The following is a 43744-nucleotide window of genomic DNA, read 5'->3' as shown; positions in this document are numbered from 1 at the left end:
GGACCTCGGGACTTCATGAGCCTTCTCCGATTAAGGCCCGCAGAGTGTATCAGTTTTTCCCTGTCCTGTGGTCCAGCCCGAGGGGTTCACTCCAGTTTTTCCACCGAGAAGTGAGCCACCTCTAAGTATGGTTTTCTGATCAGGGTTTGGTCAAGGGATCGGCTTTTCTCCTCTCTTCTGTGCTGCTGCGGCCGAGCTGGCCTTGAAGCGGAAGCTGTCGTTACCGGTTTCCAGGATGTGGCAACGGTGGGTGAGACGGTCGAGCAGAGCTGTCGTCATCTTGGCGTCGCCGAAGACGGTGGCCCATTCGCTGAAGCTGAGATTGGTGGTTATGATGACGCTGGTGCGCTCGTAGAGCTTGCTTAGCAGGTGGAAGAGCAGCGCTCCGCCTGACGCGCTGAACGGAAGATATCCGAGCTCATCGAGGATCAGCAGATCGAGGCGAACCAGTGCTTCGGCGATCTGACCGGCTTTGCCCTTCGCCTTTTCCTGCTCGAGAGCGTTGACCAGTTCGATGGTCGAGAAGAAGCGGACCTTTCGACGATGATGCTCGATTGCCTGGACGCCGAGAGCGGTCGCGACGTGTGTTTTTCCTGTGCCCGGTCCGCCGACGAGGACAATGTTATGCGCTCCGTCCATGAACTCGCATCGATGCAGTTGGCGCACCGTCGCCTCGTTGATTTCGCTGGCGGCGAAGTCGTAGCCGGAGATGTCCTTGTAGGCAGGAAAGCGCGCTGCCTTCATATGATAGGCGATGGACCGGACCTCGCGCTCAGCCATTTCGGCTTTCAGCAACTGGGACAGGATCGGCACGGCTGCATCGAAGGCCGGTGCTCCTTGCTCGATCAGGTCCGTGACCGCTTGTGCCATGCCATACATCTTCAGGCTACGAAGCATGATGACGACGGCGGCGCATCGTCGCGCCATCCTCCGGCACCTATTATCATATCCGCTGCCTTGAGGGGCCGCGCTACACCGGGATATTCGACGTCATCTGCGCGCCGGAACAGCTCGGCGACATCCTGCGCCCCGACGACATTCTCTGGGTCCCTTGCCGCACGCCGGCGCAGCGCATGATCGCGCAGAAGGCGGTACTCGCCCGTCACCTCGAGGCCGGCGGCACGGTGGTGGCGCTCGGCGAGAGCTGTTCCGACCTCTGGCTGCCGCATGTCGATTTCACCGGCACGCCAACGAACTGGTGGTGGTGGCTCGACCCCACAGCCGATCTCGGGGTGCGGGTGACGGAGGCTGCGGCCAGCCATCCGCTGATGGCTGGTATCGGCGACAAGCAGGCAACCTGGCACCTGCATGGCTGGTTCCTTCCGCCGGATGGAGCAGCGGTTCTGGTCCGCGATGGCGAAGGCCGGGCGATCCTCTACGAGGACACGGTCTCGACCAAGGGCACCACGGTCATCTCATCGCTCGATCCGATGTTCCACCACGGTTCGCATTTCATGCCGGCCACGACCGGCTTCCTCGACCGTTTCGTTCCCAACCTGAAAGCCTTCGCAGATGTCTAATGCCATTACAGTGCTCGACAACCGCCACCCGATCAGCTTCACCTTCGACGCCACCAGCGCCTATCACGGCGGCGGTTCTCCCGGCGGTGTGACGCATGCGCTGGAGGCCATGCAGGTGGCGCTTCGGCTGCTGTCCGAACGCCGCCGGAACGGCGCGAGGTGACGATTGTGACCGCCTTTCCGGACCCGGCGGACGCCACGCGCTGGAAACGGTGACCCGGGCGCTGGCCGAGGAGGGCCGACCCTCGACAAGTCGATCGGCGGCAAGGACATCATCACAGACCCGCCCGGCCCTACGTCAAGGCGTTCGCCAAATGGGCGCCGGCGAGGAGGCTTTGCTCGCTCGATGAACAGACTTGCCTATGATAGAGTTGTTTACGGTCGCTATTGCGTGCCTGGATGGCTTCACATGGGTTCGAATTCGTTCAAGGCCTTACTGATTGCTGGCCTTCCTTTAGAAGGATGGCAAGCTTCTTAGCGAAATTCTCAAGATCTACCGGATATGGTGAACTACGCCGCCAAAGAGCGAAGATCTGCCTACGAACGGGCTTTCCCTTAATTTCTGCCACCGCAAATTGCGTACCGCTGATGGATTGCCCACACGCGATAGACGGAATTAAGCACGAGTATCCCTTCTCCCTGACGAGACGTATTCGGGTTTCGATGCTAAGCCCGTAAGAGCGCAAGATCGGTTCATTAGAGCTGTCGGCAAACCGTAGAGTAGAATCCTCCATGCTCATGGGAAAGTCGTCTTCGCTCAAGGGCAATAGATCGAGTTTGGCGAGATCAGCTGGTTCGATCTGATCACGTTGAATGACCGGATTTTCCACGTTTGTGAGGAGGTGAAACGGCTCGTTGAGAACCTCGACCTGATGGAACGCCTCATCGAGTAGAGGGCACGCCGTGATCACGAGATCGAGCTCCCCTTCTTTAAGTCGCCTGCTGAGGCCTTCGTGCTTCCCTTCCATGAAAGCGAGTTCAAGACGCGGATAGTGTTTGTGAACGAACCCGACAGTTTGAGGAATGAGGAATGGGCCGACAGTAGAGATCATCCCGACGCGGAGGCGCCCGCCAAATGCCCCCGCCCTTCGGCTGGTCTCATGGCCCAGCGCTGCAACTTGCTGGAGCACCATGCCGATACGCTTAAGGATGTCGCCACCGGCGTCAGTCGGAGTGACCTTGCGGGCGCCGCGCTCGAATACAGTTGTGCCCAACACTGTTTCGGCTTTGCGAACCTGATGCGACAGCCCCGAGGCGCTGATACCCATCTCCTCGGCAGCCGCGCGAAAACCTCCGCACCGATGCACAGCCTCAACCAACATCAGGTCACGGATGGAAAGGGAGGCAAGTCTGTTCGATATCTCTTCTCGCATTGTCCGATTTGTTCGACTTGATAAGACGCTTCTCCCTATATACGAGAAACATGACTGCAACACTCATATTCTGAGGTGCCCGTGTTTTCGAAGCTGTTTATCTCCTCCGCAGCAATCATTCTCGCTCTGGCACCGACGCCCTTGCTTGCGGATCCCATTACATTCAAGGATGTGACTGGCGCTGAAGTCACTCTTCCGAAGCCCGCGACGCGTATCGTAACGTTGCCCCAGCCGGGTGCTGCCACAGTGATCGCGGTGGACGGGACGTCGGACCATCTCATCGGCATGAACCCCGGTTCACGCAAAGCTTTCGAAACCGGCCTACTCAAGAAAATGTTTCCAGATGCCGCGTCCATTGAAAGCGATATCGTCGCGGAGGGCGGCAATGGCTGGATGCCGAATGTCGAAGCAATCGCGGCGCTCAAGCCCGATCTCGTCATCCAATGGGGCGGTCGAGGCGACGAACTCGTGACGCCTCTGCGGAACGCCGGTATTCCGGTCGCGCTGATGGTCGGAGGCGGCAATGGTGGTACGGAAGAGCTCGCTCGTGAAAACATCAGCCTCGTGGCAAACATTCTTGGCAAACCGGAAAAGGCGAGGGCTCTGTTTGCGTGGCGTGACGAAGTCATTGCAGACGTCAAATCTACGCTTGCGGCACACCCGTCGGAACGCAAGCCGAAAATCCTTCACCTGCGCTCCTCCAAGGGGAAATTCACTGCGACGGGGGAGAAGAGCTACCAGAACTTCTTCATCACGCTGGTTGGCGGCGACAATGTTGGCAAGGGCCTGGGTGTCCAGGCAGAAGTCAACGCCGAGCAAATTGCGGCGTGGAACCCCGACCTTATCATGCTGACAGCGGCGGAAACTGACGCCGGACGCGAAACGATACTCGAGAACGAAGTTTTATCGCAGACTACTGCCGCCAAGACCGGGCGTGTCTACAAGACACCGAATGGTGGATATGTATGGGATAGCGCCAGCCACGAAAGCCCGTTTACCTGGATGTGGCTTGCAAACCTTGCTCATCCGAACCTCTTCCATTTCGATCTGCGCGCCGAGGTGAAAAAAGGCTTTGAGCGGCTTTACAACTACTCTCCCATGGAAGACGAAGTCGACGCTGTCTTGAAGCTCGATCTCAACGCGGGCGCTTCGAACTATCAGCAGTTTGCTCGCAAATGACACTACCCCTTGCCGGAACCGGACATCCGGATCAGCCGACCGCACGCGCAGTCGTTCATTGGTCGTCATTGCTCCTGATTTTTGCTGTGGCGGTCATTGTCTCGGCATCAGTTGGCCGGTTCAGCATACCGCTTGCTGATGTTCTGAACATCGTGGGTCGTTGGCTTTCTGGCGCGTTAGCGCCCGAAACAATGGAGGAGCGAATTCTCATCAACGTTCGTGTGCCACGCATCTTACTTGCGGCGATCGTTGGTGCAGGACTTGCTCTATGCGGTGCAGCGCTTCAGGCTCTGTTCCGCAATCCGCTCGTGTCGCCGCGTGTGCTAGGTGTTTCATCCGGAGCGGCGCTCGGTGGGGCGCTGACGCTGCTGATCGGCGGTGGCGCTACCGTGTTGTTTGCCGCTACCTTCAGCTCGGCTCTTTTCGCGCTTGTGCTGGTTGCGGTCATCTCACGTGTAGCAGGGCGCACGATCCTTTCGATCGTGCTGGCAGGTATCGTCATTGATGCGCTGTTTTCCGCAATGATCTCGCTGACGCAATACGTGGCCGATCCGGAGACTTCGCTTCCTGCGATCGTCTTCTGGCTGATGGGCAGTTTCTCATCGGCAAGTTGGAAGAAGGTCGGGGAACATGGGCCGGTTATCCTGCTTGCCATCATCATTCTTTACCGTTTGCGCTTTCGGATTGCGGTCCTGTCGATGGGGGACGAAGAGGCGCGTTCTTTCGGTGTGAATGTCGGTTTTTCGCGTTGGTTCGTCTTCTCCGTCATCTCGGTGATCATTGGCGGTTGTGTGGCCGTGTCCGGTGTTATCGGTTGGGTGGGACTCGTCATTCCGCACGCGGCGCGCCTCCTTGTCGGAGAAGGGCATCGCCGCTTTCACGGCACGGCCGCGTTGCTCGGAGCCAGTTTCATGGTGGTGATCGACACGCTCGCACGAGCAATTATCAGCGCCGAACTGCCGCTTGGCATCCTGACGGCTGTCATTGGCGCCCCGGTCTTCATCTACCTCCTCTGCACAAGACAGGCGCGGATGGGGGCGACACAATGATCGCATTGTCAAACGCAGGAATGAGACGAGGCCAACGCTGGATTTTTCGCAATGTCAGCTTTGACCTGCCGGATGGCGAAGTGTTGGCGATCCTGGGCTGCAACGGCCGTGGAAAAACCACGCTTCTGCGCACGTTGCTGGGGTCACTGGGACTGAGTGAAGGCACCCGGACGATGCCCTCTGTCGTCGGCTATGTACCGCAGGCACAAGGTGGTGGTGATCAGCATCGGTGCCTTGATATCGTAATGATGGGTCGCTCCGGACGCCTGGGGCTTTTTGGGCTACCGGGTAAGGCTGACGAGGCCGCTGCCTTGGCTGCGTTGGCCACGGTCGGCGCGTCTCAATTTGCCGAACGCCCGTTTGGTCATCTTTCCGGCGGCGAGCGGCAGATTGTCCTGCTTGCACGGGCATTGGCGACGGAAGCCAAGGTTCTCGTGCTCGATGAACCGGCAGCTTCCCTCGATCTGGCTAATCAGGACCTGCTGCTAGGTGTCCTGATGCGGCTGAGGCAGGCTCGCAGCCACACGATCGTTTTCACCACCCATCATCCACAGCATGGTTTGATTCTCGCTGATCGGGCTTTGATGATGCATGCCGGGGACGAGATTCTCTACGGCCCCACGGCCGACATGATGACGGATGGCGAGCTTGCCCGCCTCTACGGTGTGCCCTTCGTGCGGCACACCGGCGCTGTTGGCCGACCAGATATCGTTTCCCCGATCTTGGGGCAACCGTCTCTTCACCCTAAACCAAGAACAGGAACCTACATTGGACACGATCACCTATCTTGAGAATGGCGAAGCCTTCACCGTGAGCTTTGCTGAACTCCTCAAATACCATGGTCCCGGTTTTCCCGGCGGCGTGGCGCACGGCCTCAAGGTCATGCAGCGGGCTTTTCCGCTACTGGATGAAGGACGTCCCGTCGAACGACGTGAAATCCGTATTGATACGGCGTTTCCGGGTCCTGGCGGTCGTGACGCCTTCGAATTTGTGACCAGAGGGCTGACCGATGGCCGGTACGTGGTTGACCGTTCGCTGGGTTGGGACGGCATCGAGGAAAGCCCGAAGGGAAGATACTATTTTCGCTTCACCTATCGTGGCACCGTGGTCGAGGTAACGATCCGGCCCGGTCATGTGCGGCCCGAATTCCTCGAGCTTGCTCGCAAGGAAAATCGCACCGCTGACGATGAGGTGCGCCTTGCCGCGCTGAAGCGCGAAATGGGTGATCGCCTCGTACCGCTCGCCCCGGAAGATGTCTATGACGCCAAAGTCAGCCGCGCCTGATCTCGATTGCGGCCAGAGCGAGCGTCGCCATTGGATGGGCGTGCTCGCTCGCGCGCCCATTGAGCTGCTACGGGCATCTTACGAAGACAGTCCGCAGTGTGCTGATGCACGCCGCCTTGTTGGGCCGGAGATCGGCCTGATCCAGCTGCGTGCCAAAGCACCCGTGACGGAAACCGCATTTCATCTCGGCGAAGCGACTGTGACGCGCTGCGTTATAAAGCTAGCCGGTCGGTATGGTTATGGAGTGGTCCTGGGTAGCGATCTCGAAAGGGCTGAGCTTGTGGCGGTTTTCGATGCGCTTCTCCAGGATCCTCAGAGGTATGGCGAACTCAGGCCGAAATTGCTGCAGCCGGCCGAGTCCGCCATCTCGTTGAGCCGGCAGCGCCGGGCAAATGCGGCTCAAGCGACAGCGGCACATTTTTTTACCGCCGCGCGAGGGGGCAAAACGCCGTGAAGATTGCGATCGATCAGCGCGCGCCCGAGAGCGCTTTTGAGGACCGAAAGGCCTATCGGAACCTCCTTCAGGCATTTGCCTATCCTGGCAAGATGATGACTGTGCGCGCAGGACAGCTCGCTCATTCCGTTGTCCTCCAGACGCTCGCGGATACGACGACGCCGGTCTTGATTGATGAAGGCTTCGCCGAAATCAAGGCGAATGCGATCGATGCACAGTGGCCGAGTGCGGATCGGGAAAACTGTGTTTTCGCACTCTGTCGCGGAGAACACTTTAACGGGTTCGATGGCTTTCCCATCGGAACGCTTGTCGACCCGCACCTTTCCACGACCGTGGTCATAGAGGTCGTTTCACTCACCGGTGGTGAGCCGTGGCGGATTGCCGGGCCGGGAGTTGGCCCAAACGGCGCTATACTTGCCCCTAGCGGATTGCCGGAAATCTTCCCTGCTGTATGGGCGCGGAATAACGCGCTCTATCCGCTCGGGATCGACGTGATCCTTACAGCCGGTGAACTTTGTGCATGTCTCCCCCGAAGAGTCAGATTGGAGATCGCTGATGTATGTGCCGGTTAAGGGCGGGGAAGTGGCCATTGCCAGGAGCCTCGAAGCCCTGGCGCATGCCCGGCGTGGCGATCCCGATGTGCCGGAATTGACCGTCGCCCAGATAAGGGAGCAGATGCGTGTTTCGGTGGACCGGGTGATGACAGAAGGCGCCCTATACGATCGAGACCTCGCGGCTCTCGCTCTGAAGCAGGCACAAGGCGATTTGGCGGAGGCGACCTTCCTATTGAGGGCTCACCGCGCCACGCTTCGGCGCATGGGCCATTGCGAGCCCATAGAATTCGCGGATATTCGACACGATCGGCATATCTCCGCGACCACGAAAGAGCTTGTCGGCGGCCAAATCCTCGGTGCGACCTATGACTACACCCATCGGCTTCTCGATTTTTCCTTGATGGAGGCGGGCTCCTGCGCTGATCGCTCGGTAGTTGACGACGAGCTGCAGGATGAAAGAGATTTCGTCCACGAACCTGCGGCGCTAAAACCGCACTCCTCCCCCCATCAGGATTTGCTTGTTTCCCCAGGCTGCGAGCCGAGCGGGAGCCGGGATCATGAACCAGTCGACATCACGCGGGTCCCCATCCGCCCGCCGTACGGACCATCCGAGACGCTCGGCCATCTGGTTCGTGGAGAAGAGGGGTTTCTGACCGGTCTTGCCTACACGCGGCTGCGCACCGCCGGCGCGTCCCATCCGTATGTGGAAGAGCTGTCGGCAGGTCAGGTTGAGATTATGGTCGAGCTGGAGGATCTGGGCTTTACCGTTTCGATTGGGGATATAGACATTACCACCTGCCGGATGGTGGCGCCGGTTCTGGACGGCAAGCAATCCCATCTCTCGCCAGGCTTCGGTGTTGCTTTCGGGACAAACGAGAGGAAAGCCGTCGCTATGGCCACCGTCGATCAAGCGCTGAAAGCAGGGCTTGATCCTGAGCTGGTGCTGTCCCACAGCGACGGCGTAGAAGCCGCCGGTTATGTATCGCATCTTAAATTGCCTCACTACTCCGATTTTCAATCTGATCTGGAGCTGATCCGGCGTGCGAGGTCCAAGCATGAATGAAACGTTCGGCTACCTCGATGAGGATAGCAAAAGGTCTGTGCGACGAACGATCCTGAAGGCCTTGGCTATCCCAGGCTATCAGGTGCCGTTCATCGCACCGGAAATGCCGATAGCCTACGGTTGGGGGGTAGGGGGCATGGTGGTCACGGCAAGCCTGATCGATGAAGAGGACTTGCTTAAGGTTACCGACCATGGCTCAGACGACACGGTAAATGCCGTTAACATTCGGTCCTTCTTCACGAGAACAGCTTTCGTAACCACCACGACCCGCACGGCCGAGGCAACACTCATACAGGTCCGCCAGCGCGTCCCCGAGGCAGAGCTCCAGGAGGGGCAGATCGTCGTTTATCAGGTGCCGAGACCAGACCCTTTGCGCGCCTTCGTGAACTCGAGCAAGGAGGCCTCTCGTATGCACGCACAAGCCGACTACGGTCGCGTGTACGCACGGCTCTTCGAGGAACGAATCGGTAGTAGTGGTGCGGTCCAGCCGGGCTATGATTACCCGGTTATGGTGGAAGGGCGCTATTTGATGTCTCCGTCACCGATACCGAAGCGAGACAACCTTAGTCTCGACCGCTCGCCGGCTATTCAGATATTCGGCGCGGCGCGAGAGCGGCGGCTCTACGCATTGCCGCCTTATACCCATGTCGAAAGCCTTGCATTCGAAGATATACCTTTTGACCCCGGCTATCCTGATGACGGCAGGCAGTGTGTCATCTGCGGATGCGCAACCAGTCATCTCGACCATCTTCTGCAGAACGATGAAGGGACAAGCGAATGGGTTTGCTCCGATACCGAATGTTGCGAACAAAGGTCAAAGGAGGTTGCCGGTGCTTAGCCTACCTTCTCCCGCCCTGACGCTTGATCGCGTTTCATATGACGGCCGGATCACGCCGGATACGTCGCTCGTTCTGTATCCTGGAGAGGTGCTTTGTCTCGTTGGAAAATCCGGTGCGGGAAAGTCGACGCTGCTGCGTATGGCGGGCGGACTTTTGCGCCCGCACGAGGGGAGAGTGCTACACCAAGCCGCCAGTGGCCCCGTCTCGATCTATGAGCTTCCCGAACACGCTTTGGTTTCACAGCGACGTCGTAACGTCGGGATAGTGGCTCAGAATGCCCGTGACACCCTCGATATGGCGCAAAGCGCCGCCGCGAACATCGTCCAGCCTCTGTTCGACAACGGCGAGCGCAATTTTGGCCGAGCGATGGCGTCAGCGCAGCACTGGTTCGTTGCACTCGATCTCGATGTCGCAAGGACGGGCGACCTACCGAGCGCGTTATCAGGTGGCATGCAGCAGCGCTTGCAGATCGCGCGAGCGCTGGTCCACGGACCGAAGGTGCTCTGTCTGGACGAACCGACGACTGGCTTGGATACCTCGGTGCAGGTCCGTCTTCTTTCATTGCTTTCGGGCCTTCAGCGCCAAACGGGCGTCGCGATGTTACTTGTGACACATGATCTCCGGATTGCCCGGCTTATCGCCCACCGCGTGATCGTGATCGACGAAGGTAGGATCGTCGAGGAGGCTCCCCCCGACCGGCTCATCGCTGATCCTTGTCATCCTGCGGCCCGCGACCTCGTCGCTTCAATGATTTGAGGACGGCTATGGACATCTTGCATGTCGAGAACCTGGAAAAGGATTACGGAGCACGAGCCGTCGGTCCGGTAAGCTTTAGATTGAAGGCCGGTGAAATAGGATTGATCGTCGGTGGTTCGGGGTCTGGAAAATCGACGGTGCTCGATGTGCTGTACGGGACAAGAAGGGCGACCGGAGGAAGCGCCATCTTGAGCGTTGGTAATACGCAGCGAAATCTCTTTGACATTTCGGTCGCGGAGCTCGTTTCAATTCGAAGTGTCGGCATTGGTTACTGTACCCAATTTTTGTCCGCGATCCCCGGGAAATCGGGGGCCGACCTCGCAAATGAAGCTGCTTGCGCAGACGCAAGTTTGGCCGATATCACCGAACTGTTGGATCGATTGGCTTTGCCGCAACGACTTTGGAACCTTCCGGTGTCATCATGGTCTGGCGGCGAGAAACAGCGCCTGAACATAGCGCTCGCGGTCCTGCGCAAGCCAGCACTCATCTTGCTCGACGAACCATTCTCCGCGCTCGATGAAACACTGCACCCTATTGTTTGGTCGGTTCTATCGCCGTTGGCTGATGAAGGCTCCGCAATGTTGATTGGTGTCCATAAGGCAAGCTCCTACACAGCAGGGGCAAAAACACTGGTCGCACTTGATCGATCAGGCATGTCTTGTGGGTTCTCGACGGATTAGCCTGAAATCCCGCAATGGGGAGCGGGATCGGTGTGATTACGGATCTTGCGCTGTCAATAGGCGTCGTAACGGGACCCCTTATCGGCTCCCAAAAGCGGCTCTGACTCATTCTCGATGATGTTTCGGATTCTACTGGCCTGGTTTCCAATGGAGAATCAGCGCCATGCGAGCCCATTTTCGGCTTTCCGATCTGATCCCTGCCGAGTTGAACGTAGAGGCAATGCACCACCGCGCAGATGTGATCGTCGTCGCCGCACATGGTCAGTCCCGAGATTGTAGGTGTCCCGAATGCGGTACGATCTCCCATCGTGTTCACAGCCGCTACCCTCGGATGATCGCCGATCTGCCGTGTGCAGGCCGGAGCATCGAACTGCATCTGACCGTCCGACGTTTCGTCTGTAGTGCCAATCAATGCCGCCGAAAGATTTTCGCCGAGCGTTTCGGTGATGACATAGTCCGACCCATGGCCCGCAGGACAGCACGCCTGGACACCTTGGTGCACCATTTGGCTTTGGCATTGGGTGGTCGCCCGGCAGCACGGTTCGCAGATCGCCTCGGGTTTCCGGTTAGCAACGACACGCTGCTTCGAACCGTTCGTCGATATGATCGACCACCACCAACGCCGCCGAGCGTTATCGGCATTGATGACTGGGCGTGGCGTCGCAATCATCGATATGGCACGATCATCTGCGACCTTGAGCGGCGAAAGACGATCGCCCTGCTGCCCGACCGAGAACCGGCGACGGCTAAGGCCTGGCTGGTCCAACAGCCGCAAATCGAAATCGTGGCAAGAGATCGCGGCGGCGGGTATGCGCAGGCCGCTGCACGAGTCCTGCCACACGCCGAACAGGTCGCCGACCGCTGGCATCTCATGGAAAACGCTAGCCACGCCTTTCTTGACGCCGTTCGCAAGTCAATGCGGCAGGTGCGCGTGGCAGTCGGTACAGCAACCGTAAATCCCAAGCTTCTGACTGCCGCCGAGCACTTGCAATATGACGGATATCTGCGGCGTGAAGAGACAAACTCTGTCATTCGTGGACTCGTAGGCGAAGGCGTGTCCATCAAGGAGATCGTGCGCAGAACTGGGCATAGCCGAAAGCTGGTTCGCGGTGTCGTCCGTGGTCAAAGGACCGATATCTTCCGCGTCCGGCAAACTTCGCTCGAACCACACCTCCCGTGGCTTGAAGCGCAATGGGATGCTGGATTACGAAATGGTGCTGAACTCTGGCGACAGCTTCGGCTGGCTGGTTTTGGCGGCGGTCTCCGCGTTGTCACGGAATGGGCAACACGACGAAGAAGGGCCGAAAAGGCCGAGAACGGGCTCGGCCACGCGCCAGCGGCACGCACCATCGTCCGCCTAATGACCCTTGAGCGTAACAATTTGACCAAGGCGCAAACGATGACGGTCGCCGCGATCGAGGAGCAGCTACCTGACCTTGTCCAGGCAAGAGACGTCGTGGAGAGCTTCCACGATATGTTGCGGCGTAGGTCTGAAGATGATCTCGACACGTGGATCGACCGCGCAGCAGCAAGCTTGGTCGCGTCATTCGCCAACGGCATCATCCGCGACAGAGCAGCGGTTCAGAATGCAATCACTTCAGTTTGGTCGAACGGCCAGACAGAGGGTCAGATCACCAAACTCAAACTCATCAAGCGCCAGATGTACGGGCGCGGGAAGCTCGATTTGCTTGAGGCACGTATCGTCGGGGCCCCCTGATGTCATCGAGATTGCGTCAGACCCCCGTTTGGACGCCGATCACCCCATGTGCAGGGTCCTTATTCCATGCCTAATCACATCTTGCGCATCGACACGTTGAAAGTTAAGTCGCTGAAGTTTCTGTAGGTTTCGTTTCGGAAGCCAAGCGCCAAGGGTTCGATTCCGCTCAAGTCGAAGGCGCCTGCCGGGCAAATGGTTCAGACTGCCATTTAAGTCGCGCCGAACGGTGGCTGTTCGCCTCCACACCAGTACTCGCCTCGTTTGACGTTCCTAAAAGCGGCCATCATTCCCGTCGAAGTCTCGTTAGTTTCGCACCTTAAGAAGACATTGATGCTTCTGTATAGAGCGCTCTGTTGGCCTGTAGGCTACGACAGGTCATGGAGCTCTTTGCCCAAAGCCCGCCCCAGTCGCCACTCGCTAAATCTTACCTCTAAGCCTGCACGTTCTGGAGTGCAGCACATTGGGCCAACAAGGTAATGATCCGCTTCCGGGAATGGGCAGAGGCGGACCAGTGGCCAAGTCCGCCCATCGTATGAGGCTTGTATTCTCAGAACGCCGCTCTGGACTGTCACCCTGATCCAAAAATCTGATGGGTCGCTGTCATATCGCCCCGTTGCCCAGTCGGAGGTTTCATTAGTCAGCACACTGCTGAGTAACCCATATCCGTCTGAGAACTCGATCCCGGTCTTGACCCATCGTCTTTCGTTGAGCCTGACCATGAGGCCAGCTTGGTCGTAAAGATGTTTGAATTGTGCCTGGATGCGCACCTGGGCAGTGAAATCGCGTTTGGCCTGGAAGGCATAGAAGTGGCCACTGTCGCGAACAAAGCCATAGTGTGTCTCTCGCCAAAAGTCCGTATTGGCGTCGGTCGTTACCCAAAGGTCGGTATTCGACGCTTCTGCTTTTGTCGGCTCATTGAGCCACCGTCCATTTTCAAGACTCTGCAACGGTGTCTCCTATGACGACTAGCGGAGTTGCTCAGCAATCCCCTGCAAAGCGGTTAGTTCCTAGAGAGCCCAATTGCTGCCGACAGGCAAGTTCTGAAAAGGCGCGTTACGCTCTCGATCGCAGAGGCGGTCATCAGTGTTCGCTGCTGCTTCACCGAGATAAGGCAAGTAAGCCGGGAGTAGCAAGAGCCGCCCAAGCCATTTGCTTCGAAGCGCTACGGGAACCTCAAAACGGTTGATCATCAGAGGCAGGCGCGGTGTCTGATTCGAGTCGGACCGATTGCATGGCTGCTTGTAAAACCTCCTCACGATCGTGCATGCCTCTGTTATAAAGTCTAGCGACCGCCGCAGTGATCCTGCCGATCGCGGCCGGATCGCGCACGATGCCTTGAGCGCGTGCCACTTCCTTTACGACGCTGGCGCAAAAGCGCGCATCTTCTTTCGAAATTGTTGCTTTCATATTGTCCCTGCCGGAATAGCCCGCCCCTCGCTGGGGCGGGCCTTAGAACTGGTTAGAAGTCCATGCCCGGGCCAGCGGGGAGGGCGGGGGCGGCGTCCTTCTTTGGCTTTTCGGCGATCATCGCTTCGGTCGTGACCAGCAGACCTGCGACCGAGGCCGCGTCCTGGAGTGCTGTGCGAACTACCTTGGCCGGATCGATGACGCCCTGCGCGTAGAGATCTCCGTACTCGCCGGTCTGCGCGTTCCATCCGAACGACAGATCGGTCTTTTCCCGAAGCTTGCCAACGATGATCGAGCCTTCGGCGCCGGCATTCTCAGCGATCTGACGCACAGGTGCCTCGATCGCCCGGCGGACGATGTCGATGCCAACCCGCTGATCATCATTGGCCGTCGGGAGGCCGTCCAACGCTTTGACAGCACGCAGCAATGCTACGCCACCGCCAGGCAAAATGCCCTCTTCGACGGCCGCGCGCGTCGCATGCAGAGCATCGTCGACGCGGTCCTTCTTCTCCTTCACCTCGACCTCAGTCGAGCCGCCGACGCGGATGACTGCAACGCCGCCCGCGAGCTTGGCAAGTCGTTCCTGCAGTTTTTCGCGGTCATAGTCGGAGGTGGTCTCCTCGATCTGGGCGCGGATCTGGGCCACGCGCCCGTCGATCTCGGCCTTGGAACCGACGCCGTCGATGATCGTCGTGTTCTCCTTCTCGATCGCCACCTTCTTGGCGCGGCCGAGCATGTTCAGCGTGACGTTCTCGAGCTTGATGCCGACGTCTTCGGAGATGACAGTACCGCCGGTCAGGACGGCGATGTCTTCCAGCATCGCCTTGCGACGATCACCGAAGCCCGGCGCCTTGACGGCAGCGATTTTCAGGCCGCCGCGCAGCTTGTTGACGACGAGCGTTGCGAGGGCCTCACCTTCAACGTCTTCGGCAATGATCAGCAGCGGCTTGCCGGACTTCACCACGGCTTCCAGCACCGGCAGCAAAGACTGTAGGTTGGAGAGCTTCTTCTCATGGATGAGGATATATGGCTCTTCGAGCTCGACCCGCATCTTGTCCTGATTGGTCACGAAGTAGGGCGACAGATAACCGCGGTCGAACTGCATACCTTCGACGACTTCCAACTCGGTCTCAGCGGTCTTGGCTTCCTCGACGGTAATGACACCTTCGTTGCCGACCTTCTCCATCGCTTCGGCCAGATACTTGCCGATCTCCTCGTCGCCATTGGCCGAGATGGTGCCGACCTGAGCGATCTCCGAATTACTGGTGATCTTGCGGGCGTTCGCCTTCAGCTCTTTAACGACTGCATCCACGGCGATATCGATGCCGCGCTTCAGGTCCATCGGGTTCATGCCCGACGCAACCGCCTTGGCGCCTTCCTTGACGATGGCCTGGGCGAGAACAGTTGCCGTGGTGGTACCGTCGCCGGCGAGATCATTGGTCTTCGATGCCACTTCGCGCAGCATCTGCGCGCCCATGTTTTCGAACTTGTCTTCCAGTTCGATCTCTTTGGCGACGGAGACGCCGTCCTTGGTGATGCGTGGCGCGCCGAACGACTTGTCGATGACGACGTTGCGGCCCTTGGGACCAAGCGTAACTTTTACCGCATTGGCAAGCACGTCGACCCCACGCAGCATGCGTTCACGGGCATCGGTGTTGAATTTGACTTCTTTCGCAGCCATTTGTTCACTCCTTCAATAGGCAGCTTTTTGACTGATGGGCGGCAGTGCGTGATTACGCAGCCTGCTTCTGCTCAGCCTGGGCTTCGATAATGCCCAGGACGTCGCTTTCCTTCATGATCAACAGGTCTTCACCATTGATCTTGATTTCGGTGCCTGACCATTTGCCGAACAGGATGCGATCGCCCGCCTTGACGTCGAGCGCCTGGATCTGGCCGGCTTCGTTGCGCGCACCAGGACCGACGGCGACGACCTCGCCCTCGGATGGCTTTTCCTTGGCGGTATCCGGAATGATGATGCCGCCTTTGGTCTTTTCCTGGGATTCGACCCGGCGGACGAGAATGCGATCATGAAGCGGTCGGAACGACATGTTTTCCTCCTTTGGACAAAAAAGATGACGCTGAAGACCCTGGCCGGACCGGGTGACCAATCCGGACGGGTGCGAACCTCACTCGAGCGCTCGCGGGCAAAATTTATTTTTGAGATTTTTCGATTTCAAGAGGGTGAACTGAAAAAATTAGCACTCGGTTGTATCGGCTGCTAACATACTGCAATCGTTGAGTAAAATCGACAAGAATAATGGTTCTATCTTGAAGCCGGTCATAATTTGGGTCACCTTAGCGTTGTCACGAAACGGAGATGAAGCATGCAATTCCCATCGGACCTGGAGCGGCAGCTCAGTGGCTACGGCCTCACAACCGCACACATCCTCTATCGTATCCCGGACTTTGAATTCGCTCTTCAGACCTATGTCTGGCAGGACTACGATCTCGCACCCGATTTCCCCGAGATGCGCAAGTTCCTGGATTTCTGGAAGACCTCTCTCGATGGGCCATTGCATTCTGTTCGTTACAGCCACCAGCGCCTGATCGGGCCGAATGAATGGCGACGTGTCGATGGCGAATTCAAGCTGCAGTGAACCTTGAATTCGATTTCTCGCTCTCCTAGCTGAGCGGCGGCCGAGGCCTGATGGGCTCGGTCGCTTTCCACGTCTGTATGGAGTCGAGACCGCATGGAACAGAATATCGAGATCATGAAAAACGCGAGCGTTTCCGAAAGGGAAGAAATCATCATCGATTTCGCCCGGTGGCTCGAGACAACGTCCCAGGATGCATTGGTCTATGGCGAGGGCCGTTTCGCCTTGATGTCTGCAAACTTGGCTCAGGCGATCCGTGCCAACGCTGATGACCTTGCGCGCGATACGCCTGAAACGGCTGCGCGCCTGTTGCAGCAAGCATGCGCAATGATATCGCAGTTCAAGGCAACTTATCCCCATCGCGTCCTAAGCCGCTCGATCCACTGATACCGTCGATTTTTTTTCACGACAGATCTTGAATCGCAAAATCGGCAAACCAAAATCAAGTGCCGCCAGCCGCTCGATAATGGGCTGGCTTTGCCGGGAGCGCCGCTTTTGGCATTCCCGTACCCATGTTGCTTCAAGGAGGATATGGCTATGGCAACATCTTACGACTACGCACCGCTCTACCGTTCGAGCGTCGGCTTCGACCGGATTTTCAATCTTCTCGAAAACGCGCAGCGCGCTCGCTCGTCGAACGACTGGCCTCCCTATGACATCGTCAAAACGGATGATGACACCTACCGTATCTCGATTGCGGTCGCGGGCTTCGCCCAGGACGATCTCGACATCACCTTCCAGTCCAATCTGCTGACAGTCACGGGCAAGAAGCAAGACTCTCCGTCGGAGGGCTACCTGCATCGCGGTATCGCAGGTCGCCCGTTCGAGCACCGCTTCGAACTGGCTGATCACGTACGCGTGGATGGGGCCGACTTGAACAACGGTCTGCTGACGATCGAGCTCGTTCGTGAAATCCCCGAGGCTCTCAAACCGAGGAAGATTTCGATCCAGAGCACGCCTGCATTGACGTCGGTCGCTCCAGCACAGATCGAAGCCCAAAAAGCGGCGTGATCCTGAAATTTGTTCATTGGGTCAGGGCGCCATTGCGATGGCGCCCATCAACATTGCGGGTAGGGAAGGAGAAAACGATGAAACCCGATATGTTCAGAGAACCCGTCACCATTCTGGTTGGCCTCGGGTTCCCGGCGCAAGTTCGCGGGGTGACAGATGCCTACCGACACCTTGTTGAGTGGCCAGGCTCACTCAGGGAGAGGGCTCACGCTGTCGCCTTGAACGCGTGCCAGGCAGCACTGCGTGGCGAGATCGAATCGGAGACGGCGCGCGGCCTTTTCGTAGCGTTCGCAGAGAAGCACGAGCTTCTTACGACTGAGACGCCGGCGGTTGTGGCAGCTCGGTCGCGTAGCGACACAGATCCCCATGTGCAGTGAGGGGCTCACCAGGTCCCCACATGCAGGAGCATCTGCCCAGTGATTTTATAAAAACCTCCGCTCACAGTCAAAAAGACGGGCTCTCCTAAAGGTTCCCGCTCAGCACTCTTTGCCGTCGAGTTGGACAGGTTTTGCGTTGGCTTGGCGGTATTTTGCTCATCCACCTGACCACTGTCCGCCCTCACAACTCGTCATTGACGGCATTGTAGGTTGGTTGGAGCCAATCGGGTTGTCACGGCTTTTGAAGATGTAACGATGGCAACCTCGTCACGACGCGACGTGACACAGAGACGGTTTGATTGAGGGCGGTCGAGCAGTGCTAAACTTGCTTGCGGGTCGTCTTATTCAGCGGCTTGAAGACGGAATGCCGTTTTAGGCTGCTCGATCTCGCTGAGGATCTCGAAGTCGTCGATCATGAAATGCTGATCCGATCCCGGCACCGCCAAGGTCCAGAATTCTCGACTTGTGCAAATATCGTAGAAACCTTCACAACCGTAAGACGCCCATCGTTATGTTTTACGGAACGAGCCCAATAGAATGCGTTCGGAACCAGATTGCTCATGTCGCTACTCCTGTCAGACAGGCCCGTACGAGAGTAAGTCGGGAAGAGACTACGAAAATGAGACGCTCAGGTAGCGCTGTCCCCAGGTTTCAGACACGAACGAAAAAAGTCTTAGAAAAGCGTCAAGTGGGCGAGGGCGATGGCGCTTGAATTCTTGTCCCAGAAAAACCATTTGACCGGCGATTTCTTTACGAATGGAGGTATCAGTGACGACAGTCGAAGAATGGCAGTCCGAACAACACGTATTTGAAGCCGATGTCAGCCGGCTCCTGCACATGATGGTGCATTCTGTTTACTCGGACAAAGATGTTTTCCTCCGGGAATTGATCTCAAACGCGGCGGATGCCTGCGAAAAGTTGCGGTATGAGTCCATTTCCAAGCCGCAGCTCGCGTCCGATGGAACCCCGCCAGCGATTCTCGTAACGCTCAATGAGGAGGCGCAGACACTCGTTATTGAGGACAACGGCATCGGCATGAACCGCGAGGAGATGATCGACGCGCTTGGCACGATCGCGCGCTCGGGGACAAAGGCGTTCATGGAGCGGCTTGAGGCGGCCAAGGCTGGCGAGAAGGCGGAGCTGATCGGCCAGTTCGGCGTCGGGTTCTATTCTTCGTTCATGGTCGCCGATCGGGTCGATGTGATCTCCCGCCGCGCCGGCGAGGGCGAGGCCTGGAAATGGTCTTCCGACGGTAAGGGAAGCTATGACATCGTCGGGATCGATGTCGGGCAAGCACCAGCACGCGGTACGCGTGTCGTGCTGCATCTCATGGACGATGCGAAGAAATACGCCAGCAAATGGACGGTCGAGAAGATTATCCGTGAACAATCCGGCCACGTGCCTGTTCCTATACGTCTCGTTGACAAAGAGGGCGCCGAACCGTCACAGGTGTCCGATGGTGCAGCGCTTTGGATCAAGCAGAAGAGCGAGATATCTAAGCAGGACTACGACGATTTCTATCATCGTGTCTCGGGCCAGTACGATGAGCCGCTGGCTAACGTGCATTTCCGCGCTGAGGGCCGCCACGAATATACGACACTTGCCTTCATACCGGGCTCTCAACCATTCGATCTGATTGATCCAGACCGACAGGGTCGGATGAAGCTTTACGTGAAGCGCGTCTTCATAACCGACGAAGCCGACTTGCTGCCGCGTTACCTGCGGTTCGTCCGCGGCATCGTCGACACCCCGGATCTGCCACTCAACATTTCCCGTGAGATGATCCAGGAAAGCCCCGTGCTTGCCGCTATCAAAAAGGGCGTCACGAGTCGGATCCTTTCGGCTCTGGAGAAAATGGCCGAAGGAGAAGCCGAGACGTTTTCCAAAGTATGGGATCTGTTCGGCCCCATTCTCAAGGAAGGTATCTACGACGACTTCGAGCGGCGCGCGCAGTTGCTGAAGCTGGCGCGCTTTCGTAGTACCGTATCCGATGGGGCAACTCGGAGCCTGGCCGACTATCTATCCGGAATGAGGGAAGGGCAGTCGGCGATCTATTACATTAGCGGCTCCAGTCTGGACCAACTGAGATCGTCGCCGCAACTCGAGGGTTTTCGGGCCAAAGGGATAGAGGTACTTCTGCTGACCGACGGCGTAGACAGTTTCTGGCCGACCCACGCCCCAGATTTCGAGGGCAAACCTTTCAAATCGGTTACTCAGGGCCTTGCCGATCTTAACGCTGTGACCGGCGAGGGCGGCACCGATGAGGGTGACCGGCAAGCTTCTCCTGAAGTTAAGGCGTTCATCGATTTCGCTCGAAGCACACTAGGTGAGGAAATCGGTGACGTGCGGGTTTCCGATCGGTTGACCGAAAGCGCGGTCTGCCTTGTCGCGTCGGAACATGGCCCTGATCGCCAGCTCGAAAAGCTGCTCCAAGGGGCCGGGCGATTACAAGCCGCATCGAAGCCAATCCTGGAGATCAACGCGCAGAACGAGCGTGTTAAAGCCATCGCATCGCTCGGCGATCCGGCCTTTCGCGAGGATGCGGCGTGGCTGTTACTCGACGAAGCACGCATTCTTGACGGGGACAAACCGGCCAATCCACGTGCTTTTGCCGAGCGACAGGCTAGGCTGTTTACGCTGGCCATCGGGCACGGCAGGTAAAAGGTATTGGCGAGGTGGTCTTCGGTTGCCTCGCCACAAAGCCTCAGAACATGAGGTCAATCAAATTGATCGCTGAATGTTTCGCATTCTTTGGGAATGGACAGCGCTTCTCAGTTCATGATCTCCGGTTATCGCCAGCCGCACTCAGTGCACAGACCGCCAAACTTCTGTTATTCAAAAGATCTTTGAATACTAAGTTCGTTTGGACTTTGCGGGTCGAAGGTTCGGCTCCCATCAAGACTAATAATTGCTATCAATCGAATCTACTCCACCCGAAAAGTCTTTATTTTGTTTACGAACGCGCGCGCCAAAGGTGATAGGCCTCGTTTTTTAGGCTCGAGGACGAACAATATTCGTTGAAGCCGTAGGTCGCTGACAGGTACGAACAAGATCTTCGGATCATTGAACAGATTTACCGCGTTTTGAGGAAGCAATGCCAACCCGACACCGGCGCGAACCATGCAGAGTTGCGCGATCGTGGAATGAGCGTTGATGCGTGTGTTCAGTAGCCACCTTGGTAGATCGCTATCCTCTAACAATTGTTGGGTACCTGTCTGAGATGCAAGACCGATGAGGACACGGTCTTGCAGGTCGTCAAGCTTGATGCGTTTTCGCGCCAGCATATCGTCCGTTCGACACGCTAGCCCAAAATCGTCCCGCATGAGCTCGTGTTGGGCGAGGTCAGGGGACTGGAGCGCTCTTCCTGCTACCGCGATATCCAGTTTTCCCTCGATGACCATTTGCGCCAATGTCTCGGCGACGTCGTCATGGACAAGGCAATGCACCATGGGCCTCTCGGCGAGGAAATCTGCCAGAAGCGGTGCCACAAGTTCGGAAATTGCGGAAGGCGACGCGCCAATTTTCAACACTCCGAGCTCGAGGCCGGCGCTCTGCCTCAGTCGCGTAACGGCCTTGTCAATATCGGCTAGAAGGTGAGCCGTTTCAGCCATAAACGAAAGCGCTAGCGGGGTCATTACGGGAGGCCGGGTATTGCGGTCGAACAGTGCGGCGCCCACCGTTTCCTCAAGATGCCGTATCAATTCAGACAAAGCGGAGGGGACGATACCTAAACGCTTTGCGGCAGAAGCAAATGACCCCTCACGCGCGACCGCATCAAGGGCCCTCAAGTGTCTCAAGTTTATGTTCAGATTTTCCGGATTTAACTTCATCAATTTGCATTTTTATGAATGTTCGGTCTGTGGTCAAGTGCATCACCAGTTCGGAGGAAGTAATGGCAAACGTGAACGTCGCTGTTGATCGGATCAAAACTCTCGCGGCCACGCTTGAAGAAGTGGGTTTCGTCGGTGAGATCGAGACCGATCTGGCTCTGCGTGCCGCCATGTCGACGGACAATTCCGTGTATCAGATCAAGCCCGATCTAGTTGTCGCACCGCGTAATGCGGCCGATCTGGTGAGGCTGCTAGATGTCATCGATCAGCCGCCGTTCGCCGACGTTGCCATAACTGCCAGGGGCGGTGGAACTGGCACCAATGGGCAGAGTCTCAATACCGGCGTCATCGTTGACCTGCGTCGGCACATGAACGGTCTCATTGCCATCGATGAACGGGAAGGCTGGGCGGATGTGCAGCCCGGCATGGTGCTAGATGACCTGAATGAACAGATCCGCGAAACCGGCTGGTTTTTCGCACCGGAAACCTCGACATCAACCCGCTGCACGATCGGTGGAATGGTCAGCACCGATGCGTCCGGCAAGGGGTCGCGAATTTATGGTAAGACCTCCGACAACATCCTCGGACTTGAGATCGCGCGACCGCAGGGGTTGCTCGACAGCAAGCAGCCGGTTCCACAATGGGCCAGGGCCATGCTCCACTCCGCTGAAACAGTGGCACGACAGGGAAAGGTGGCATTCGTCGCCAACACGCCGCGACTGAACCGGCGCTTCACCGGTTATGATCTTGAACGCGCCTGCGCCGATGACGGGCGTTTTGAATGGTGGCGATTATTCCTGGGTGCAGAAGGCACGCTCGGCATCATCAGCGCCATTCGCGTGAAGCTGAGGCGCATCGAGCGAGAAAAGCGCCTGATCGTTGCTGGGTTTGAGGATTTCCGCTTGGCGCTTGCCTCGGCCGCCCCGCTTATCAAAGCTGATCCCACTGCCGTTGAAGTGATGGACGAAACAGTCCAGGCGATTGCCGAAGATGCAGGCATCCTCAACCGCCTGCCTGTGACACTGCGGGCTGGAGCAGGGCAGAAGGTCGCGTATGTTTTCATAGAGCTCAACGGTGATGATCCCGCGCATCTTCAGGTCAAACTTGACGACTGTCGGCGAATTCTGGGCAGTCTTGCCGGCGTCGGCGCCATCCATGTTGCGAGCGATCGGGCGGAGATTGCCGAACTCTGGGCGATACGGTCAGCCGGCGTCGGCCTTTTGGGCAAGGTCGACGGTCCTGCGCGGCCGATCGCCTTTGTCGAGGATGCCGTCGTGCCGCCGGAAAATCTGCCGGCCTTCGTCGACGAGTTTCTCGATATCCTGAGAGACAATGGTTTGGGGTTTGGAATTTATGGACATGTGGATGTCGGCTGCCTTCATATCCGCCCCGCACTCAATGTCGACAAGGCCGAGGATCGCGCCCGCATGGTAGCGGTCTCGGATGCCGTTTTTGCACTAACCCGCAAGCATGGAGGCATCTTTTGGGGCGAACATGGAAAGGGATTGCGAGGTGCCTACCTTCGGGATTGGATCGGGGCGGAAGCCTATTCTGCGCTGCAGGGTATCAAAGCGGCCTTTGATCCAGAGGGGCGGTTCAACCCCGGCAAGCTGGTAACCAACAAGGTGCCCATCATGGGCATCGCGACAACGCCGTTTCGTGCGTTCAACGAACCGGAGGGTGATCCCCTTACGCTCGCCTTCCGCTGCAATGGCAACGCTCAATGTCTGAGCTATACGAAGACGACGCCCATGTGCCCTAGCTTTAAGGCGACGGCCGACATTCGTTACAGTCCCAAGGGCAGGGCGGATGCCCTGCGCACTTGGCACAAGGCCCGCCGCGAGGCTGATGCTGATCTGCCCGTATTGGAAAAGGACCTAATGGCAACATTGGACAAGTGTCTTGGGTGCAAGGCCTGCGCCTCCTCCTGTCCTGTGCAGGTAGACGTTCCGACCATGCGGCAGGCCTTTATGGCTGATTATTTCAAGCGACATCGCCGGCCGCTTGCGGATCGACTTGTGATGATGGCGGAGCGGTTCAGTCCGGCGATGATGCGGCTCGTGCCGCTTCTCGCACCGATATGGCCTATGGCTTCGAAGATCGGTGGGTGGCTGACCGCGAGTGAGGATCTGCCTCGGCGTATGGCTCGGCCTCCCCAGGGTCTCCATTTACGCGAAGAAGACCTTCGTCCGGGACACTTGCCCGATAACACCGTAATCATCGCGCAAGACTGGTTCACCGCACTTTTCGACGGGGCCGTACAACGGCAGGCCATCGCCGGCTTCACGGCGCTAGGTTACGATGTCCGCTTCCTGCCCATGCGGCCGGGCGGCAAGGTTGCGCTGAGTCTCGGTGAAACTGCGGGTTTTCGCCGCATGGCTGACGCTCTTTCCAGTCAGTTGCATGCGGCGGCTACGACCAGCCTTCCAATCATTGCCGTCGAGCCCGCCTTTGCCATGATGTTGCGCCAAGATTACGCCAAAGCCGGGATCGCTCTGCCGCACGTTTTTCTGCCTCAGGAGTTCCTTGCTGTCGAGGCCGATCGGCGTGACTTCCCAAAAGCAAATCATGACAGTCCGATAAAGCTTTTGTCGCACTGCACTGAGGCGACCGCCCTCCCGCAGACCGGAGTGCTTTGGAAAAGAGTATTCGCGGCAATGGGCCTGGAGACGACTACACCGTCAACCGGGTGCTGCGGCATGGCAGGCCTTTTTGGGCATCAGAGGCGGCATCAGCCGATGTCGCGCCGCCTATTTGATCTTTCTTGGCGCAGCCATGTGGAATCGGAGGATACGATCGCGGCAACCGGCTATTCCTGTCGATGCCAGGCAAAACGCTTCTCCGGCACGCAGCCGAACCATCCGCTGGGATTGATTGCCGATTTGCTTTCGAGGTGAAGGGACCTAGCAGCTTGTCGGGCGACCGTGGCCTTCGTAAGCTTAAGGAAACTAGAGGGAATGGGCATGCCTGCCAGTATTCGTCATCTCCGGATGTTTCTGGCCTTGGGGCAGACCAATTCCGTTACCCGTGCTGCCGACATAAACCATGTCTCACAGCCTGCCGTAACTCAAGCCATCACCAAGCTCAGCCAAGAGAGCGGGCATGTTCTGCTTCAACGCAGCCCGCAAGGTCTATTTCTCACCGATGCAGGAGCGCTGCTGCACTACCGAGCTGATCGCGCGCTGCGCATTCTCGACAACGCGATGTCAGACATGGATCGAGCGATCCGCATCCAGGCGACATGGCCGCAACTTGCCGCCCTGATCGCGGTGACGGAGACCGAAAACTTCACACTTGCGGCGCACCAGCTGGGCCTTGCCCAGCCGACCGTCCATCGCGCCACCACCATGTTGGAAGGGGCGGCAGGCACAACGTTCTTTCAGCGTACGGCGCATGGCTTGATTTCGACACGCGCCGCCCTTCAGTTGGCCCAGGCTGCCCGCCTCGCATTGGCGGAAATTGATCAGGCTGACGCCGATCTGGCGGCTCTCGATGGTCGCGAAGTAGGTCGCATAGTGGTTGGCGCCCTACCGTTGTCGCGATCCGGATGGCTTCCACGCGCCATTCTGGCCTTTCGCGAAATCAGGCCGCGTCTTTCGCTGCAGGTGATTGACGGCCGGTATGACGAACTGTTGCATGGCCTGCGCCGGGGCGAAATCGACATGGTTCTTGGAGCACTACGGTTTCCGACACCAATTGAAGACATCGAGCAGGAACGGTTGTTCGACGACGAGGTGGTCGTCGTTGCGCGGCGCGACCACGCCTTGATGAACAAGGCCGATCTCGTTTTTGCAGACCTGGCGTCGCATCCTTGGGTCATGCCACGTCGTTCAACGCCGTTACGACGCGTTCTCGACACCTATTTTGCCGCTGAGGCGCCAACCAATGTCGTTGAAACATCATCCGTAATCATGATGCGGGAGATCCTGCGGCAGAGCGACCATCTCGGCGGGCTGTCGCGGATGCAGGCGGAGGTCGAAATGGGCGTTCTCGGGATATTGCCGGTGCGCCTGCCCAATGCGATGCGGCCCATCGGAATCACCACCCGCGCCGGCTGGGAGCCGACGCGGGCGCAAAGGGAATTGCGGGACGTGCTGCGGCAGACGGCAGCCGGACTCAATTAGTCCTTCAGGCGCGAAAGAATGGCGTCAGCGCGTTCCGGATAATTCTCATCGCCGGCCGGCAGAACGAAGTCGCCGATCCGCTGCTGCCAGTCGGCCGTTGCGCTGGCCAGTCCGTTGGGCAGGCCAAGTTCGGAAAGCGTGATAGCGACTTCGCGCATTTCGGCTGCGCGGCGCCTTCCGTGCACCATCATGCGTTCCAGATTGTAGGCGGCTTGGCGCGGCCAGTCGATATTGGGGTTGGACGACTGGAGCGAGGCAAGGACGCGCTCCTCAATGCCGGCGCGCCGGGCCGCCAACAGGCATTCTGCCGTCAATGCCTCCATGCCCTTGATCATCACCGAGCGTATCATCTTGATGGACGACGCTTCGCCGACTTCAGGTCCGGAAACACGCGCTTCCATTCCAAAGCTGTTCAGAACGGCGAGTGCTGGGTCGGCATGCGGGCCCGCCAGCAGCAGAGGTGTGCGATGCAGTCTTGGATAAACCGGCGCCATGATGGCGACATCGACATATCGCCCGCCGGCAGAACTGATGATATCGGCAGATCGCCGCTTGGCGCCCGGCGAGCAGCTGTTGCCATCAAGCCAGAATGCACCCGCCTTGAGGTATGGAGCAGCCTGTTCTGCCGCCAACACCGCGCGATCGGCTGTTACCAGGCAGAATACAACATCAGCATCGTCTAAGGCGGCTGCCCGGTCGGATGCCAAAACGATTCCTGTAGCCATTGCACGCTCGGCCGGTTTTCCTGGTGCGCCGACCTGTTCGACCTTTTCGTCATAAGCCTTCAGACCTGACGAGATGTCTGCTCCCCAACCTTTTGCGAAGGCCTCCGCCGCCTCGCCAAATCCGATGAAGGCGATCTTAGAGTGACGTTCTGTCATATTCTCATTCCTTATTTTGTCGTCCTGCGAACACTTGGATGCCGGTCCAGCTGACAATTCGGTTGGGAACCTACCCTCAGCCGAACATTGTATTGGGGATGATAAGAGCGATTTGCGGGAACAGGATGATCAACAGTAGGCCGACTATCATCGCGAACAGAAACGGCATGACGCCTCTGAACACGGTCTTCAGCGAAACATCGCCCGCCACACCTCGAACCACGAAGACATTCAACCCGACCGGTGGCGTGATCATTCCCATTTCCACGACAATCACAGCAACGACTCCGAACCAGATCGGATCAAAACCAAGCGCGGTAATGACAGGAAAGACGATTGGGACCGAGATCACCAGCATCGATAGGCCATCCATGAACATACCCATGATGACGTAGGCGATAATGATCGCGAACAGCGTTCCGTAAGGTCCGAGTCCGAGCCCTTGCAGTCCCTCGCCAAGAAGCGCTGGGATCTGCGTGACGGCGAAAAATGGATTGAGAACGTTGGCGCCAATAACGATCATGTACAGCATGGCGGTGGTTTTCAGCGTGTCCATCACTGCTGCCGCAAATCCTGCACGGTTCAGCTTGCGCCCGGCCAGGGCCAAGAGGATGACGAGCGCCGCACCGATGCCGGAGGCTTCGACGGGCGTGAAGGCCCCGATGTAAATACCCCCAATGGTCAGCACCATCACCGCCATCAGCGGACCTGCCTGCTTCAGGGTGGCAAAACGTTGCCGAATCGGGACGTTGGGGCCCGCAGGCGCCTGGTCAGGTTTGCGCAAGGCGACCAGCCAGACCGTCAGCATGAACAACACCATCAGCAGCAGTCCAGGCAGGATGCCCGCCATGAATAGGCGTCCGATCGACTGCTCAGTCAGGATCGCGTAGAGAACGAAACCCGTCGAAGGCGGGATCAAGAAACCCAATGTCCCGCCTGCTGCTACCGCACCTGTGGCAAGGCCGTCGGCATAACCAAGCCGCTTCATTTCCGGCAGAGCCACTTTACCGATCGTCACCGCCGTTGCGACCGATGATCCTGAGACAGCGGAGAAGGCGGCGCAGCCAAGGACCGAGGCGGATGCCAAGCCCCCGCGGAAGTGCCCGACCCAGGCAAAAGCTGCGTCATATAGACCGCGCGAGAATCCTGCCGCCGATGCAATGTTACCCAAGAGGACAAACATCGGCACGACGATCAGCGTTTCGCTGGCCACTGCAGAATAGCTTTCCGTCAGCATCAGCGCGCCCGCGGTACGCAGGCCCTGGAGTACCCACATTCCGAAGAAGCCAGCAAGCAACATGGCGAACGCCACCGGCGTTCGAAAAATCATCAGGAAGAACAGGAAGAAAATGCCCAGAAGGCCAACTGCCGTCGGTGACATTAGCGGCCTCCTGCACGGATAATTGTCACGCACTGCGCCGCCATGACGATGACGCATAATGTAATGCCGAATGCGAGAATTCCGTAGAACGGCCAGATCGGTAGGCTGAGCATGTTGGTCGTATCGCTGAACTCGCGAGCATCCAGCGCCTTGAGAATGGCCCGTTGTGCGAGGACGGATAGGACGAAGCCGGACAGTAGGCGCGAGCCTATATCCCCGATGAACCGTCCGACCCGTCCGATGGCATTGTCAAAGACGTCGACGCCGACATGGCCGCTTTTCGCTGTACAATAGGGCAAGGCTGCCATGACCAGCGTCAACGCGGCCAGTTGGTTGATTTCATTGAGACCGAGAACCGGTACGTTGAACGCATACCGCAAAATGACCCCGACCGAGATGAGGATGACTAGAAACAGCATGGCTGCGGCGGCGATGACGGCCAGCCAGACCGTCACCCGTTCAAGCCAGCTTTGTGCCGGCAGAGTTACATCACCAGACATTCTCATTTCGCCTTCAGAGCATCTACAACCGCCTGCGATCCTTCGCTCTGCTTGATTGCCTCAGCGGTGACCTTGTCGGCCGCGGCGTTGAATGGCGCCGCCTGCGCTTCGGTTAGGGTGATGACATCCTTGCCCGGCAGCTTTGCGAAATCAGCAAAACCCTTTTCGGCGACGGTCAGCTGGACTTTCTGTCCATCGAGCGAAACCTGCTTTCCGGCTTCGTCGACGACCTTTTGCTGATCCGGCTTCAAATCAGCATAGGCGTCCCGGTTCATGAGAATGAAAAACGGGGAGTTGGTGGTCTTCATTCCCTTGGTGATGAAATTTGCGACTTCGCCAAGTTTGAAGGCATTGACGGCGGTGCCGTCGATCATCGCCCCGTCGATGACCCCTGTCTGAAGGGAGTTATATATTTCCGACACAGGCATCGAGACCGGTGTCGCGCCCCAGGCTTCGACCAGAAGGCCCGTATTGCGGGACGGAACGCGGACCTTCATCCCCTTGAGATCGTCCAATACACGCACCGGCTTCGACCGCGTGAAAAGAACATTGTCCGCGCTGGACCACATGCCCACCAGCTTCACGCGGCGGTATTCTTTGGAAAACTGATCAAGGTGAGCCAGAAGGGTCTCGGTACCGTCCTTCTCAGTCAGCACGCCGGGTAATTCCGCAGTGAGCGTCAGCGGGAATTGGGATGCCGTATAGCCTGGCAACGAGACCGCAAACTCTGCGACGCCATCGACAACGCGGGAATACTGCTCGACTGGGCCCGCGCCGAGTTCACCTCCATTGTAAAGCTTGATCTTCACTTCTCCGGCGGTGCCCTGTTCTACGGCTTTAGCAAAGGGCTCGAAGGCGCGCGACACATAGGGATGTGTCGGCGCCATGTAATTGGCAAACTTCAATTCTGCGCCGAAAGCAGACGTCGAAATCAGTAAGAGCGCCACGGGCGCGATTTTTGAAAAATTTCTCATGATAACCCTCCCAGGTTCAAGGCCTCCCGCCTCGTGTTGTTTTGATTAAAGTGAGTTCGACTCACAGCCCAATTCGAACATGTCGCGCAAGCATAAGAATATGCTATAGTATACCATAAGGAACAGGTGCTGGCTGGCGATTTCCGCGCAGGACGATAGCGGCATTGAATAGCTTTTTCTTATACGAAAAGCGTTATTTCGATTTGCCTTTTAGTTCGCTCAGCGATGAGATCCAATATTGGAGCGAAGGGAGGAAAATTCGCCATGGCACCATTTACTCGATCGACTTCCATTGCGCAGCGCTGCAGTTGTTGCGGAGGTACCCGATGAGCGAGATGGCCCATCATGACATCGCTCATCTCGGTCATGTCGAGATGCTCACTGACCGTTTCGACGAAAGCCTGGATTTTTTCACGCGCATATACGGGTTGAAGCTTTCGGGGCGGGACGAGAACAGCGCCTATCTACGAGCTTGGGATGATTATGAATATTGCACGCTGAAATTGACGCGTTCACCCACAACCGGCGTCGGTCATATCAGCTACCGCGCCACGAGCCGCGAAGCACTCGACCGGCGCGTGCAGGCCATAGAGGCTTCGGGTTATCAGGTACTGGGCTGGAACGAGGGAGACCTTGGCCACGGGCGGGCTTTCCGCTTCGAGGATCCGTTCGGCCATGTCTTCGAGATCTATTACGACACCAACTGGTATGAACCGCAAGACGAGGCCGAGCGCAGTGCTCTTAAAAATACCGCAAGCGCTTTCACCGGCGCAGCGCCACGCCGTCTTGACCACCTCAACCTTTTATCTTCCGACGTTACTGAATTCAAACGCTTTATGGAGACCTGCCTCGGTGCCCGGGTCACGGAATTCATCCAGCTCGACAACGGCCGGATCGGTGGTGCCTGGTTCACTGTCAACAACAAGACGTATGATCTTGCCTGCACCGAAGAACATGGGGGCGGTGTGGGAAGGCTCCATCACGTGACGTATGCAACCGATCAGCGCGAGGACATTTTGCGCGCCGCCGACATTTTCCTGCAAAACGGTGTGCATATCGAAACCGGCCCCCACAAGCACGCCATTCAAGGGACGTTTTTCCTTTATGTCTGGGAACCAGCGGGCAACCGCGTCGAGCTCGCCAACTCCGGCGCACGGCTCATTCTTGCTCCTGATTGGCGTCCGATCATGTGGACTGAAGCGGACCGAAAAAAGGGCCAGGCCTGGGGTTTAAAGACGATCGAGACCTTTCACAGCGACGGTACGCCGCCGATCTTGAAGGATTGACTGGATCAGAGGACTGGCCGTCTAGATCGACGACGTCCCTACGCCCAGCGCTTCGGATAGCCATCGTGACTATCCGAAGCGCTCGGTCCAGCGGATCAACGGCCGCGCCAGCGGCATAAGAAGAAATATGCGCACGACCTGCGCTGCCGTTACAACCGGGACGCTCTGGTGGAGGAACTGCGCGGTCAGCGCCATTTCGGTGACGCCACCTGGCGCTATACCGAGTACGGCGCTGCGCCAGTCGAGGGGCGTGAAACGGGCTAGAACTGCCGCAGATCCGCATGTCAGCACCAACAAACAAACCGTTCCCAACAGCGAGATTGTCAACTCTCGACCCGCGCCCCGTAACAGGCTCGCCTGAAAAGTTGATCCAAGCCACGACCCGAGAACCACTTGTGCAGTGGCCAAAACGACAGGGGGGTAATGCGGCAAGGCGACGCCGCCTGCCGTCAGCATTGCCGCGATTGTCAAAGGCCCAAGAAAAAAGGGATTTGCCCAATTAAGGTGTCTGAACAGCAGGCCGCCAGCCAAGCCGATAATGGGAAGGGTCGCCAGCCAGGGGTCAAGAAATGCTTCCGCTCCTGCGGCGCTTGGCACTGCTCCCCTTTGCGCGCCATCAACAAGGTAGAGAATCGTAGGTATGACCACGACGACTGCAGCAATGCGCAGCGACTGCGCTATTACGACCGGCGCGGCGGGTTGACCGACGCTCTCGGCGATGATGGCGGCTTCCACCGGCGCCAATGGAAATGTCGCCAACGCCATGCGTGACAGCTGGACGCCCGCCAGCCTTGCCTGAATGAAGGCGACGACCAGCGAGAAGCCTGTCGTCATTGCCGCCATGCCGACCAGAAGAGGCAGAAGGTCGAGCACGATGGCAAGCGCATCGCCGGTGAAGGAAAGACCGACGGTTGTCGACACCACAGCCTGTCCAAAAGGGCGGGTGCGGACCGGAAGCGGCCGATGGATCAGCCCGCGAAGGGAAAGGCCCGCCGTCATCAACAGCGGGCCGATCATCCATGGAAGAGGCATATGCATTGTCGTACAAATCCAGCCCGCTATCGCCGCCGACAGATAGACCATCAGCAGCCGCCACCAGCCATGTCCATTCGGCAGAGCGGTGTCGGACGCCTGTGTCATGGCATCGGAAGCCCGAGCAGCTTTCCGAAAAGGAGCACCGCGATCAACCAAAGCCCAAGCCCTGTTGCCCCGGCTCGCAGGAGCCGACGCTCGCCGGGAAAAAGCAGTGTGACAAGTCCGGAGGCGGCAGCAATCGATAAGGGCAGCCCTATCCAGTTAACGCCCGCTAGGCAGATGACGAAGATCAGGAAAGCAACCAATGCTCTGTGCGCTCTCGAAAAATCGCCTTGCTCGTCTGCAAATGCTCCTCGCATCGTGATGACGAGATAGGCCAGGGAACAGATCGTTCCGAAGATGCCGACCTGAACCGGGAGGGCGCCAGGTCCGGTATCACCGGTCGAGTGACCGGCCGGCAAGGCCAACGCCAACATCAGGAATGCGACGCAACCCGCAAGGCAAGCGACGCCAGCGATGAGGTCACTGACCGGGAAAACCCGGCCAGCTTGATTAATATCTCGATCGCTCATTTCACAAATCCGGCAGATTTGAGGAACTCAGCCTGCTCGGTCAGATCTTTCTTGACGCGGCTGGTGAACTCTTCCTCGCTCCAGTTCGGGCTGTCCTGGAACTGTTCTTCCTGAAATTTCTTCCATTCGGCAGACGCGGTGACCTTGTCTATTGCGGTCTGAATCGACGCAACGACATCATCCGGCGTGCCTGCCTTGACGGCAATGCCGCGCCAGATCGCGCCTTCGAGATCGAAACCCTGCTCCTTGAAGGTGGGCGCATCGGGCAGGAACGGCGAGCGTTCGGCAGTGCTGACACCAAGAAGCCGGATTTCGCCGCTCTTCACCTGCGACAGGGCTGTCGACGGTGTCATCATCGCCGCATCGATATGCTTGCCAAGAAGCGCCAGCGTCACCTTGCCCGAGGCATCGTGCGGGATCCACCCGCTTTCGAAACCGCCCTGTTTCATCATCTGGTACAGCATGTACTGGTGAAAGCCGCCAGACGAATGTCCGCCCACCTTCATGCCATTGGGATGATCCTTCATATACTTTACGAATTCGTCGACGTTCTTGTAGGGGCTGCTGCTCAGGACAGCGAGAGACGACGGTTCCGACTGCATGGCCCGAAGCAACCTCAGATCCTCGACTTTAAATGGGATCAGCCCTTGCGCGATGCCAAAAGTCAAGGTGCCGGTCAGCACCAGGATGTTATAGCCGTCGGCGGGCTGCGTGACGATCTGCGACAGACCGACGGCACCGCTTCCGCCGGCACGGTTGTCGACCTTCACGGTCCAGCCGCTTTCCTTTTCCAGCAGTTCCGCAAGCTTGCGGCCGTAGGTATCGAGGGCGCCGCCGGCGCCTGACCAGACCACGAGGGTCACGGCTTTCGTCGGATAGTCTGCGGCGACGGCGGCCTGCGGAAGTGCGGTGCCTGTAATCGCTGCCATGCAAAGAGCGGCAATGGTGGAGCGCAACAGGTGTCCCAAACCTCGGGACTTGTTCATGGTTGTGGTCGCGTTGTGCATCGTTTCTCTCTCCCTGAAATGATGGCTGGATGCGTGGATGGTATGGCTCAGGCCGGATCGACGGCAACAACGCGTCGTGCAGACCAGAGCCGATAGATCGGCACCGCCAGGCTGACGGCGCTGAGGATCAGGAACAGCACGCTGATCGGGTCGGTCAGGAAGATCATGTAGCTTCCCTGCGACGACACGAGCGCCGTGCGATAGTTGGATTCAATCAGGTAGCCGAGGACCATTGCCAGGATGACCGGCGCCACAGGGAAACTGAGTTTTTTCATGAAATAGCCTAGAAGGCCAAACCCGAGCGTCATCCAGACATCGAACATCAGGTTGCGGATAGCGAAGGAGCCGAGCACGGCAAAAGCGAGAATGCCGGCGGCGATTACTCCGGTCGGAAGCAGCAATGTGCGGGCCATTATCGGCAGGAAGAGCGACCCAACGAGATACTGTACCAGCGATGCAATGATAACGCCGAAGAGGATCGAATAGACCAGAGCCGGCGATTCCGTGAACAGCTGCGGGCCGGGATGCAGACCGTGCATGATGAGGGCGCCCATCATAATAGCGGTTGTCGGCGATCCCGGCACGCCTAGCGACAAGAGCGGGACCAGAGCGCCACCGACTGTTGCGTTGTTGGAGGCTTCGGGAGCCGCGATGCCGTTGGCGGCGCCCTTGCCGTATGCCTGAGGGTTCTTGTCGCGGGCACGGGCATAATCTCGGGCGACCCAACAGGCGATGTTGCCCCCGACGCCAGGTAAAATGCCCAGCAAAGTACCGATCACCGAACCGGAAACCATCGATCGCCAGGTTTCCTTGAGCAGCGCGACCGACATGAAGACGTGCCCTACACGGCTTTCACCCATCTTGGTGCGCCGGGCCTGCTTTTCGGCGAGGGCGATGGCTTCAGAGACCGCAAAAAGCCCGATCAATGCGGCGAGGAACGGAACGCCCTCGTAAAGCTCGAACTGGCCGAAGGTGAAGCGTGGCGTTCCAGCAATCGGATCGATGCCGACGGTGGCAAGCGCCAGGCCGAGAACGGCGCCGAGGAGACCCTTGACCAGCGAGCCGCCGGAAAGGGCTGCAACTGAAGTCAGGCCGAACAGGCCGACAGCGAAATAACCCGCCGGGCCGAACTGCAATGCCAGCTTCGCCAGCGGCATAGCCAACAGGAGAAGTGCGAGCCCCCCGAGAATCCCGCCGACCGTGGATGCGGTCAAGGAAATCGAGATTGCCTCGTTTGCACGTCCCTTCTGCGCCATCGCATAACCGTCGATGGCGGTCGCCGCGGCGGCTGCGGTGCCGGGTGTCGACAGAAGAATGGCGCTGATCGACCCACCGTATTCTGCGGATGTGTAAAGGGAAATCATCAACAGCATGCTGAGTTCGGGAGACATGTTGTAGGTAAAAGGGATCAACAGACTGAGTCCGATAGAGGGACCAAGGCCTGGCAAGGCGCCGATAATAATCCCAAGTACCGCCCCGATGAGCAGAGCCGCGATGCCCGATAGGCTAAAGATCACAGCCAGCGACTGGATTATGCCGTCCATTCATTTTCCTCCCGATTGACCAGATTCGGGCGCCACTCCTCAGGCATCCCAGTCAGTCACTTGTTCTTCTGCTTGAACGTCTTTCAGAACAATTCAAAACAGTAAGTTTAGATATAAGTTTATGCTATTGCAGACAGACAACCTGTTGCATAGGTGCACCCTGCGACCTCGCAGAGTGCCACTCAGCGTTTTGGTGCCTTCAGTCAGGGCCAGTAGATGCGCATGGGGTTATCGACCAACAGTTTTTGTTGGAGATTTTCCGTTGGCGCGATCTGCGGGATGAAGTCAACGAGATGGCCGTCATCGGGCATGTGCGATATCATGTTGGGGTGTGGCCAGTCCGTTCCCCACAAAACGCGATCGGGAAATTGCTCCACGAGCATACGCGCGAAAGGCACCACATCTTCGTAGGCCGGACCGCCGCTCTTCGACAGACGCTCGGGGCAAGTGACCTTGCTGATGATGTTTTCGTGTTCCGTCATAAGTCGGATGAAACGGCCGAATCCCGGACCGCTTGCAGCCTGCGTCACATCTGGACGACCCATGTGATCAACCACGACGGTCGTCGGCAGCGACGTGAAGAAATCCCAACGCTCCTCGAGATCCGCCGCTTCAAAATAGATGACGACGTGCCAGCCGAGCGGCGCAATACGGTCGATGATGGCGTGATAGTAGGCGTCCGGCTTCGGGTCGACCAGGCGTCGCACAAAGTTGAAACGTACTCCGCGCACTCCGGCTTCGTGCAACTCGGAAAGTTCGTCGGCCGATACCGTGTCGCGAACCGTCGCCACACCACGGGCCTTGTCATCGGAGGCGCGCAATGCGTCTACCAGCGCCCGATTGTCTGCGCCGTGGCAGGTGGCCTGAACGATGACATTACGTTCGAAACCGAGATAGTCGCGAAGAGCGAACAGCTTGTCCTTGCCGGCGTCGCACGGGGTGTATTTGCGCTCAGGTGCGAAAGGGAATTCATCGCCTGGGCCAAACACATGGCAATGGGCATCGACCGACCCGACTGGAGGGCGATAGCCTGGCTTGCTCGGCTCGGGGTCAAAGCATAGCCAGTTTGGATCCATCTGAAACTTCGGCATCACAGCCCCCTTGACTTGAGCTGCGCGTCGAGCCGTGGATAGACCCGACGGGCGTTCAACTCGAAGACCTTCCGCTTGTCGGCGTCGGAAATTTGCAGTGCGTCGACATAACGCTTGGTGTCATCGAAATAGTGTCCGGTTTGCGGATCGATCCCGCGCACGGCACCGACCATTTCGGAACCGAACAGGATGTTGTCGATATCGATGACCTCGAACAGGAGATCGATGCCAGGCTGATGATAGACGCAGGTATCGAAAAACACGTTCTTCATCACATGCTGGCCAAGCGGCGGGCGCTTGAGCATATCCGCCAGCCCGCGGTAACGTCCCCAGTGATACGGAACAGCGCCACCACCGTGAGGAATTATGAAGCGCAAATCCGGAAAGTCCTTGAACAGGTCACCTTCAAGAAACTGCATGAACGCTATAGTGTCGGCAGCGATGTAATAAGCGCCGGTCGCGTGCATGGCACAATTGCAGCTACCCGACACATGGATCATTGCCGGTACGTCGAGTTCAACCATTTTTTCAAAGAACGGATACCAGGCGCGGTCGGTCAGGGGAGGGGCGCTGAAATGCCCACCTGACGGATCCGGATTGAGGTTGCAGCCGACGAATCCGAGTTCGGAAACGCAGCGCTCAAGCTCCTCAATCGAGGTCTCTATCGAGATACCAGGTGTTTGCGGGAGCTGGCAGACGCCGGCGAATGTTTCAGGATAAAGGTTTACGACCCGCTTGATCAGATCGTTGGAACGCCGTGCCCAAACCTTCGCGGCGAACTGGTCACCGATATGCGGCGCCATCGCCGAGGCACGGGGAGAAAAAATCGTCATGTCGGCGCCGCGTTCGCGCAGCAACCGCAACTGGTTGGCCTCGATCGTCTCGCGGATCTCATCGTCCGATATGTCGGGATAGGCAGGGTCGATGTCGCCGCCACTCTTGATGGCGTCTTCCTGCTGCGCGCGCCATTTCGTGTGGGCGGAAGGCGCGGTCGTATAATGGCCGTGGCAATCGATGATCATGTCTTCGGAATACCTCCTACACGTGCGAGCAGTCGGCACAAGCAGAGCGCGTCGCAGATTTCAAAATGAGCGTGGAAGGCGGGTCCCGCTGTCATGCCTGGCGAGCGGCTCTCCTCCCAACTCGTAGGCAAGTTGTATCGAAGAGATTTGTCTTAGGCATATCGAAACGGCTTCTTCTCCATTAGTTTTTCTGAAGTCCAATTTTCACATGTTATCTTGAACTCGGTGATGAACGCCGTCTGCAGCTGCGTGGGGCGCCAGTCGCTACGGGTGGTCAGGCCGATCTTGCGCTTTGAGATGAAGCTGCCGCCGACTTCGACGAGGAGGCCGGCACGGCGTTCGAAGACGAACTGATCACGCGACATCAAGGTCAGCCAATCATCGTTCAGCATGAGACCGCGACCGATCGTTACGGAATTGCTCTCGATACGAACTGGAGGAGGCTCTAGCCCGTTTTCGCCAAAGATGGCTTCCCAGCGCGTCCGCATCGGCGCACCGCCCGTCGCAATCACCCACGGGAAGCTCCCCAAACTTGACAACGCCGGAGCTGCGCGTCCAGCTAAGGGATGGCCGGCGCGAGCGACGATGACGAGGTCGTCGTCGAAGACGGCTTCCTGAACCACATCTCCCACGGGTAATGGCTCGCGAAGAGCGCCGATAAGTACGTCCAACTGCCCATTGCGCAGGCCGGCAAGCAAATCGGTATAAGGCCCTTCAATGACGTCGATCCTTGCGGCAGGATTAATGTGAGAAAACCGCGATAATGCCCGAGGAAGCAGGATTGCCTGCGCCATCGGCAATGTGCCGATAGCAATGCGTCCCGCCCCCTCAAGCCGCAGCGCCGCCAGTTCGTCATATCCGGCTTCTATTTCCGAGAAGGCCAGCCGTGCGAACCGAAGGAGACTTGTCGCAGCGGGGGTGGGTTGAACCGTCTTGCCATGTCGCGCCAGGAGCAGAATGCCGAGCAACTGCTCCAGCTCGCGCGCGGATCTGTGTAGAGCCGGCTCGGATAGCCCCGTCAGTTTCGAAGCGAGTGCAAAGCTTCCGGTCTGATCGACCGTCAGTAGGGACCGCAGCTGGCCGAAGGTGATGCGTCGCTCGATATTGGGTAAAGCCGGCAATCGTGCCGACCTGCGCACATTCTGTCCGCCGCGCACGATATAAGCGAGCGCACGCTCTATGCGTATGCGCATCAACTCTCCTGCGCGCGTCGAGGTGACGCCTCCGGGCTGGCGCTCAAATAGGGCATGCCCGAGTTGCGCTTCGACTTTTGCCACCGCCTGCGTGATCGCCGGCTGCGACAGGTTAAGGGCTTGCGCGGCGGCGCTTATGCTGCCTAGCCGGGCGGCGGCGGCAACGGCTTCGAAATGCCGCAGATTGATGTCACGGGTCATATCCATGACGATACTTAACCAGAGCTTATGGCTTGCGCGCAAATCTATTTTGCCTTTTTCGCCAGTCCATTCCTTAATTCACCGAAGAGGGGAGGAAGAGGAGGTCTTCCGAGAACTCGGTCGCTGACATTCTTTGATGTCGGTTTGCCCCATGTGGCAGAACCGGGTGGGAGCAATTTTCTCCATCTCATGACGTTCGGATCAGCCAGCGCAATGGTTGCTGGTGGCGATCCAGAAAGTGACATTGCGCCGTAAGGCGTCGGGCGTTCCGCGCGACTTGTGTTTCATGAGAGCTGGAATGCCCAAGGAGGAATAGACATTTGACGTATTCATCAGTCAGCAATCCGTCCCCGTCGAGCTCGGCGCTGAAGACCGGCGGCGGTAGGTTCGGGATCCTTGGCCAGCTCTGGTTCCAGGTTCTTGCTGGAACCGTAATCGGCATCCTGCTGGGACATTTCGCACCGGACATCGCCGTGGCGATGAAGCCGTTCGGCGATGCGTTCATCAAAATGATCCGCATGATGATCGGGCCAATCATCTTCGTGACGGTCGTTCACGGCATTGCCGGTATGAATGATATGAAGAGCGTCGGGCGCGTCGCCCTGAAATCAATTCTTTATTTCGAAGCGATCACCACGATTGCCCTGATTTTCGGCCTCGTCGCAGTCAATCTATGGAAGCCAGGCGCTGGCATGAACATTGATCCGACAACGCTAAATGCCGACTCGATCAAGTCCTATGTCGCCACCGCCCATGACCAGTCCCTGACGGCCTATTTCATGGGCATCATTCCCGACAGTTTCGTCAGCGCTTTCACCGAAGGGCATGTGCTCCAGGTTCTGTTCATCTCGGTTCTGTTCGGCATTGCTCTAGCAGCGATCGGTGAAAAGGGTCGTCCGGTCTACACCGTGATCGAAAGCGCCTCGCAGGGTCTTTTCAAGATCATCGGCTACATCATGTACTTCGCTCCGCTTGGAGCGTTCGGCGCAATTGCTTTTACAATTGGGCAATTCGGCACGTCCTCGCTGTGGTCTCTCGGTTCGCTAATCATTGAGTTTTTTGTGGTTTGCGCGCTGTTCACGGCAATCGTGTTCGGTGGCATCGCTTATTGGTGCGGTGTCAGCCTGTGGCGCCTATTCAGCTACCTGTGGGACGAAATCATTATTGTCGCAGCTACGACCTCGACTGAGACCGTGCTGCCGAGGCTAATCCAGAAAATGGGCAAGGCGGGTTGCGAGGAGTCAGTCGTCGGGTTCGTCGTTCCGGCCGGCTATTCATTCAACCTCGACGGGACATGCCTTTACCTTACCACGGTCGCGGTATTCCTGGCGCAGGCTACTAACACGCCGCTGACGATTTGGCACGAACTGACGCTGATCGGCGTGCTGCTCCTGACTTCCAAGGGTGCCGCGGGCGTGGCGGGAGCCGCGTTCGTAGTCCTGGCGGCAACCTTGAACACAACGGGCGCTATTCCCGTCGCCAGCATTGCGCTCATCCTCGGCATTCACCGCATCCTGGCCGAGGGATTAACTTTCGTGAACCTGATCGGCAATGCGCTAGCCTCTGTCGTAATCGCGAAATGGGAAGGCAAGCTCGACGAGAAGTTGCTGGCTGAAACCATCGGTACACGTCGCCTACAGCGCATCCACGGCGTGAGCGCAGCCTAAGCTCCGCCGCGAAAAGTGTTTATCTGAAAGGAAATTTAAATATGGGTATCGTCGTACAAAATATCGAACGTGCAAGTGCCGAGACCATTGCGAAACTCGGCGCTGCCGGCGTGGCGACCGTTCACGAAGCGCAGGGGCGCAAGGGTATGCTGGCAAGCTATATGCGGCCGATCTACGCCGGCGCCCAAGTTGCCGGATCGGCGGTGACGATTTCATCGCCCCCCGGTGACAACTGGATGCTGCACGTGGCGATCGAGCAGCTGAAAGAAGGCGACATTCTCGTTCTGGCGCCGACCTCGCCCTGCGATAACGGCTATTTCGGCGACTTGCTTGCGACATCGGCAATGGCGCGAGGCTGCAAGGGGCTGGTGATCGATGCCGGTGTCCGCGATATCCGCGACCTGACCGCCATGGGGTTTCCAGTGTGGTCGAAGGCGGTTTCGGCACAGGGCACGGTGAAGGAGACGCTCGGTTCGGTCAACGTGCCCATCGTCTGCGCTGGAGCGCATATCGAGGCGGGAGACATCATTGTCGCCGATGACGATGGCGTGTGCGTGGTCCGACGCAGCGAGGCCGACCAAGTTCTAGCAGCTGCTGAAAAGCGCCTCGCTAATGAGGAAGCCAAGCGGACCCGCCTGGCCGCGGGAGAGCTAGGGCTCGACATCTACAACATGCGTCCGACGCTCGAGCAGAAGGGTCTGAAATATGTATGAAGATGGCATTCCCTGCCTCTGGATGCGCGGCGGGACCTCCAAGGGCGCATACTTTTTGGCGGAGCATATGCCGGCCGATCCGGTCATTCGCGATGGCCTTCTGCTAAGGATCATGGGCTCGCCTGATGCGCGCCAGATCGACGGCATCGGTGGTGCCGACCCGCTGACGTCAAAGGTTGCCATTCTCTCACCATCGAGCCGTGACGATGCCGATGTAGACTATCTGTTCCTGCAGGTCTTTGTTGATCAGGCGTTGGTCAGCGACGCGCAGGGGTGCGGAAATATCCTCGCTGGTGTCGGTCCGGCGGCAATCGAGCGCGGGCTGGTGGCGGCGAAGGGCGACCTGACCGAGGTCAGGATCCATATGGTGAATACAGGAGAGGTGGCGGTGGCCAAGATCTCCACACCGGGCGGTCGCGTATCTTATGTCGGCGATACGGAAATTGCCGGCGTACCGGGACATCACGCGGCCGTGCCGCTGCTATTCGAAAACACGGCCGGCGCAATGTGCGGCGCGCTTCTTCCGACCGGCAACAACGTGGATGTCATTGACGGTGTCGAGACTACACTGATCGACAACGGAATGCCGTGCGTCATCATGCGCGCAACGGATTTTGGCCTGAGCGGCCACGAGACCCGCGAGGAAATAGAAGCCGATGATGCTTTGAAAAAGCGAATCGAGTCCATCCGTCTTAAGGCCGGGCCGATGATGAACCTCGGCGATGTCACCAAGGCATCCGTGCCAAAAATGACCCTACTCTCTGCCGCCGCAGATGGTGGTGCGATTTCGACGCGCAGCTTCATCCCGCATCGGGTGCATGCGTCCGTCGGCGTTCTTGCCGCCGTGACCGTGGCGACCGCTACCCGCCTTGAGGGCAGTCCCGCAGCGGCCCTCGCCAAGGCGCCCTCTGACGGCCGGTACCTGATCGAGCATCCGACCGGCGCAATGGAAGTATTCCTGGAAATCGATGCGCAAGGACAGGTCAAGGCGGCTGGCACTGTGCGCACAGCACGGAAGTTGTTTGACGGGCGGGTGTTTCCTGCGCCGGCCAAGTGAAAAGGCATGGGGCTGAAGCCTGCCTGGTTTGAGGAGACCGGGAGAGTGTCAGCCCCATGGACAAGCGAGGGTAAAAAACGCCGCGCGATGCGGCCGAACGGGAGGAGCAGACATGAACCAACTATCCGGAATGATACCGCGTTATCTTCGCGTGTGCAGGCTCGGTGCCGTGGCGCTGGCTTTGTCGCTATCGGCAAGTGCCGCAACGGCACAGTCCTATCCTTCCCGTGACATCACACTGGTACTTCCGTTTGGTCCGGGTGGAATCGCAGACATTACCGCCCGTATCGTCGCAGATGCCTTAGGCAAGGAACTCGGACAGCAGATCATCATCATGAACCAGCCGGGCGCTGGCGGCGCAACAGCAGCTCAAGCCGTCCTCAACGCAGAGCCAGACGGTTATACGCTCGCATTGTTTTCGAATGGCACGGCGATCAGCGTTCCTCTGTTCAAAAAGTTACCGTTCGATCCGGTCTCCGAGTTTGTGCCGGTATCGAGCCTCGCCTATTTCGATTTCGTCTTCGTCACCAAGGCGGATGGTAAGTTCAAAACGCTTAAGGACGTCCTCGATGCGGCCAAGGCCGAGCCCGGTGCGCTGAATGTCGGAACTATCAATACGGGCAGCACTCAAAATCTTGCCGCCGAGTTATTTAAATCTGCTGCCGGAATTGATTTCACCATTGTGCCGTACAAGGCAACTCCGGACTTGCAGGTCGCTTTGCTTGGTGGAGAAATCGATATGATTATCGACAGCCAGACCGCACTTCAGGCAGCCTTACAGAAAAACCAGGCGATCGCGATCGCGTCCTCCGGCCCGAGAAGGTCTAGCCTGACGAGCGATGTACCTACGGTGACGGAAGCAGGAATTTCGGGATATGATGTAACGTCCTGGAATGCCATTTTTGCGCCCAAGGGTACGCCGGATGAAGCTCGTAGTGTGTTGAACAGGGCATTAACGTCAGTGTTGGCGGATGAAGCTATCAAAAGGCGTTTCGCTGATCTTGGGGTCGAGGCTCGGTCCAGCAAGCCGGAGGAAATTGGAAATCGTCTCCACGAAGACATCGAAAAATGGAGTGCGGTGATCGAGAAGGCTGGTATTCCAAAACAGTGATGTGACTGACGCAAGTTGGACCGTCTAGCAACGCGCCAAGTGTTTTGGCGCGAGCGAATTGTCGGAATTCGCTCGTTTATTGTGAGCGATCGAAATTAGAGGGTCAGTGGTTCGAATTGGTTCAAGAGCTTTAAAACGCGTCGAGCAGATAGTGCCGGCAGATAACCTTCTGGAAATCGTCATTCAATTGCATTACTATCTTGCAAAACGTGGGAGATAGCCGTGGCTGCAAACGCTCTTGTCCAAACTCGCATCGATGCCGAAGTTCGGGATCGCGCTTCTGCTGTGCTTGAGAGCATGGGCCTAACCGTATCTGATGCGGTTCGTATTATGCTCACCCGGACTGCTAACGAGGGGGCGCTGCCTCTTGAGCTTCTTTCTGGCAGTGAAGCGCATGACGCTTGGTTTCGAAGTAAAGTGCTCGAAGCGTTGAACGACACTAGACCTGATTTATCGGATGACGATGTCGAGGCGCACTTTGTCAAACGTCGAGCGGCGGCTCGCCTTAAAACTGGTGCGCCAGAATCGTGAAGCTTACCTGGTCTGCGTTTGCATTATCGGATCGCGACGCCATCTTCACATACATTGAGGCAGATAGTCCTTTAGAGCGTTTCCTCGTATTTCTGAATCGTTTCGGATACCCAAATCACCTGTGTTCTGATTCACTGATGCTGGCTGGATGGAGGCCAGCATTCTAT

Annotated in this window: 45 protein-coding genes; 27 read left to right on the top strand and 18 right to left on the bottom strand. The window is 57.9% G+C overall.

Annotated features, from left to right (window positions below):
• Positions 1-150 precede the first annotated feature (150 nt).
• Positions 151-927 (bottom strand): IS21-like element helper ATPase IstB, encoded by a 777-nt coding sequence (gene istB / locus GGE33_RS26405; RefSeq protein ID WP_183830249.1) that lies wholly within the window; start codon positions 925-927, stop codon positions 151-153.
• A gap of 146 nt (positions 928-1073) precedes the next feature.
• Here istB and GGE33_RS26400 point away from each other — a divergent pair, with 146 nt between their 5' ends.
• Entirely contained in the window at positions 1074-1520 is a 447-nt protein-coding gene (locus GGE33_RS26400) for a hypothetical protein (protein WP_246436497.1), read from the top strand.
• Positions 1513-1683: a hypothetical protein gene (locus GGE33_RS26395; RefSeq protein ID WP_183830247.1), complete on the top strand. Its 171-nt coding sequence runs from the start codon at positions 1513-1515 to the stop codon at positions 1681-1683. The genes GGE33_RS26400 and GGE33_RS26395 overlap by 8 nt, the downstream gene beginning before the upstream one ends.
• Positions 1684-1945: 262 nt before the next feature.
• Here GGE33_RS26395 and GGE33_RS26390 read toward each other — a convergent pair whose 3' ends face one another.
• On the bottom strand, positions 1946-2893 hold the full coding sequence (locus tag GGE33_RS26390) for a LysR family transcriptional regulator (protein ID WP_183830244.1): 948 nt from the start codon (positions 2891-2893) through the stop codon (positions 1946-1948).
• 81 nt (positions 2894-2974) lie between these two features.
• On the opposite strand from GGE33_RS26390, the gene GGE33_RS26385 reads away from it, so the two are divergent.
• From GGE33_RS26385 to GGE33_RS26335, 11 genes are all read left to right on the top strand, one after another.
• The gene (locus GGE33_RS26385; RefSeq protein ID WP_183830241.1) at positions 2975-4072 is read left to right on the top strand and encodes an ABC transporter substrate-binding protein; all 1098 of its coding nucleotides are present in this window, start codon (positions 2975-2977) and stop codon (positions 4070-4072) included.
• Positions 4069-5121 carry a FecCD family ABC transporter permease gene (locus GGE33_RS26380; RefSeq protein WP_183830238.1) on the top strand — a complete coding sequence of 351 codons (1053 nt, stop codon included), beginning with the start codon at positions 4069-4071 and terminating at the stop codon, positions 5119-5121. The genes GGE33_RS26385 and GGE33_RS26380 overlap by 4 nt, the downstream gene beginning before the upstream one ends.
• A complete protein-coding gene (locus GGE33_RS26375) occupies positions 5118-5912 on the top strand; it encodes an ABC transporter ATP-binding protein (RefSeq protein ID WP_183830235.1) in 795 nt (264 codons plus the stop codon). The genes GGE33_RS26380 and GGE33_RS26375 overlap by 4 nt, the downstream gene beginning before the upstream one ends.
• Positions 5890-6405, top strand: coding sequence for a hypothetical protein (locus GGE33_RS26370; RefSeq protein WP_062553577.1), 516 nt, complete (start codon positions 5890-5892; stop codon positions 6403-6405). The genes GGE33_RS26375 and GGE33_RS26370 overlap by 23 nt, the downstream gene beginning before the upstream one ends.
• Positions 6380-6859 (top strand): phosphonate C-P lyase system protein PhnG, encoded by a 480-nt coding sequence (gene phnG / locus GGE33_RS26365; protein WP_183830232.1) that lies wholly within the window; start codon positions 6380-6382, stop codon positions 6857-6859. The genes GGE33_RS26370 and phnG overlap by 26 nt, the downstream gene beginning before the upstream one ends.
• Positions 6856-7431 (top strand): phosphonate C-P lyase system protein PhnH, encoded by a 576-nt coding sequence (phnH, locus tag GGE33_RS26360; RefSeq protein WP_183830229.1) that lies wholly within the window; start codon positions 6856-6858, stop codon positions 7429-7431. The genes phnG and phnH overlap by 4 nt, the downstream gene beginning before the upstream one ends.
• Entirely contained in the window at positions 7415-8476 is a 1062-nt protein-coding gene (locus GGE33_RS26355) for a carbon-phosphorus lyase complex subunit PhnI (protein ID WP_183830226.1), read from the top strand. Before phnH ends, GGE33_RS26355 begins: the two co-directional genes overlap by 17 nt.
• Positions 8469-9314 (top strand): alpha-D-ribose 1-methylphosphonate 5-phosphate C-P-lyase PhnJ, encoded by an 846-nt coding sequence (locus tag GGE33_RS26350; RefSeq protein ID WP_183830223.1) that lies wholly within the window; start codon positions 8469-8471, stop codon positions 9312-9314. Before GGE33_RS26355 ends, GGE33_RS26350 begins: the two co-directional genes overlap by 8 nt.
• A complete protein-coding gene (locus GGE33_RS26345; protein WP_343062697.1) occupies positions 9307-10071 on the top strand; it encodes an ATP-binding cassette domain-containing protein in 765 nt (254 codons plus the stop codon). Before GGE33_RS26350 ends, GGE33_RS26345 begins: the two co-directional genes overlap by 8 nt.
• A gap of 8 nt (positions 10072-10079) precedes the next feature.
• Complete coding sequence (locus tag GGE33_RS26340) at positions 10080-10751, top strand: ATP-binding cassette domain-containing protein (protein ID WP_183830217.1); 672 nt, start codon at positions 10080-10082, stop codon at positions 10749-10751.
• Positions 10752-10914: 163 nt separating this feature from the next.
• Positions 10915-12468 (top strand): ISL3 family transposase, encoded by a 1554-nt coding sequence (locus GGE33_RS26335; RefSeq protein ID WP_183830214.1) that lies wholly within the window; start codon positions 10915-10917, stop codon positions 12466-12468.
• Between the two features lie 365 nt (positions 12469-12833).
• Here GGE33_RS26335 and GGE33_RS26330 read toward each other — a convergent pair whose 3' ends face one another.
• The 4 genes from GGE33_RS26330 to GGE33_RS26315 form a co-directional block, all read right to left on the bottom strand.
• Positions 12834-13415 carry a DUF1349 domain-containing protein gene (locus GGE33_RS26330; RefSeq protein ID WP_183830211.1) on the bottom strand — a complete coding sequence of 194 codons (582 nt, stop codon included), beginning with the start codon at positions 13413-13415 and terminating at the stop codon, positions 12834-12836.
• A gap of 226 nt (positions 13416-13641) precedes the next feature.
• A complete protein-coding gene (locus tag GGE33_RS26325) occupies positions 13642-13875 on the bottom strand; it encodes a hypothetical protein (RefSeq protein WP_183830208.1) in 234 nt (77 codons plus the stop codon).
• A 52-nt stretch (positions 13876-13927) separates the two neighbouring features.
• Positions 13928-15556, bottom strand: coding sequence for a chaperonin GroEL (gene groL / locus GGE33_RS26320; protein WP_183830204.1), 1629 nt, complete (start codon positions 15554-15556; stop codon positions 13928-13930).
• Between the two features lie 52 nt (positions 15557-15608).
• A complete protein-coding gene (locus GGE33_RS26315; RefSeq protein ID WP_183830201.1) occupies positions 15609-15923 on the bottom strand; it encodes a co-chaperone GroES in 315 nt (104 codons plus the stop codon).
• 24 nt (positions 15924-15947) lie between these two features.
• Between GGE33_RS26315 and GGE33_RS26310 the strand changes: the two genes are divergently transcribed.
• The 6 genes from GGE33_RS26310 (at position 15948) to htpG (ending at position 20518) form a co-directional block, all read left to right on the top strand.
• On the top strand, positions 15948-16097 hold the full coding sequence (locus tag GGE33_RS26310) for a hypothetical protein (protein ID WP_183830198.1): 150 nt from the start codon (positions 15948-15950) through the stop codon (positions 16095-16097).
• Positions 16098-16199: 102 nt separating this feature from the next.
• Entirely contained in the window at positions 16200-16472 is a 273-nt protein-coding gene (locus tag GGE33_RS26305; RefSeq protein WP_183830196.1) for an usg protein, read from the top strand.
• Between the two features lie 93 nt (positions 16473-16565).
• Positions 16566-16856: a hypothetical protein gene (locus GGE33_RS26300; RefSeq protein ID WP_119944829.1), complete on the top strand. Its 291-nt coding sequence runs from the start codon at positions 16566-16568 to the stop codon at positions 16854-16856.
• Between the two features lie 150 nt (positions 16857-17006).
• Positions 17007-17480 (top strand): Hsp20 family protein, encoded by a 474-nt coding sequence (locus GGE33_RS26295; protein ID WP_183830191.1) that lies wholly within the window; start codon positions 17007-17009, stop codon positions 17478-17480.
• A gap of 77 nt (positions 17481-17557) precedes the next feature.
• Positions 17558-17857, top strand: coding sequence for a DUF982 domain-containing protein (locus tag GGE33_RS26290; RefSeq protein ID WP_183830189.1), 300 nt, complete (start codon positions 17558-17560; stop codon positions 17855-17857).
• Between the two features lie 768 nt (positions 17858-18625).
• Positions 18626-20518, top strand: a complete 1893-nt coding sequence (gene htpG / locus GGE33_RS26285) for a molecular chaperone HtpG (protein ID WP_183830186.1) — start codon at positions 18626-18628, stop codon at positions 20516-20518.
• Positions 20519-20781: 263 nt separating this feature from the next.
• Here htpG and GGE33_RS26280 read toward each other — a convergent pair whose 3' ends face one another.
• On the bottom strand, positions 20782-21687 hold the full coding sequence (locus GGE33_RS26280) for a LysR family transcriptional regulator (protein ID WP_183830258.1): 906 nt from the start codon (positions 21685-21687) through the stop codon (positions 20782-20784).
• A 62-nt stretch (positions 21688-21749) separates the two neighbouring features.
• Between GGE33_RS26280 and GGE33_RS26275 the strand changes: the two genes are divergently transcribed.
• Both GGE33_RS26275 and GGE33_RS26270 read left to right on the top strand, forming a co-directional pair.
• Positions 21750-24584 (top strand): FAD-binding and (Fe-S)-binding domain-containing protein, encoded by a 2835-nt coding sequence (locus GGE33_RS26275; RefSeq protein WP_183830183.1) that lies wholly within the window; start codon positions 21750-21752, stop codon positions 24582-24584.
• A gap of 66 nt (positions 24585-24650) precedes the next feature.
• Positions 24651-25811, top strand: a complete 1161-nt coding sequence (locus GGE33_RS26270; RefSeq protein ID WP_183830180.1) for a LysR family transcriptional regulator — start codon at positions 24651-24653, stop codon at positions 25809-25811.
• On the opposite strand, the gene GGE33_RS26265 is transcribed toward GGE33_RS26270, so the two are convergent.
• From GGE33_RS26265 to GGE33_RS26250, 4 genes are all read right to left on the bottom strand, one after another.
• Positions 25808-26692 (bottom strand): NAD(P)-dependent oxidoreductase, encoded by an 885-nt coding sequence (locus tag GGE33_RS26265; RefSeq protein WP_183830177.1) that lies wholly within the window; start codon positions 26690-26692, stop codon positions 25808-25810. The two genes, GGE33_RS26270 and GGE33_RS26265, sit on opposite strands and share 4 nt — an antisense overlap.
• A 76-nt stretch (positions 26693-26768) precedes the next feature.
• A complete protein-coding gene (locus GGE33_RS26260) occupies positions 26769-28073 on the bottom strand; it encodes a TRAP transporter large permease (RefSeq protein WP_183830174.1) in 1305 nt (434 codons plus the stop codon).
• Positions 28073-28573 (bottom strand): TRAP transporter small permease, encoded by a 501-nt coding sequence (locus tag GGE33_RS26255; RefSeq protein ID WP_183830171.1) that lies wholly within the window; start codon positions 28571-28573, stop codon positions 28073-28075. The genes GGE33_RS26260 and GGE33_RS26255 overlap by 1 nt, the downstream gene beginning before the upstream one ends.
• Before the next feature lie 2 nt (positions 28574-28575).
• Entirely contained in the window at positions 28576-29547 is a 972-nt protein-coding gene (locus tag GGE33_RS26250; protein WP_183830168.1) for a TRAP transporter substrate-binding protein, read from the bottom strand.
• A gap of 335 nt (positions 29548-29882) precedes the next feature.
• Between GGE33_RS26250 and GGE33_RS26245 the strand changes: the two genes are divergently transcribed.
• Complete coding sequence (locus GGE33_RS26245) at positions 29883-30833, top strand: VOC family protein (RefSeq protein WP_183830255.1); 951 nt, start codon at positions 29883-29885, stop codon at positions 30831-30833.
• 69 nt (positions 30834-30902) lie between these two features.
• On the opposite strand, the gene GGE33_RS26240 is transcribed toward GGE33_RS26245, so the two are convergent.
• The 7 genes from GGE33_RS26240 to GGE33_RS26210 all read right to left on the bottom strand — a co-directional run bounded on the left by GGE33_RS26240 (position 30903) and on the right by GGE33_RS26210 (position 38504).
• Positions 30903-31973, bottom strand: a complete 1071-nt coding sequence (locus tag GGE33_RS26240; RefSeq protein ID WP_183830164.1) for an AbrB family transcriptional regulator — start codon at positions 31971-31973, stop codon at positions 30903-30905.
• Positions 31970-32440 (bottom strand): tripartite tricarboxylate transporter TctB family protein, encoded by a 471-nt coding sequence (locus GGE33_RS26235; RefSeq protein WP_183830161.1) that lies wholly within the window; start codon positions 32438-32440, stop codon positions 31970-31972. Before GGE33_RS26235 ends, GGE33_RS26240 begins: the two co-directional genes overlap by 4 nt.
• Complete coding sequence (locus tag GGE33_RS26230; RefSeq protein ID WP_394353703.1) at positions 32437-33369, bottom strand: tripartite tricarboxylate transporter substrate binding protein; 933 nt, start codon at positions 33367-33369, stop codon at positions 32437-32439. The genes GGE33_RS26235 and GGE33_RS26230 overlap by 4 nt, the downstream gene beginning before the upstream one ends.
• A gap of 125 nt (positions 33370-33494) precedes the next feature.
• Complete coding sequence (locus GGE33_RS26225) at positions 33495-34991, bottom strand: tripartite tricarboxylate transporter permease (protein ID WP_183830158.1); 1497 nt, start codon at positions 34989-34991, stop codon at positions 33495-33497.
• A gap of 203 nt (positions 34992-35194) precedes the next feature.
• The gene (locus GGE33_RS26220) at positions 35195-36082 is read right to left on the bottom strand and encodes an amidohydrolase family protein (protein ID WP_183830155.1); all 888 of its coding nucleotides are present in this window, start codon (positions 36080-36082) and stop codon (positions 35195-35197) included.
• Positions 36082-37104, bottom strand: coding sequence for an amidohydrolase family protein (locus GGE33_RS26215; RefSeq protein ID WP_183830152.1), 1023 nt, complete (start codon positions 37102-37104; stop codon positions 36082-36084). Before GGE33_RS26215 ends, GGE33_RS26220 begins: the two co-directional genes overlap by 1 nt.
• A 152-nt stretch (positions 37105-37256) precedes the next feature.
• Complete coding sequence (locus GGE33_RS26210) at positions 37257-38504, bottom strand: LysR substrate-binding domain-containing protein (RefSeq protein WP_183830149.1); 1248 nt, start codon at positions 38502-38504, stop codon at positions 37257-37259.
• A gap of 314 nt (positions 38505-38818) precedes the next feature.
• Here GGE33_RS26210 and dctA point away from each other — a divergent pair, with 314 nt between their 5' ends.
• From dctA to GGE33_RS26185, 5 genes are all read left to right on the top strand, one after another.
• Positions 38819-40165, top strand: coding sequence for a C4-dicarboxylate transporter DctA (gene dctA, locus GGE33_RS26205; protein WP_394353702.1), 1347 nt, complete (start codon positions 38819-38821; stop codon positions 40163-40165).
• A 41-nt stretch (positions 40166-40206) separates the two neighbouring features.
• Positions 40207-40878, top strand: coding sequence for a 4-carboxy-4-hydroxy-2-oxoadipate aldolase/oxaloacetate decarboxylase (locus tag GGE33_RS26200; RefSeq protein ID WP_183830145.1), 672 nt, complete (start codon positions 40207-40209; stop codon positions 40876-40878).
• Positions 40871-41935 carry a 4-oxalomesaconate tautomerase gene (locus tag GGE33_RS26195; RefSeq protein WP_183830142.1) on the top strand — a complete coding sequence of 355 codons (1065 nt, stop codon included), beginning with the start codon at positions 40871-40873 and terminating at the stop codon, positions 41933-41935. The genes GGE33_RS26200 and GGE33_RS26195 overlap by 8 nt, the downstream gene beginning before the upstream one ends.
• Positions 41936-42047: 112 nt before the next feature.
• Positions 42048-43046, top strand: a complete 999-nt coding sequence (locus GGE33_RS26190) for a Bug family tripartite tricarboxylate transporter substrate binding protein (RefSeq protein WP_183830139.1) — start codon at positions 42048-42050, stop codon at positions 43044-43046.
• Positions 43047-43268: 222 nt separating this feature from the next.
• Positions 43269-43577 carry a type II toxin-antitoxin system RelB/DinJ family antitoxin gene (locus tag GGE33_RS26185; RefSeq protein ID WP_112456502.1) on the top strand — a complete coding sequence of 103 codons (309 nt, stop codon included), beginning with the start codon at positions 43269-43271 and terminating at the stop codon, positions 43575-43577.
• Positions 43578-43744 lie beyond the last annotated feature (167 nt).

This window comes from Aliirhizobium cellulosilyticum (assembly GCF_014198105.1).
Taxonomy (GTDB): Bacteria; Pseudomonadota; Alphaproteobacteria; order Rhizobiales; family Rhizobiaceae; genus Neorhizobium; species Neorhizobium cellulosilyticum.
Note: the sequence above shows the minus strand (reverse complement) of the source record. Positions and strands in the feature narration are given on the sequence as shown.

What these genes read in the sequence shown, in the direction of transcription:
- istB (WP_183830249.1), bottom strand. Translation starts at nt 927, where the DNA reads ATGGCGCGACGATGCGCCGCCGTCGTCATCATGCTTCGTAGCCTGAAG.
- GGE33_RS26400 (WP_246436497.1), top strand. Translation starts at nt 1,074, where the DNA reads ATGATCGCGCAGAAGGCGGTACTCGCCCGTCACCTCGAGGCCGGCGGC.
- GGE33_RS26395 (WP_183830247.1), top strand. Translation starts at nt 1,513, where the DNA reads ATGTCTAATGCCATTACAGTGCTCGACAACCGCCACCCGATCAGCTTC.
- GGE33_RS26390 (WP_183830244.1), bottom strand. Translation starts at nt 2,893, where the DNA reads ATGCGAGAAGAGATATCGAACAGACTTGCCTCCCTTTCCATCCGTGAC.
- GGE33_RS26380 (WP_183830238.1), top strand. Translation starts at nt 4,069, where the DNA reads ATGACACTACCCCTTGCCGGAACCGGACATCCGGATCAGCCGACCGCA.
- GGE33_RS26375 (WP_183830235.1), top strand. Translation starts at nt 5,118, where the DNA reads ATGATCGCATTGTCAAACGCAGGAATGAGACGAGGCCAACGCTGGATT.
- phnG (WP_183830232.1), top strand. Translation starts at nt 6,380, where the DNA reads ATGACGCCAAAGTCAGCCGCGCCTGATCTCGATTGCGGCCAGAGCGAG.
- GGE33_RS26355 (WP_183830226.1), top strand. Translation starts at nt 7,415, where the DNA reads ATGTATGTGCCGGTTAAGGGCGGGGAAGTGGCCATTGCCAGGAGCCTC.
- GGE33_RS26350 (WP_183830223.1), top strand. Translation starts at nt 8,469, where the DNA reads ATGAATGAAACGTTCGGCTACCTCGATGAGGATAGCAAAAGGTCTGTG.
- GGE33_RS26340 (WP_183830217.1), top strand. Translation starts at nt 10,080, where the DNA reads ATGGACATCTTGCATGTCGAGAACCTGGAAAAGGATTACGGAGCACGA.
- GGE33_RS26335 (WP_183830214.1), top strand. Translation starts at nt 10,915, where the DNA reads ATGCGAGCCCATTTTCGGCTTTCCGATCTGATCCCTGCCGAGTTGAAC.
- GGE33_RS26325 (WP_183830208.1), bottom strand. Translation starts at nt 13,875, where the DNA reads ATGAAAGCAACAATTTCGAAAGAAGATGCGCGCTTTTGCGCCAGCGTC.
- groL (WP_183830204.1), bottom strand. Translation starts at nt 15,556, where the DNA reads ATGGCTGCGAAAGAAGTCAAATTCAACACCGATGCCCGTGAACGCATG.
- GGE33_RS26315 (WP_183830201.1), bottom strand. Translation starts at nt 15,923, where the DNA reads ATGTCGTTCCGACCGCTTCATGATCGCATTCTCGTCCGCCGGGTCGAA.
- GGE33_RS26310 (WP_183830198.1), top strand. Translation starts at nt 15,948, where the DNA reads ATGACGCTGAAGACCCTGGCCGGACCGGGTGACCAATCCGGACGGGTG.
- GGE33_RS26305 (WP_183830196.1), top strand. Translation starts at nt 16,200, where the DNA reads ATGCAATTCCCATCGGACCTGGAGCGGCAGCTCAGTGGCTACGGCCTC.
- GGE33_RS26300 (WP_119944829.1), top strand. Translation starts at nt 16,566, where the DNA reads ATGGAACAGAATATCGAGATCATGAAAAACGCGAGCGTTTCCGAAAGG.
- GGE33_RS26295 (WP_183830191.1), top strand. Translation starts at nt 17,007, where the DNA reads ATGGCAACATCTTACGACTACGCACCGCTCTACCGTTCGAGCGTCGGC.
- GGE33_RS26290 (WP_183830189.1), top strand. Translation starts at nt 17,558, where the DNA reads ATGAAACCCGATATGTTCAGAGAACCCGTCACCATTCTGGTTGGCCTC.
- GGE33_RS26280 (WP_183830258.1), bottom strand. Translation starts at nt 21,687, where the DNA reads ATGAAGTTAAATCCGGAAAATCTGAACATAAACTTGAGACACTTGAGG.
- GGE33_RS26275 (WP_183830183.1), top strand. Translation starts at nt 21,750, where the DNA reads ATGGCAAACGTGAACGTCGCTGTTGATCGGATCAAAACTCTCGCGGCC.
- GGE33_RS26270 (WP_183830180.1), top strand. Translation starts at nt 24,651, where the DNA reads ATGCCTGCCAGTATTCGTCATCTCCGGATGTTTCTGGCCTTGGGGCAG.
- GGE33_RS26265 (WP_183830177.1), bottom strand. Translation starts at nt 26,692, where the DNA reads ATGACAGAACGTCACTCTAAGATCGCCTTCATCGGATTTGGCGAGGCG.
- GGE33_RS26260 (WP_183830174.1), bottom strand. Translation starts at nt 28,073, where the DNA reads ATGTCACCGACGGCAGTTGGCCTTCTGGGCATTTTCTTCCTGTTCTTC.
- GGE33_RS26255 (WP_183830171.1), bottom strand. Translation starts at nt 28,573, where the DNA reads ATGTCTGGTGATGTAACTCTGCCGGCACAAAGCTGGCTTGAACGGGTG.
- GGE33_RS26250 (WP_183830168.1), bottom strand. Translation starts at nt 29,547, where the DNA reads ATGAGAAATTTTTCAAAAATCGCGCCCGTGGCGCTCTTACTGATTTCG.
- GGE33_RS26245 (WP_183830255.1), top strand. Translation starts at nt 29,883, where the DNA reads ATGGCCCATCATGACATCGCTCATCTCGGTCATGTCGAGATGCTCACT.
- GGE33_RS26240 (WP_183830164.1), bottom strand. Translation starts at nt 31,973, where the DNA reads ATGACACAGGCGTCCGACACCGCTCTGCCGAATGGACATGGCTGGTGG.
- GGE33_RS26235 (WP_183830161.1), bottom strand. Translation starts at nt 32,440, where the DNA reads ATGAGCGATCGAGATATTAATCAAGCTGGCCGGGTTTTCCCGGTCAGT.
- GGE33_RS26230 (WP_394353703.1), bottom strand. Translation starts at nt 33,369, where the DNA reads ATGGCAGCGATTACAGGCACCGCACTTCCGCAGGCCGCCGTCGCCGCA.
- GGE33_RS26225 (WP_183830158.1), bottom strand. Translation starts at nt 34,991, where the DNA reads ATGGACGGCATAATCCAGTCGCTGGCTGTGATCTTTAGCCTATCGGGC.
- GGE33_RS26220 (WP_183830155.1), bottom strand. Translation starts at nt 36,082, where the DNA reads ATGCCGAAGTTTCAGATGGATCCAAACTGGCTATGCTTTGACCCCGAG.
- GGE33_RS26215 (WP_183830152.1), bottom strand. Translation starts at nt 37,104, where the DNA reads ATGATCATCGATTGCCACGGCCATTATACGACCGCGCCTTCCGCCCAC.
- GGE33_RS26210 (WP_183830149.1), bottom strand. Translation starts at nt 38,504, where the DNA reads ATGGATATGACCCGTGACATCAATCTGCGGCATTTCGAAGCCGTTGCC.
- GGE33_RS26200 (WP_183830145.1), top strand. Translation starts at nt 40,207, where the DNA reads ATGGGTATCGTCGTACAAAATATCGAACGTGCAAGTGCCGAGACCATT.
- GGE33_RS26195 (WP_183830142.1), top strand. Translation starts at nt 40,871, where the DNA reads ATGTATGAAGATGGCATTCCCTGCCTCTGGATGCGCGGCGGGACCTCC.
- GGE33_RS26190 (WP_183830139.1), top strand. Translation starts at nt 42,048, where the DNA reads ATGAACCAACTATCCGGAATGATACCGCGTTATCTTCGCGTGTGCAGG.